Genomic DNA, 56,527 nt, shown 5'->3' on the forward strand with positions numbered 1-56,527 from the left:
GAGCACAATTAAGCTGGTCGAGCTGGGAAGAGACTTCCTCAGCAACAGGATTAGTGTTGAACAGTTTTGCGAAGATATCGTTATCGAACGACGCAAGTTATGGGGGGTTAAAGAGCCGGATAAGGCGGTAGATCGCTGCGGTGGTGAGCTTTTCATGGCCGCTGACTGCTATGACCCTGAACCGGATCGCAGCAAAGGAGAGCTGAATGAGGCCGAATTAAGGGCGGAAGTGAAAGCCCTGCTGGAGCAGTTTAACTTGCTCTGAGCCATCTTCGTTGTGACCTGCCTGGGGCCGTTAGGCCGGGCGGGGTTTATGCGGGTCTGATATAGCTAATTTCATTGACGTACCAGGTTGCCTCGCCGATCGGTGTGTGAACCAGCGCGACATCGCCCACCTCTTTTTTCAGCAGCGCGCGGGCCATTGGCGAGTCGATCGAGATGTAGTCATTACGGCCAAAAATTTCATCATAGCCGACGATGCGAAAGCGCTTAATGTCGCCGTCATCGTTTTCGATCTCTACCCAGGCACCAAAGAAGACTTTACCATCCTGCTGCGGTGAGTAATCCACAATGCGCAGTTGCTCAAGGCACTTAGTGAGGTAACGGACGCGACGGTCGATCTCGCGCAGGCGCTTTTTGTTATATTGATAGTCTGCATTTTCGCTGCGATCGCCAAGGCTGGCCGCCCAGGTGACTTTTTTGGTCACTTCAGGGCGATCTTCCCGCCAGAGAAAGTCTAGTTCCTGCTTCAGCCTGTCGTAGCCTTCGCGGGTGATCAGTTTAGTTTTCATCGTTGGCCCATTTTCTCTGCTGCAATCTCTCAGGTTATTTTGTGGTGTGCTGCGGGCAGATGCAAATTCATTACGGCGTATCGGCCGTGCGTTACTGTTTGTTTGCGTTGATTATTCGTGCCTGCGCTTCTCTGCCTGCGGCCAGCCCCGGTGCTGCTTTTTTGATTCAGGTTAAAGATAAGCTGCTGTTTAATATGCTTTGTAACAATTTCGGCTACAATATAAACCATTATTGACTGTTACATTCAGGCATCTTTTTTAAGAATAATGGCTCAGGCAATTGCGCCTTTGGGAGTAACGAAATGCAAGAAAATTACAAAATCCTGGTCGTAGATGATGATATGCGGTTACGTGCACTGCTCGAACGCTATCTGACCGAGCAGGGCTTCCAGGTACGCAGCGTGGCCAACGCCGAACAGATGGATCGCCTGCTGACCCGTGAGTCCTTTCATCTGATGGTACTGGACTTAATGCTGCCGGGAGAAGACGGCCTGTCAATTTGCCGCCGCCTGCGCAGCCAGAGCAACCCGATGCCGATTATTATGGTTACCGCCAAGGGCGAAGAGGTGGACCGCATCGTCGGGCTGGAAATCGGGGCGGATGACTATATTCCAAAACCCTTTAACCCGCGTGAACTGCTGGCTCGCATTCGCGCCGTGCTGCGCCGTCAGGCCAACGAACTGCCGGGTGCGCCTTCCCAGGAAGAAGCCGTTATCGCTTTCGGCAAGTTCAAGCTGAATCTCGGGACGCGTGAAATGTTCCGCGAAGACGAGCCTATGCCACTGACCAGCGGCGAGTTTGCTGTACTGAAAGCGCTGGTAAGCCACCCGCGTGAGCCGCTGTCGCGCGACAAGCTGATGAATCTGGCCCGCGGTCGCGAATACAGCGCCATGGAGCGATCCATTGACGTGCAGATTTCTCGCCTGCGCCGCATGGTGGAAGAAGATCCCGCTCACCCACGCTATATCCAGACCGTCTGGGGTCTGGGCTACGTATTCGTTCCGGACGGCAGTAAAGCATGAGGCGGATCCGCTTCTCACCCCGTAGTTCCTTTGCGCGCACGCTGCTGCTGATCGTTACCCTGCTGTTCGTCAGCCTGGTAACGACCTATCTGGTGGTGCTGAACTTTGCCATTCTGCCGAGCCTTCAGCAGTTTAACAAAGTGCTGGCCTATGAGGTGCGCATGCTGATGACCGACCGGTTACAGCTTGAGGACGGTACGCAGCTTGAGGTGCCGCCGGCATTTCGTCGTGAGATCTATCGCGAGCTGGGTATCTCGCTGTATACCAATGCAGCGGCGGAAGAGAGCGGATTACGCTGGGCGCAACATTACGAGTTTCTCAGTCAGCAGATGGCGCAGCAGCTGGGTGGCCCGACCGACGTCCGCGTGGAGGTTAACAAGAACTCCCCGGTCGTCTGGCTGAAAACCTGGCTGTCGCCGGATATCTGGGTAAGGGTGCCGCTGACGGAGATCCACCAGGGTGATTTTTCACCGCTGTTCCGCTACACGCTGGCGATAATGCTGCTGGCCATCGGCGGTGCCTGGCTGTTTATCCGCATTCAGAACCGCCCGCTGGTGGAGCTGGAGCACGCCGCGCTTCAGGTAGGGAAGGGGATTATTCCGCCGCCGCTGCGCGAGTACGGCGCTTCGGAGGTGCGTTCGGTCACCCGGGCCTTCAACCAGATGGCGGCTGGCGTTAAGCTGCTGGCCGATGACCGAACGCTGCTGATGGCCGGCGTCAGCCATGACCTGCGAACCCCGCTAACGCGTATCCGCCTGGCAACGGAGATGATGTCGCAGGAAGATGGCTATCTGGCAGAGTCGATCAACAAAGACATTGAAGAGTGCAATGCGATTATCGAGCAGTTTATTGATTATCTGCGCACGGGCCAGGAGATGCAGTTTGAACGGGCCGATCTTAATGGTGTACTGGGCGAAGTCGTGGCGGCAGAGAGCGGATATGAACGCGAAATTGATAATGGCGTGATGCCGGGTGAGCTGATGCTGGACATCAACCCGCTGTCGATTAAGCGCGCAGCCGCGAATATGGTGGTTAACGCCGCGCGCTACGGCAACGGCTGGATCAGAGTCAGCAGCGGCAGCGAGCTTCAGCGGGCCTGGTTCCAGGTTGAAGATGACGGCCCGGGCATCCATCCCGATCAGCTTAAGCACCTGTTCCAGCCCTTTGTGCGCGGCGACAGTGCCCGCAGCACCAGTGGCACCGGCTTAGGCCTGGCGATTGTGCAACGCATTATTGATGCCCATCAGGGGACGCTGGATATTGGGGAAAGCGAACGGGGTGGGCTGCGTATTCGCGCTTATCTGCCTCTGCCTGATAACAGCGCATTACCGCCAGCGGTCAGCAGTAGCTGAATCCTGGTCTTAACCGCAATAAGAGAGGTCGTTTATCCAAACGACCTCTCTTTTTTTACAGCTGGGGTCCGGCGGGGATCAGCGCTTCACCGGCAGGGGTATCGGTATATTTATCGAAGTTTACGATAAACCGCTGAGCCAGATCGCGGGCTTTACCCTCCCACGCCTCCGCGCTGTCGTAAGCGTTTCGGGGGTCCAGGATCTGTGCATCCACGCCCGGCAGGGAAGTCGGCATAGCCAGATTAAAAATCGGCAGGTTCTGCGTCTCTGCATCGGCTAACTGCCCGCTGAGGATAGCGTTGATTATCGCGCGCGTATCCTTGATCGAGATGCGTTTGCCGCTGCCGTTCCAGCCGGTATTGACCAGATAAGCCTCTGCGCCTGCTGCTTCCATTCGCTTCACCAGCACGTCGGCATACTGAGTAGGATGCAGCATCAGGAAAGCCGCGCCGAAGCAGGCGGAGAAGGTCGGTGTCGGTTCGGTAACGCCGCGTTCCGTACCGGCCAGCTTGGCGGTAAAGCCGGAAAGGAAGTGATACTGAGTCTGGTCCGGCGTCAGGCGTGAAACCGGCGGCAGAACGCCGAAGGCATCCGCGGTGAGAAAAATCACTTTCTTAGCGTGGCCCGCTTTTGAAACCGGTTTTGCGATGTTTTCAATATGATTGATCGGGTAGGAGACGCGGGTGTTTTCCGTCTTGCTGCCATCATCATAATCCACTGAACCATCGGCGCGAACGACCACGTTCTCCAGCAGCGCATCGCGGCGTATTGCCTGATAAATTTCCGGCTCGGCCTCGGCAGAAAGCTTAATGGTCTTGGCGTAGCAGCCGCCCTCAAAGTTAAACACGCCGTCGTCGTCCCAGCCGTGTTCATCATCCCCAATCAGCTTTCGCTGAGGATCGGTAGAGAGGGTCGTTTTACCGGTGCCTGAGAGGCCAAAAAAGACCGCCACGTCGCCTTTCTCGCCAACGTTGGCAGAACAGTGCATCGAGGCGATGCCCTTAAGCGGCAGCAGATAGTTCATGACCGCAAACAGCCCTTTCTTCATTTCGCCACCGTACCAGGTACCGCCGATCAGCTGGATACCCTCGGTGAGATTGAAAGCCACAAAGTTCTCAGAGTTAAGACCCTGCTGCTTCCAGTCGGGATTAGTGCATTTCGCCCCGTTCATTACCACAAAATCAGGGACAAAATCGCTCAGCGCTTCATCGTCCGGGCGGATAAACATATTTTTGACAAAATGCGCCTGCCAGGCCACTTCAGTAATAAAACGAACGCACAGACGGCTATCCGGGTTTGCACCGCACCAGCTGTCAACGACAAACAGACGCTTTCCGGAGAGTTGCTGGGTGACTAATGACTTCAGAGACTGCCAGGTTTCGTCGCTGAGCGGCTGATTGTCATTTTTACCCTTGCCCTGATCGTTCCACCACAGCGTATCGCGGGTGGTATCGTCGCGAACGATATACTTATCTTTCGGCGAGCGGCCGGTAAAATCACCGGTATCAACGGCAATCGCACCGGAATTCGTTTCAATACCGCGCTCGTAGCCGGTCAGACCGGGGCGAGTTTCTTCATGGTAGAGCGTTTCGTAATCCGGATTATAAATAATCTCAACCGTATCCGTTATGCCATAAGCGATGAGGTCCTGCGGGGTCAGGTCTCGCATAGTACTGCTCCTTTTCGGCTCTGTTCTGCAAAAGAGTGTAGGATAATTTTTATCCGTTGACCGTGACGGGGCGCGCGCCTGACCGGATCCCGGCCAATACGCACGCGCGCAGTTTACACTTGTCTTGTCGAAGGGAAAGTAGCAGGGTGCAGAAATGAGAGGCAGGGCGTGAATCTTACGAAAAATTAATACATTGCGCCTAAAAATATGCCACCGACTCGGGTAAATTCGATGGCATCATGCGCTTTCAGCCAGGGTGCAGCGGATGCAGAAAAGCGTTAGTGAAGACGGTCACTATCGCCCGCGCCAGCGTCATTGCGGATGGCCGCAATATCTACGGCATCGTAGAGGTAGTTTTTGCCGCAGTAGTCGCAGTGCATATCAATCTTGCCATCTTCAGCCAGCATCTGGTCAACTTCAGCGACGGGCAGGGTGCTCAGAACTTCACCACAGCGCTGATGAGAGCAGGAGCATTTGAAGCAGACATCCTGAGGATCGTACAGCGTCACCTCTTCCTGATTATACAGACGCCACAGCACTTCCTGCGCGGGAAGGTTAAGCAGCTCTTCTGTTTTAATCGTCCCGGTTAAGGTGGTCAGATGCTCAAAGTCATCGGTTTTCGTCTCCTGCGCGGGCAGAACCTGAAGCAGGATCCCTGCCGCGCCCGGCTGACCTTCTGCCTCGCCGGTGCGGATAAACAGACGCGTTGGCAGCTGCTCGGAACGCATAAAATAGTCTTCCAGGCATTCCGCCAGCGTTTCTCCCTCCAGCCCCACTACGCCCTGATAACGCTCACCCTCATCCGGGGAGAGCGTTATTACCAGGTAACCGTTACCCACCATCTCTTTCAGGCTGCTGCCGGGGGCGATATCGCCCTGCATGCGCGCCACGCCGCGCATTTCCTGCTTGTTATTGCCGTTAATCACCGCCAGGTTGAGAGGGCCATCGCCCTGAAGCTGAACGGTAATATTACCGGCAAACTTCAGCGTGGCGGTAAGCAGGCTGGTAGCAACCAGCAGCTCGCCCAGCACCTGTTGAACCGGCTGTGGGTAATCATGCCCGTCGATGATGTCGCGCCAGGTGGTGGAAACGCTGACCAGTTCACCACGCACGGCGTAGTTTTCGAACAGATAGCGGTGCAGTTGGTCTTGATGAGCCATAGTTCTCTCTCGTTAACGACGGGTTATTCGTCGCCGGTATTTTTAAATTTCATTAAGTCCCGGCGCTCTTTTTTATCAGGGCGACGGTCGGGATGAGGCATACTCAGCGCATTCATTTTTCGCGCCAGCGCTATTTTTTCCCGTTTCTCAATACTTTGTGCCGTTTCGGCGTACATCTGCTGGGCTTCTGATGCTGGACGGCGCTGGTCATTGACCAGGCGCACTACCACCGTACGTTCATCATTGCCCTGACGGAGCGTCAGTTCCGCATCGGGCTCAACAATCTTGCTGGGCTTGCTGCGCTGACCGTTATAGTGAACCTTGCCGCCTTCGATCATCTGGCGCGCAGCGGCGCGCGTCTTATAAAACCGCGCGGCCCACAGCCATTTATCGAGCCGAACCGCCTCTGCGGGTTTCTCTTTCATCGCAGCTCCTTTTCGGGAATAACCTTATGTATGGGTGGAAAGCCAGAATTCAAGGCGTGTCTTCAGCGGTTAATTGCTGACGCGGTCGGGCAGGTCAGAAGGGGATCAAGAGACGTGCCACCGTTAAAAATAGCATAAAAGTGGCAGGCTCAGAACTGCGGGCGAAAGCTCTGGGTGCTGTTCAACGTAGGATTGAAGCACTTGTCATAATAATTCTGAATGGCGTTAATCCGCAAGCGGTTGCGGTGCATACGCCGCAGCGCCAGCAGGCTATTAACAATAAAACTCAGCGCGACGACTAACAGCAGCAGGGTTGTTCCCAGATAGCGGAATAGCGTAATGGTATCGGGGGCGCTATGCAGGGCGATATGCCAGGTGCCGTTAGCATCGGTGCTGATGTTAGTCACAATCCCGCTGGCGGAGAAGGGGGTATGCAGCAACATACCCGAAAGACGCTGCAACTCCGGCCACTGATCCGGGGCGTTATAATCAAACAGTGAGATATTCGGAGCCTGCTGGCTAACCAGCTGACGACCTTCGTCGCTGAGGATCAGAAAGCCGCCCGGCGGTGGGCTGTTCAGCGATTCGGCAGCGCGGCGCGTTTCCCGGTAGAAAAACGAAGACGTGGCCGTATTCACCAGATTCTCCAGGGCTTCCGCGCTTACCGGACGCAGCAGCACATTCATGCCGTTTAGCGAACCGGAATCGGCGCGCTGAACCAGCGTTTCCCAGTCTTTGGCATTACCCAGGTTAACCAGCGCGTTCTTCAGCCTCACGCAGTCCTGATCCTGGCTACACAGCTCCTGCGTTCTCAGCACAATGTCCGAAAAGTCATCCAACAGGATCATACCGGACTTTTGAATGGCGGTGGCAAGCTGCGGATTAAGTTTAGGGTCGGGACTACCCTGTGGATGCAATTGAAGACTGGTGGTATTGAGCAGCGCGGTCGCCTTATCAATAATATCTGACTGCGGCTGTGGCAGCGGCGGTGAGTTATTCCAGTACACTGCCGAGCAGTCAAAAGGCATAAACGCATAGCTGCGGTTACCCTGGTAGGTAGTGGGGATGGAGCACATGCCTCTGCCGCTAACTTTCAGACGGTCGCCCACGCGCAGTGGGATTTTTTCCAGATCGTTAACCGAGGTAACCTGAACGCTCTCGGTTCCTTTGAGCCAGGCCATGCTCAGCTTTAACGGCATACTGAGCGGAACCCACGCGATCAGCAGGGCCAGCACCAGCAGGGAACCTGCCGCCAGCACCACGTTTTTGCGCCAGCGCTGAACCGGGAAGTGGCGGACCTCATCCTGTAGCGAAAGAAACCGACCCTGGCGCACGACATGGCGGTTCAGGTAGATATCGACTTCCGTCTCTTTCCCAAAATCGTGGGTAATGTAAGGCTGCCAGTGGGCGGGATAAATCAGGTCGATGATGCCCAGGGAGATATTGCCAATCTGACCCTGATTGGATTCGCCAAACAGACCCCAGCGCTTTGGCGCGCCGCGCAGACAGTGGATCTCACGCAGATCTTTTTCAGAGGGGCGACGATAAAGTGACCAGGCGCTGACCAAAATGATGACCACCGCGGCCAGGTTAAGCCAGGGCATCATGAGCAGCGGGCCAACGAGGCTGACAAAAAAGAGCATCAGCGCGACACCGATAGCGACGGCCTCCCGCGTACCATCAGGTCGGCTAAGCGCATACTCCTCCGGCGTCTCTTTACGTACGCTCAGGAGCTCAATATGCTCACTCTCTTCTTTGCGGATCGACGCATTTTGCGCCAGTGGCCGGGCTGCTGCTGTTGCCATTGCTGGCTGCTCGTAGATGTAGTTCACCAGCGAGTGGCCATTAAGCGAGATTACCAGAGGGATGGTCTGGGTTTTGATCAGTTCGACAAAGTTTTCTTCGGCAATGTATTGTTCCCACTGCGGCGGAAGATGAACCTCAACGGCATCAAGATAGTATCGCCAGTTGTGCGGCTCGTCCGTGGACAACCCGTAGCGGGTTATTGAGCGCGTGACGGGATAGACATTGTTGCTTTGAGAGGTCAGTACCAGCGGATCTATCGCAGGGCTGGCACCGGAAGACAGTGAGGCGTCACGATTTTTAGCCAGTGAGGCGATATAGCGCTCAATGCCTTTACGTTCGTCATCATTCAGTTTACGAAAGAGGGGACTAATGAATGGCAGTGGTTTCGCCAACGGCGGACGATGCCGCATAGCGTACCAAAAGAAACAACCCGCCCCGACTGAGCAGGCCAGCATTACAGCCAATATGATGACTATTGTGCTCATGCTTCCCTCATTCCTGCCACTCTGCTCCCGTCGCTATTCTGGTGGTTACCTGCCTGGTACATATTGCTGGTGATATTGTGGCGGGTTTAGACGGCGCTGGCAATCCGCTGAGTATATAAAAATAGCACACAAAATCATTAAATTAGAATTATATTGTATAAGTCCCGTACCAGATCCTACCAATCTACAGGCAGGGTAAGTATCGGCGTATTCCTATTTTTGACTGATATGATTGACATTTTTTAAATCTTTTCAGTGTCTCGTAAATCATATTTGTTATAACCGCGGAAAATAATCTGTGCAATGATTGGCATACTCTTTTTGCTGCCGCACAATGGGAAGCCGGTAACCTGTACCGACACTCGCGGGCTGTTAAGCCCATTTTTAGGCGTTCCGCTGGGGCCACTATGACCAGACAACTACAGAAACCCGACATCCTTAATGTTGAAGCTGTGGCACGTTCGCGCCTGTTTACCGTCGAGGCCGTAGATCTGGCGTTCAGTAATGGAGCCCGACGCGTTTACGAGCGGATGAAGCCCTCCGATCGCGAGGCCGTAATGATTGTGCCAATCATTGGCGACGATCTGATCCTGATTCAGGAATATGCGGTGGGGCTGGAGTGTTACGAGCTGGGCTTTCCGAAAGGCCTGATCGATCCGGGTGAAACCCCGTTTGAGGCGGCAAATCGCGAGCTGAAAGAAGAAGCTGGGTTTGGTGCGCACAGGCTGGAAACGCTGGCAAAGCTCACCATGGCGCCTTCCTATTTTTCCAGCAAAATGAATATCGTTGTGGCTGAGCAGCTTTACGAAGAGAAGCTGGAAGGAGATGAGCCGGAGCCGCTTCCGCAGGTTCGTTGGCCGTTAAATAACCTGCTGGGTCTGCTGCAGGAACCAGATTTCCGCGAGGCGCGCAACGTCAGTGCGCTTTTCCTGGTTCGTGAATGGCTGGTTAAGCAGGGCCGTCTGCGCTATTAAAGCAGCCCGCCTTTTTGACCTGACGCGGTTAGCGCGGTCAGGAAGGCAGAGGCAGCGTTCAATGCAGGACCATGACACTCCGTTGTCATGGTCCTGCATTAACTCAGAACAGCTCGTGGCTCTGACCGTTGTCCATAAGCGTGGTTCCCACGTCATGGACGGAGTACTCGGTTGGCTGGGTGCCGTTTATAAAGTACTCCTGACGCGTATTCCCGCCGCCGTTAGCCAGCTTGCCGGTACTGCGATCGATAGTCACCGTTACCACGCCTTCCGGCGGCGTCAGCGGCTGTAGCGGAACGCCATCAAGCGCTGCTTTCATATATTCGTCCCAGGCCGGTTGCGCACTCTTCGCCCCTCCCTCATAACCTGAAATTTGATCCTTAATTGCACCGGAAGCGGTGGTACGTCCAAGATCGCGGCGGTGATCGTCAAAGCCAATCCATACCGACGTCACCACGCCAGGTCCGTAACCGGAGAACCAGGCATCCTTGGAGCTGTTGGTGGTCCCGGTTTTACCGCCGATGTCATTACGTTTCAGATCGCGGCCCGCTCGCCAGCCCGTGCCCATCCAGCCCGGTTCACCGAAGATGTTGGAGTTCAGCGCGCTTTTAATCAGGAACGACAGCGGCGTATTGATCACGTGCGGGGCATACTGCTGCTGACCATCCTGCGCGGCCTGTTGTTGAGAAACCTGCTCAAGCTGTGGCTGCGGCACGGCGGTATTGCTACCTACCTGCGAGATAGTCGGATTTTCCACGCTGTCTTCGCTAAGGGCGACGGCCTTTTGCGTATCGCCGTAAATCACCGGCAGATTGCATTCCGGGCAGGCAATTTTAGGTTTCTCTTCGAACAGCGTATTGCCCTGTTCATCCTGAATTTTACTGATGAACCACGGGTCAACCAGGAAGCCGCCGTTAGCCATTACTGAATAGCCTCTGACCATCTGCAACGGTGTGAAAGAAGCTGAACCCAGCGCCAGAGATTCTGTGTGAACGATATTCTGCGCCGGGAAGCCAAAGCGTTGCAGATACTGTGCGGCATAATCAACGCCCATCGCGCGCATTGCGCGAACCATCACCACGTTTTTCGACTGTCCCAGCCCCTGACGTAAGCGGATTGGGCCATCGTAGGTCGCCGGTGAGTTTTTGGGACGCCAGTCGGCGCCTGCGCCAGCATCCCAGCGGGAAATCGGCACATCGTTCAGAATGGAGGCCAGCGTCAGACCGCGATCCATGGCGGCGGTATACAGGAAGGGCTTAATGTTCGACCCGACCTGGCGCAGCGACTGCGTGACGCGGTTGAATTTACTCTGGTTGAAATCGAATCCACCGACCAGCGCGCGAACTGCACCCGTTTGGGGATCCAGCGAAACCAGCGAGGAGTTTACGTCAGGCACCTGCGCAATCCACCAGTCGCTATCGACCTTACGAACCCAAACCTGCTGGCCGGGCCGAACGACATCGGTAACGGACTGAGGCGTACGGCCCTGGACCGTGTCAGATTTATACGGACGCGCCCAGCGCATGCCGGCCAGGCCAAGCGTCACGCTGCTGCCATCGCGCAGGGTGGCAGTGGCCTCCTCACGGGTAGCATCAGTGATAACGGCGGGGATCAGCGGCCCATATATTGGCAGCGCCTTGAGCGTTTTCAGGATTTCGCTATGTCCCCAGCTCTGCTCACCTACTTTCCATAACACGTTAGCCGGGCCACGGTAGCCGTGACGCATGTCATAAGCGATGACGTTGTCCTGCACCGATTTCTGCGCTGCCAGCTGTAGCCTGCGCGTAATAGTGGTAGTGACCCTGAATCCGTCGTTATAGGCGTTTTCGCCGTAGCGTTTGATCATCTCCTGGCGCACCATTTCAGTCAGATAAGGCGCGGAAAAGGCAATTTCAGGTGCATGATAGATGGCGGTAAGCGGGGTGCTGCGAGCCTCTTCATACTGTGACTGGGTAATGTAGTGCTGGTCGAGCATGCGACCCAGCACCACGTTACGGCGCTGCAGCGCTCTGTCATGTGAATAGAGCGGGTTGAACGTTGACGGCGCTTTAGGCAACCCGGCAATCATCGCCATTTCACTCAGGGAAAGCTGATCGACATTTTTGCCAAAATAGACCTGAGCGGCCGCGCCAACGCCGTAGGCACGGTAGCCGAGATAGATTTTGTTCAGATAAAGTTCAAGGATTTCATCTTTACTCATCATCTGCTCAATGCGGATGGCGAGGAAAGCCTCCTTGATTTTACGCATCAGGGTACGTTCAGGGCTGAGGAAGAAGTTTCTGGCCAGCTGCTGAGTAATGGTACTTGCACCCTGGGACGCGTGGCCAGACACCAACGCGATACTGGCTGCACGGAAAATACCAATGGGGTCAACGCCGTGATGCTCGTAAAAACGGCTGTCTTCGGTCGCGATAAAGGCTTTTACCATCACCGGCGGGATCTGCTGCAGTTTTAACGGAATGCGTCGCTTCTCACCGTACTGGGCGATCAGTTCGTTATCGGCGCTGTAGATCTGCATCGGCGTCTGAAGACGGACGTCTTTCAGCGTGGCCACGTCCGGCAGCTGGGGCTCTATATATTTGTAAAGGCCATAGATCGAGCCTGCTCCCAGCAGAATGCAAAGCACTGCAAGGATTAAAAAATACTTTACGAACTTCACCTGATATTTTCCACTTTATGTCGATCGGGCAGTTTATAAACAATCGCGCGGTAGTATAAAGGCAAGCCAGAAGCTTGGATACGTCCTTTTAATCACTGACGATATGGAGATCGCGCCTGATGGCATTTCAGACATGGCAAGTCGGCCTGGATATTCAGAACGGGCAGCTTTGCGCCCTCGGCATTCAGCGCCGTCGCAACGGCTGGCAACTTCGTCACTGGTGGCAACATGCTCTGCCGCAAGATACGTTAACCCACGGGCTGCTGCAACGTCCGCAGGCGGTTATCGATCTCCTGCAACGCTGGCGCAGACAGCTTCCTTACCGTATTTCTCTGCGTGTAGGATTCCCGCCCCAGCTGGTGCTACAGCGCCATATCGACCTGCCGCCTGTCCAGCTACGCGAACCAGAGCGTAGCAGCTATATCACCGCAGCGGCCAGGCGATTTTTCCCAATTGAGCTGGAAAAGCTGGCGTTGGATTACCGGCAGCCGACGGGCAGCGCGTCACAGTTCTGCGTCACCGCTGCCCGGCGTGAGGCGCTGCAAAACTGGCTGGACTGCCTTGAACAGGCGCGGCTTACGCCTCAGGTCATGGAGCTGACCCCGTCCGCGCTTTTTGCGCTGTCGCAAACGCTGTCACTCGATCCCGCCGTGACCCTGATTCATCGACTGGCCGATCACTGGCTATGGTTTGCGCCTCAGCGTACAGGGCAGCGCTGGGGATGGTGTTCGCGCGAAGAGGCCAATGACTTCAGTGCGCTCCGGACACGTCATTTTGCGCAGGAGGCCGCTTTTTATTACAGCACGGTGGAGCAGGATGCGCTGCCTGATGGCGCTAAGTGGCTTAATCCCCTGGATGCGATCCCTCTTAAACAGGCGCCGCTGCCCGTTTACCCGGGTGCGTTTAGCCTTGCGGCGGGGCTGGCGCTGAGGCCGGAGGATAGCTAATGAGCTGGGTCAATTTACTGCCCTGGCGTGCGCAGCGCGACAGAAAGCGGCTACGGCGCGAGTGCTGCCTACTGGCTATGCTGATGCTCATAGAGGTTTTCTTTGCTCTGACCATTGCCGGAAAACGTGCAGAGAACCTCCGGCATGAGAAAACGGTAGCTCTCTGGCACCGGGCGAATCAGCAGGCTACTGAGTTACAAACGCGCACGGCGGCTCGCGTTCAGTATAAGCAGTCGCTGGCGCTGCGCCTCGCTGCCCGGCAGCAAAAGCAGCAGCAGATATCGCGCTGGTATGATTTTCTGCGCAACCTGCCCGACGCGATGCCTGATGAACTCTGGCTGAGCGGACTGAGTAAAACGCTGGATACGCTGGTGCTGATGGGCTTCTGTCGGGAACCGCGTGAAGTAGATGCCTTTCGTCAACGGTTACAGGCTTTAGATCTCTTCCGCCGGGTTGGTACGCAGAGTCTTCGTCGGGATGACAGCGGCCGGATACAGTTCAGCCTGCTGGCCGTGCTGCCAGATAAGCCGCCTGTCGATGATTAATACGCTGCTCTTCCGCTGGATTACCCTGCCCTGGCACTATCGCCTGATGCTGTTTTTACTGCTGGCAGGGGGATTATCCATCGCGACAGACCGGGGCTATAGGGCCCCTGCCGATCGTCAGAGTGCCGCGCTGGCGGCTGAACAGCGTAAAGAGACGCGGCGTTACCCTACGATTCTGCGCAGCATTGCCAGCAGCGGGTCGCTGAACCTGCTGGAGGCGGACATTTCCCAGCTCGAGGCTGCCCTGCTGCCGGTCGAACCAGGCCGACGCTTTTCACTGGTTGCACTGTTGGAAATGGCGGGAGGTGAGCTGCGGCTATGGCAGCCCGATGCCACCGGCGCTGCGCTGGTGCTCAGCCTTAGCTGGCCGCAGGTACAAAAGGTACTGGCCTATTTAAGCGGCCTGCCCGGGGCCGCTGAGCTGCCGCATTTCACCCTGAAGCCTGAGGAAGAGCGGCTACTATTCCACCTGGGGCTGGTACTTAACGATGCAGAATAATGTGCTGCATACCACGCTACGGGCATTGTCGCTACTGATCCTGTTTCTCTCATCGGGTCATGCCGCGCGCGATCCCTTTGTTCCCGTGGGCAGCGATGCCTGCCGGTCACTGCCTGCGCCGCCTCAGCACTGGCAGCTGGCCGGTATCATTGGCCGTGAGGGGGACTACCGCGCGTGGCTGGTTTTTAACCCCGAACGATGGGTGGTGCGAACGCCGGATGAGTGGCTGGATCAGCACTGGCACCTGGACGCGGTTAGCGCGTTGAGTATTACCGTCACTCCGGTGCCTGGGTGTTTGCCGCCGAGGGAAGTCAAACTAAAAGGACGACTTTATGAAATGGCAGATGATCCTGCTACTCCTGTTATGCAGGCCGCTTTACGCTGAACCGGATACGCTCTCGCTGGCTTTTGATCGGGCACCCATCGCGCAGGTGTTGCAGGCGCTTGCCGACTGGCAAAAACTGAACCTGATGGTGGCACCTGGCGTAGAGGGGATCGTTTCGCTTCGACTAAAGGATGTGCCCTGGCAGCAGGCACTGGCGCTGGTGGTGAAAATGAATAAGCTAACCGTAGAGACAGAGGATAATGTGCTGCTGGTTTATCCGGAAAGCTGGCTGCAGGATAATTATCAGCGGCAGAAAGCGCGTCAGGCAGAGGCACAGAGTGCGCTGCCGCTGGAGACGCTGTCGCTCGCGTTGCTGCATGCCGATGCCACGGCGGTAAATAACAGTTTGCAGGCAGGTCGCGACAAACTGATGACGCCGCGCGGCAGCGTGACGGTAGATTTACGTACTAATAGCCTGCTACTGCGTGATACGCAGGCAGCGCTGGACGTGACGCGCCGCTGGGTCAGGGCGCTCGATCAGCCGCTGGAGCAGGTCGAGCTTTCAGCACATATCGTGACCATCAGCGAAGAGAGCCTGCGCGAGCTGGGAGTACGTTGGGGCATGAGCGGTGAAGAGAAGATAAATAGCGCGCTTCGCGCCAGCCAGCTGAGAGTCGATCTGGCCGTGACCAACCCGGCCATCGCGGCAGGCTTTACCGTTGCCCGTCTGAACGGCAGGCTTTTAGATCTGGAGCTCAGTGCGCTTGAGCAGGAGAATAAGGTGGAAATCATCGCCAGCCCGCGCTTGCTGACCTCTCATCAGCAGCCCGCCAGCATTAAACAGGGCACTGAAATACCCTATGAAGTCTCCAGCGGGAGCAATGGTAGTACCACCGTTGAGTTTAAAGAAGCGGTACTGGGGATGGAGGTCACGCCAGTCGTACAGCCAAACGGTCGGATTTTACTCAAGCTACACATCAGTCAGAACGTGCCGGGGAGTATGATGCGCAGTGGTGAGGGGGAGTATCTGGCGATTGATAAGCAGGAGATACAGACCCAGGTTACGCTCCGGGATGGGCAGACCCTGGCTTTAGGGGGCATTTTTCAGCAACACAGTTTGAAGGGGCAGCGGAAAGTTCCGTTAATGGGAAGCATCCCTGTGTTAGGCTCTCTGTTCCGTTACGATTCCACTGAACAAAAGCGGCGAGAATTAGTGATCTTTATCACACCGAAGTTGATTCGTGACGAGTAATGCTTTTTTTGTACCAAACTGAGGAGCCAGGTGCTTTTTTCCCTGATTGGTATCATATGCGTTTGACGCAAGAGCCGAATTAGCTTACAAGGTTTAGCGATTTTTGATTTATGGGCCTGGTTTTGGCTTGAGAGAATGCATTTAACCCGTTTTTTATCGTGCGCAACCGGCGTAGCCGATGCAGTGACATCGGGCTGATAAATGAAGCGGACTGAACGCGTAACAATGAGTACGCAATGGGCAAGGTCAATTTAATCGGTTGCCAAAACACCTTCAGTGTTGAGATAATTTTCTTCTGACTCTCGCACTATCGCTCATGAGGTTTCAGTTCATGTCCTGTCCGGTTGGACGGGGTATCATTAACGAATTGTCTTAGTAATACCGAAAAAATGGCAGAGAAACGCAATATCTTTCTGGTTGGGCCTATGGGTGCCGGCAAAAGCACTATTGGGCGTCAGTTAGCTCAGCAACTCAATATGGAATTTTTCGATTCCGATCAAGAAATTGAGCGACGTACCGGAGCGGATGTGGGCTGGGTGTTCGACGTCGAAGGCGAAGAAGGCTTCCGCGATCGCGAAGAAAAAATCATCAACGAACTGACTGAGAAGCAGGGCATTGTGCTGGCTACCGGTGGCGGTTCAGTTAAATCACGCGAAACGCGCAATCGGCTTTCTGCTCGCGGCGTAGTGGTGTATCTGGAAACAACCATCGAAAAGCAGCTTGCCCGTACGCAGCGTGATAAGAAACGGCCATTACTGCAGGTGGAGTCTCCGCCGCGTGAAGTGCTGGAAGAGCTGGCTAACGAACGCAATCCGCTTTATGACGAGATTGCTGACGTGACGATTCGTACCGATGACCAGAGCGCCAAAGTGGTCGCGAATCAGATTATCAATATGTTGGAAAAAAGCTGAAGACGGCTTAAACCCGTTCGCGGGCCAAAGTAAAAAGGTGATACCGCTTCATGGAGAAGATTACCGTCACTTTGGGGGAGCGAAGTTACCCCATTACCATTGATGCTGGATTGTTTACCAATCCGGCTTCCTTTTGGCCGCTGCAGGCGGGCGACAGGGCTATGGTCGTCACCAATCAGACGCTGGCTCCGCGCTATCTTGCCCCGCTGTGTAACCTGCTTGAAAAGGCTGGCGTAAAGGTGGATCAGGTTATTCTCCCCGATGGCGAACAGTACAAAACGCTGGCAGTGATGGATCAGGTATTCACCGCGCTGCTGGAAAAAAACCACGGGCGTGATTCCACTTTGATTGCCCTGGGCGGCGGAGTGATTGGCGATCTGACCGGTTTTGCGGCTGCCAGCTATCAGCGCGGCGTTCGCTTTATTCAGGTTCCGACCACGCTGCTCTCTCAGGTCGACTCCTCTGTTGGCGGCAAAACCGCCGTCAATCATCCGCTCGGCAAAAATATGATCGGCGCTTTTTATCAGCCGGCTTCCGTTGTTATTGATATCGACTGCCTGCGCAGCCTGCCGCCGCGTGAGCTGGCATCAGGCCTGGCCGAAGTTATCAAATACGGCATTATTCTTGACGCTGAGTTTTTCAACTGGCTTGAAGAAAACCTGGATGCGCTGCTGACGCTGGACAGCAGGGCGCTGGCTTACTGTATCCGCCGCTGCTGTGAGCTAAAAGCAGAGGTGGTGGCCGCCGACGAACATGAGCACGGACAGCGTGCCTTGCTCAACCTCGGACATACCTTTGGACATGCCATCGAAGCCCATATGGGCTACGGTAACTGGTTGCACGGTGAAGCCGTTGCCGCCGGGATGGTGATGGCCGCCCGCACCGCAGAGCGCCTGGGTCAGTTTTCCACTGCAGATACCGACCGGATCATTGCTCTGCTCAGTCGTGCCGGCCTGCCGGTAACGGGGCCGGAGAGCATGGCGACTACCGACTATATGCCACATATGCTACGTGATAAGAAAGTGCTGGCGGGTGAACTTCGTCTGGTGCTACCGCTGGCTTTAGGCCGTGCGGAAGTGCGCAGTGGAGTGAGCCACGATCGGGTTCTTGCTGCGATTAATGATTGTCAGAATTCAGCTATCTGAAGAGTTTGACTGGGTTTCGACCCGACGTGATATTTAAGTTTATCGCCGTTCATAGGGTAGTGAACCGCGTCGCCGCGCTACTGGAGGAGGTTATATGGACGATTTTAAACCGGAAGACGAACTAAAGCCTGACACCAGCGACCGCCCCACGCAGCGGTCTCGCAAACGATCTGCCGCCCCTAAGGCACCGGTTTCACGTCAGCATATGATGATGGGGATCGGTATTCTGGTTTTACTGCTGCTGGTGATTGGCATTGGATCTGCGCTGAACTCGCCTAAAGAGGGCGGCAATCAGCATGCGCAGCAGCCAGCGACATCAGGATCGCAGCCTGGCACCCCGGGCAGCGGCGGTGATAAAAACATCGACCTCTCGGGCTCTTCCTCCATGAGCGGCCAGTCTGGCACGCCTGCGCCCGATGCAGCAAACACCAGTGCGGCTAACACCAGTGCAGCGGACAGCAATGCGGCGGTAGCCCCGGGTCAGCCAGCGACAGCCAACGGACCACAGGAGATCAGCGCACCGCCGGTCTCTTCAACGCCCACTCAGGCACAACAGACGCAAACGCCACCAAACCAGCAGCGTGTAGAGCTGCCGGGCGATCTCAACAGCGCCCTGGCGAATCAGCAGGGCCAGGTGGATGCCGCGACGCAGGATTCGCAGAACAACGGTAGCTCTCTGCCAACCACAGCGGCTACGGTCGCTGGCGGCCAGGTCTCGCACCCGGCCGTGAGCCAGCCCGCTCAGCCACGTCATGTACCGACGCATGTAAACAAACCTGCGGCAGTGCATCACCGGCCAGAAAGCAAACCGGTTGCCAGAGAGAGTAAGCCGCACGAGGCGGCGCCGCGTCATAGCGTTTCGGAAACGCCTAAGGCGACCGCAGCGCATCCGGCAGCCTCAACGTCAACGCCTGGCGGCAACTATACGCTTCAGCTGAGCAGCGCATCACGCGCCGATTCGTTGAATGCCTGGGCGAAAAAGCAGAATCTCAGCGGCTACCACGTCTATAAAACGACGCGTAACGGTCAGCCGTGGTTTGTCCTGGTCAGCGGCTCATATGCCACACCAGCGGAAGCTAAACGGGCAGTAGCTTCACTGCCAGCCGAGGTGCGCGCCGGTAACCCCTGGGTCAAGCCGGTGAGTCAGGTGAAGAAAGAGTCGCAGAATTAGCCTCGGGATACCCGATTTTAAGTTGAAGTGAGTCAGCGCGCAGAGATGCGCGCTGATGAATTAAAGCGCAGATATGCTGTCGGTGTAACCGCAGCCAGAAGAGTAATTGTAATAAACGACGGCATGAAAAAAAATCGCGCTTTTTTAAAATGGGCGGGGGGAAAATTCCCGCTTCTTGATGATATACAACGTCATCTCCCCGACGGAGACTGTCTGGTTGAGCCTTTTGTCGGTGCGGGATCCGTATTCCTTAACACCCACTTTCCGCGCTATATCCTGGCCGATATCAACAGCGACCTGATTAACCTCTACGATATCGTCAAAACTCGTGCGGGTGAATTTGTCGCCGATGCCCGCCAGCTGTTTACCCCTGAATCAAACGATGCTGAATTCTACTATGCACGTCGTCTGGAGTTTAACCGCTGTCAGGATCCCTATCGCCGTGGTGTGTTGTTTTTGTATCTGAATCGACACTGCTACAACGGGCTGTGCCGCTATAATCTGAGCGGCGAGTTTAACGTGCCCTTTGGCCGCTATCGCAAACCCTATTTCCCCGAGGATGAGCTTTACTGGTTTTCAGAGCGTGCGCAAAATGCGACCTTTGTCTGTGAATCGTACGATGTTACTCTTAGTCGGGCGCCTCAGGGTTCGGTGGTGTACTGCGATCCTCCTTATGCGCCGCTGTCGGCCACGGCGAACTTTACCGCTTATCACACCAACAGCTTCAGCATGCAGCAGCAGGCGCATCTGGCGGAGCTGGCCAATAAGCTATCTTTTGAGAGCCGTATTCCAGTACTGATCTCTAATCACGATACTCCAATGACCAGACTTTGGTATCAGGCCGCCGAGCTGCATAAAATCAAGGCCCGGCGATCTATTAGCCGCAATGGCGCCGGTCGTAATCAAGTGGATGAACTGCTGGCGCTGTTTGTCAGCGGCTGACCTTAACTGCTGTACGTGCCTGCCAACGGGCGCGTGAAATGGGAGAAACGGATGAAACAGTTTTTACTCGCCCCCTCAATTCTGTCTGCCGATTTTGCCCGCCTGGGTGAAGACACGGCGAAAGTGCTGGCAGCCGGTGGAGACGTTGTGCATTTCGATGTGATGGATAACCATTACGTGCCCAACCTGACTATGGGACCAATGGTGCTGAAAGCGCTGCGCGATTACGGTATCACGGCCCCTATCGACGTGCATATGATGGTGAAGCCGGTCGATCGTCTGATCCCGGATTTTGCTAATGCCGGTGCCAGCTATATCACCTTCCATCCTGAAGCTTCCGAGCACCTCGATCGTTCTCTGCAACTGATTAAAGAGCACGGCTGTAAAGCCGGGCTGGTGTTCAATCCGGCCACGCCGCTCAGCTACCTTGATTATGTTATGGATAAAGTCGACGTCATTTTGCTGATGTCGGTCAATCCGGGTTTCGGTGGCCAGTCCTTTATCCCCGGTACGCTGAATAAGCTGCGGCAGGTACGCCGCCTGATCGATCAAAGCGGCTATGACATTCGGCTGGAAGTCGACGGTGGCGTAAAGGTTGAAAACATTGCTGAGATCGCTGCGGCGGGCGCGGATATGTTTGTTGCCGGATCGGCCATTTTTGGTCAGCCGGATTACAAAAAAGTCATTGATAACATGCGTAACGAACTGGAGAAATCACGTCATGGCTCATTTCACTAACGTTCGCGCGCTGGCCTTTGATCTGGACGGGACGCTGACGGACAGTGCTCCCGGACTTGCCTACGCGGTTGACGCTGCGCTGACTGCACTTAATTTACCCGCCGCGGGCGTGGAAAGGGTGTCCACGTGGATTGGTAACGGGGCCGATGTGCTGATTGAGCGCGCATTAACCTGGGCGCTGGGGCATCAGCCGGAAAGCGCCGTCATTGCCGACGCGCGCGTTCTGCTCGACAGGCACTATGCCACGACCATTGAGAGCGGCAGTAAGCTGTTCCCCGGCGTGAAAGAGGGCCTGGCCGCGCTGGCGGAAAAAGGCCTGCCGATGGCGATCGTGACGAATAAGCCGACGCCATTTGTTAAGCCCCTACTGACGTCGCTCGGCATTGCTGACTACTTTAGCCTGATTATTGGCGGTGACGATGTTGCGGCGAAAAAACCGCATCCGGCCCCGCTGTTTCTGGTGCTAGGCAAGTTTGGCCTGCTGCCTGCGGAACTGGTCTTTATTGGCGATTCACGCAACGATATTCACGCAGCCCAGGCCGCCGGGTGTCCCAGCGTTGGCATGACCTGGGGCTACAACTACGGCGAGCCGATAGCAACCGCGCATCCTACCGTGGTACTTGACCATTTTAACGATTTGTTGCCCACGCTAGGGCTGTAATTATCAGGACGAAAAAACATGAGCAAACCCATCGTATTTAGCGGCGCACAGCCTTCCGGCGAACTGACCATCGGTAACTATATGGGGGCGCTGCGTCAGTGGGTCAATATGCAGGACGACTACCACTGTATCTACTGTATTGTCGATTTACACGCCATCACCGTCAGGCAGGATCCGGCCGCGCTGCGTAAGGCGACTCTGGACACGCTGGCGCTTTACCTCGCCTGCGGTATCGACCCGAAAAAAAGCACTATTTTTGTGCAGTCACACGTCCCTGAACACACTCAGTTGAGCTGGATCCTGAACTGCTACACCTATTTTGGCGAGCTTAGTCGCATGACCCAGTTTAAGGATAAGTCGACGCGCTATGAAGAAAATATCAACGCCGGACTGTTTGACTATCCGGTGCTGATGGCCGCCGATATTCTGCTTTATCAGACCGCGCAGGTGCCGGTCGGGGAAGATCAGAAGCAGCATCTCGAGCTGAGCCGCGATGTTGCCTCACGTTTTAATGCGCTTTACGGCGACGTTTTCCGGGTACCTGAGCCGTTTATTCCGACTTCTGGCGCGCGCGTGATGTCGCTGCTCGAGCCGACTAAAAAGATGTCTAAATCTGACGATAATCGCAACAACGTCATCGGTCTGCTGGAAGATCCTAAGTCGGTTGTGAAGAAGATTAAACGTGCGATGACCGACGGCGATGAGCCGCCGGTGGTGCGCTATGACGTGAAAAACAAGGCGGGCGTTTCTAACCTGCTGGACATCCTGTCCGGCGTAACCGGTAAGAGCATCCCCGAGCTTGAACAGCAGTTTGCAGGCCAGATGTATGGCCACCTGAAGGGCGCCGTGGCTGATGCCGTTTCAGAGATGCTTGGCGATCTCCAGGCGCGATACCATGAGTTCCGCAATGACGAAGCCCTGCTGGAACAGATTATGCGTGACGGCGCGGCGAAAGCCCGGGCGCAGGCGCAGGAAACGCTGAAGAAGGTATATGAAGCCGTCGGCTTTGTTGCTCAGCCATAATCCTGCCCTCCGGCCAGCAGCAGAATGCACGCTGCTGGCCAGTCCTCCCCCTGCGTATCTTCTCAATCCCCCGCGTATTTTGTGCAGGCTGAACCTCTCACGCGTATGTATAAATATCTGCCGCGCAGTGTGTGCAGGCTGGTCCTCTCTCGCGTAGGTATAAATTTCTGTCGCACAGTTTGTGCAGGCTGGTCTTCTCCCGCATGCGTATAAACATTTCCCACGCGGTATAAGCAGGCGACCTGGCGGCTAAAACCAGCTGAGCCTTTCGCGCAAACTGACGACCTCACCCACGATAATCAGCGCGGGGCTGCTGACGCGGCAGGCCAGTGAGTCCAGTTCAGATAGCATACCGCTGATGACGCGCTGCTGAGGAGACGTCCCGTTTTCCACCAGCGCCACCGGCATAGCCGCCGCCATCCCGTTTTCGATCAGTCGCTGGCGGATCTCTCCTGCCTGAGACAGCCCCATGTAAAACACCAGGGTCTGCTGACCCGCGGCCAGATTATGCCAGTCCAGCGTGCCGTCAGCCTGCACGTGGCCGGTAATCAGCCGGACGCTTTGTGCAAGGTCACGGTGGGTAAGGGGAATGCCGCTATAGGCGGAACAGCCTGAGGCGGCGGTAATACCGGGCACCACGGAAAAGGGGATATTCGCCTGCCGCAGCGCCTCTAGTTCCTCGGCACCGCGGCCAAATATAAAGGGGTCGCCGCCCTTCAGGCGGACCACCCGCTTGCCCTGCTGCGCCAGTTGTACCAGTAGCAGATTAATTTCTTCCTGTGGAACGCAGTGGCTGCCCGCGCGTTTGCCCACAAACAGGCGTTCCGCATCGCGCCTGATAAGCTCAAGGACTCCCTCTGAGACCAGTCGGTCGTAGACCACGATATCCGCCTGCTGGATCTGTTGCAGGCCTTTCAGCGTCAGTAAGCCTGCGTCTCCCGGGCCTGCGCCCACCAGCACCACTTCGCCCCGGTGCTCCGGCGGCTGCTGAAAAAGCGCCTCGGTGAGCTGTTCCGTGCAGGATACGTCGCCGCTTGCCAGCGACTGCGCCAGCCTGTTATGGCTGAAAAGCTTCTCCCAGAAGCGTCTGCGCTGCCCCATCTCACTGAACTGCCGTTTAACCCGCTGGCGAAGCAAACCGGCATGATCTGCTATTTTCCCCAGATGCTGGGGCAGCAGAGATTCAATTTTTTCACGCAGCAGGCGGGCCATCACCGGTGCGCGTCCGCCGCTGGAGATCGCAATCATCAGCGGCGAACGATCGACCACGGAGGGCATAATGGCGCTGGCCTGATCGGGCGCGTCAACAACGTTGCAGAATATCCGTCTGCTTTCTGCGCTGGCGTTCACCCGTTGATTAACGCCGGCGCTGTCGGTTGCAGCAATGGCCAGCCAGCAGTCATCCAGCATGGCAGGCGTGAAGGCGCCTTCTATAAGCCTCAGTTTGCCCGCCTGCTGCCAGTGGTGAAATTGTGGGGAGAAGGCGGGGGCGCAGACCCGCAGGTCGGCACCGGCCTTCAACAGGAGTCGGGCTTTCCGTTCGGCGACCTCACCGCCGCCCACCAGCAGGCAGCCCCTGCCGCGAAGCTGGCAAAAAAGGGGAAAATAATCCATTCAGACGACGACCTCGACGAAGCCATCACGCACGCGGGCGGGCCATGATGCAATTGAGCGGCTTTCATCTTCCATACAGAGGCCATCACTCAGCCGGAACCGCTGCTTCTTAAGCGGGCTGGCTACCCACAGCGCCTGCTGGTGTTCAGCGATAATGCCGCGTGACAGTACGCTGGCGTTGGCAAAGGGATCAATGTTGCTGAGGGCGAAAACCTCATCGTCCGGGCGGGGACGAAAGAGGGCGATCTGTTGCTCGCCGACCCGCGCGCAGACGCCAGTTGCGGGGAGAATTTGTTCCAGTTCACAAATGCGGTGCCACTGACTCATAGCTTTTCCTCCAGAACCCTGACCGGCAAGCGCTCTTCCGCCCGCGCCGGCCGGTGCTGGTCACGTTCGGCGATGACCTGAACCAGCGGGTCACGGCTGCCATCATTGATAAAGTGTGCGAAGCGGCTATGCTGGCTGACATCGTCGACCGTTTCTTTCCATTCACAGCGGAAACCGGCACGTAGCTGGCTCATTTCGGCTTCCAGCTGGGCATTAAGCCCCAGGCTGTCGTGGATAATCACCTGTTTCAGGTAGTCGATCCCACCCTCCAGGCTCTCCAGCCACAGGGAGGTACGCTGTAATTTATCGGCGGTGCGGATATAGAACAGCATAAAACGGTCGAGATAGCGGATGAGCGTGGCGCTATCCAGATCGGCTGCCAGCAAATCAGCATGGCGTGGCTTCATACCGCCGTTCCCGCAGAGATAGAGGTTCCAGCCCTTCTCGGTGGCAATGATCCCCACGTCTTTGGCCTGCGCCTCGGCGCACTCGCGGGTGCAGCCCGAGACGCCAAACTTCATTTTATGCGGCGTACGAATGCCCTTATAGCGGTTTTCCAGTTCTACGCCGAGGCTGAGGCTGTCGCCAACGCCAAAGCGGCACCAGCTGTTGCCAACGCAGGTTTTCGCCATGCGCAGGGCCTTGGCGTAGGCGTGGCCGGTTTCAAACCCGGCGGCAATCAGTTCAGACCAGATGGCGGGCAGATCGTCCTTTTGTGCGCCGAACAGACCGATACGCTGCGAGCCGGTAATTTTGCTGTAGAGGCGGTAGCGTCGGCCAATTTCGCCGATGGCGATCAGCCCCTCAGGCGTGATTTCGCCCCCCGGGGAGCGCGGGATCACCGAATAGGTCCCATCCTTCTGGATGTTGCCGAGGAAGATATCGTTACTGTCCTGGAGCGGCGTGTGCTGCGGAGTGAGCACGTATTCATTCCAGCATGACGCCAGCAGTGATGCGACCGTCGGTTTACATATCTCGCAGCCGTAACCGCTGCCGTGGCTGGCCAGCAGCTGCCCGAAGGTCCTGATCTCCTCCAGGCGGATCAGGTGGTAGAGTTCCTGCCGGGAGTAGGGGAAATGCTCGCAAAGGTGATGACTGACCGCGATCCCCTGCTGGCTCAGTTCGGCATTTAGCACCTGAGTAATTAGCGGCACACAGCCACCGCAGCCGCTCCCCGCTTTGGTTTCCGCCTTGAGCGCGGCAAGGGTATGACAGCCCCGCTTAATGGCCTGTACCAGCGCGCCTTTAGTCACGTCGAAGCAGGAGCAAATTTGTGCCGTGTCCGGCAGTGATTCCACCCCGGTAGCCGGTTTATCGCCCGCCCCGGCTGGCAGGATCAGCGCCGCAGGATTTTCCGGTAGGGGAATGCCATTAAGCATTAGCTGAAGCAGATTACCATAGTCGGCGGTATCCCCCACCAACACCGCCCCGAGCAGCGTTTTGTTATCCGCGCTGACCACCAGTCGCTTATAGATTTGCTGATGTTCATCAAGCCAGATATAGCTTCTTGCGCCTGCCGTCCGTCCGCGCGTATCGCCAATCCCCCCCACTTCAACGCCCAGGAGCTTCAGCTTCGCGCTCATGTCCGCGCCGGTAAAAGCGCTGCTGTTGCCCAGCAAGCCTTCACAAACCACCTGCGCCATTTTATAGCCGGGCGCAACAAGGCCAAAGGCACGACCCTGCCAGGCGGCACATTCGCCAATGGCATAAATATCGCCATCGGAGGTGACGCACTGGTCGTCAATCATAAAGCCGCCGCGCGGTGCCAGCGCCAAATCACAGCTTTTGGCCAGCGCGTCCTGCGGGCGAATACCGGTAGAGAAGACGATAAAATCCACCTCCAGCGCGCTGTCGTCACCGAATAGCAGCCTTTTGCCGCCTGCTGGCGTATCAAGGATTTCGCGGGTACTTTTGCCGGTATGAACGTGAACGCCCATCGCCTCAATTTTTTCGCGCAGCAGTGCGCCCCCGAGGGGATCGAGCTGCTCGGCCATTAGCACCGGCGCATACTCAATCACATGGGTTTCAATCCCGAGATCACGCAGAGCACCCGCCGCTTCCAGCCCCAGCAGGCCACCGCCCACGACGGCACCGCGCTGACTTTGGCGGGCGCGCGCCTCAATGGCATTCAGATCGTCGATAGTACGGTAGACGTAACAGTCTTTGCCGCTGGCTCCCTGTATTGGCGGAACCCAGGGGCGGGATCCGGTCGCCAGCACCAGCTTATCGTAGTGCACTTCGCGGCCTGCGCTGGAACGGACGATTTTCCTTTCACGGTCAATCTGGATGACGCACTCCTCCAGCAGCAGGTCAATATCGTGCTGCTGGTAAAACCCTTCGCGAACCAGCGACAGCGCGTCAACGGTATGATGGGTGAAATAGGCTGAGAGATGGACCCGATCGTAAGCGACCCAGGGTTCTTCACAAAAAACGGTAATAGCAAACTGGCCTGGTGCGGCTTTCTCTGCCAGCGCTTCAATCAGGCGGTGGCCAACCATGCCGTTGCCAATGATGACGAGTCGGGTGCGCATTTTTGCCTCACATTGCAAACGAATGCCGCTACCTTAGCGTGCTAAAAAGCGCGCTTATTGATGCATATCAATCCGTTTTCCAAATACCTCTTAATAGGTATGCCAATGATTTGATGGGTTTTTTTATAAGTTAGCGGAATCCTTCGGGTTTATGTGACTTCCCTGCGAGGGTGGGGCGAACGCTGGCTGTGCATAGTGTGGAATCAGTGATAGGGTTAAAACTGTGATTGCTGACCCCGGGAGTACATCAATGCAGGCTGTTAATTTGAAAAGAATAAACCATGTCCGACTGCCCTGGCGCGATGGACTCTGGCAAATCGAAATTCAGGACGGCAACATTGCACGTATTGCGCCGCAGGCCCGATGTGCCCCGCATCCGGAAGCGCTGGATGCCGAAGGCGGGCTGGCTTTCCCCCCCTTTATCGAACCCCACATTCATCTTGATACCACGCAAACGGCGGGAGAACCTGCCTGGAATCAGTCAGGTACGCTGTTTGAGGGGATTGAACGCTGGGCGGAGCGAAAGGCGCTGCTGAGCCATGAGGATGTCAAACAGCGCGCGCTTCAGACGCTAAAGTGGCAGATCGCCAACGGTATCCAGCATGTCCGCACCCACGTCGATGTCTCGGATCCCAGCCTCACCGCACTGAAGGCGATGCTTGAGGTCAGGCAGGAGATGGCCCCCTGGGTGGATATTCAGATTGTGGCTTTCCCTCAGGAAGGCATTCTCTCCTATCCCAACGGCGAGGCGCTGCTTGAGGAGGCCCTGCGACTGGGGGCAGATGTGGTGGGTGCCATTCCTCACTTCGAGTTCACCCGTGAATATGGCGTGGAGTCACTGCATAAAACCTTCGCGCTGGCACAAAAGTATCAGCGCATGGTGGATGTTCACTGCGATGAAATCGACGATGAGCAGTCCCGCTTCGTCGAAACCGTTGCGGCACTGGCGCTTAAGGAGAAGATGGGGGAGAGGGTGACGGCCAGTCATACCACCGCGATGCACTCCTACAATGGTGCCTATACTTCGCGTCTGTTCCGCCTGCTGAAGCTGTCAGGCATCAATTTCGTCGCCAATCCGCTGGTGAATATCCATTTGCAGGGCCGCTTTGATAGCTATCCGAAGCGCCGCGGCATTACGCGGGTGAAGGAGATGCTGGAGGCCGATATTAACGTCTGCTTCGGGCACGATGATGTGTTTGACCCCTGGTATCCGCTGGGAACCGCCAACATGCTCCAGGTGCTGCATATGGGACTGCACGTCTGTCAGCTTATGGGCTACGCGCAAATTGATGCCGGTATCAATCTCATTACCCATAACAGCGCCAGAACGCTACAGCTGAAGGATTATGGTATTCAAAGCGGTAACAGTGCCAATATGGTGATCCTCCCGGCAGAGAGTGGCTTTGACGCACTGCGTCGTCAGGTTGCGGTACGCTATTCCATTCGACAGGGAAAAGTCATTGCTGAAACGAAGCCGGCACAGACCACGATTCACCTCGGGGAGAGTGAGCAGGTGGATTTCCGTCGCTGAGCATCGACGATAGTCGCTGAGCATCGTCGGTAATCGTGTGGATTTCCGTCGCTGAGCATCGACGATCGCGCTAACGGTGTGGGTGACTGAACTGGCAAGCCTTGCGGCCTGCCAGGGGTTTATTATCAGTGGGAACCGGTGTGCGGGTGCTGCTTATGCTTGCTAACAAAGCCCAGCAGCAGGCACATCACAAATACCACCGCATAGAGACCGTTAGCGGTTAGCAGCGCCGCATGCGCGCCGCCTTTCTCAACAATTGGGCCGGTCACGACGAAGGTCAGCATGGTTCCGACGGTGCCGCAGGTCAGGATGAAGTTGACCAGCTTAGGTGAGGAGACCCGGGTTTGCAGAGAGCCGAGGGTAATGATGGTGGTATAGATTGCGCTGGAGAAGAAGCCCAGGCTGATCATTATCCACTTCAGCATTGCGGCATTCTCGCTGCTGACAAACCAGTACATCAGCAGCGTAGCCGCCAGCGCCAGCACGGTCAGAATACGCTGCGGGTCAAAGAAGCGCAGTATGGCGCTGAAAATCCACATGCCTATCATGTATGACGTCCAGAAGTTACCGACCAGACCACCCGCCTGTGTAATGTCCATCCCCATGCTTTTGGTGGCATACTGCGGCACCCAGCCGATAAAGCCCAGCTGGCCCAGGATATAGCAGAGGGCGGCAATCGACAGGAACAGCACGCCGATACCCCATTTCTCTTTTTCAACCGTCTGGTGATTCGCGGATTTTTTGCCCAGCACCGGAAACTCGAAGCAGAGCGCCAGAATAAAGATCGCGACGTAAATGACGCCGATACAGGCATAAACCCAGTACCAGGGAAGCGACCGCGCCAGAATAGCGGCAGCAATAATCGGGAAGATGGTTCCGGCCATGCTGAAGAAGGAGTCGGTAAACAGCAGGCGCGATCCGCGCTGACGCCCTTCATACAGATGGGTGATGAGGAATGTCCCGATGGACATCGTAATCCCGCTCACCACGCCCAGCACAAACATACAGAGCGAGAATATGCCCAGGCTGTGACTGTTCATCAGCCCCAGCACCGCCAGCACCATCAGCACGAAGCCGAACATCAGCTGACGCTTCAGCGGGATAATCTCCATCAGCCAGGCGTTGAGAAACACCGCCGCGAGAATGCCCGCATTAAGGAAGGTAAAGGTGTTGCTCATCTGCGCAACGGGGAGATGAAAGTAATCAGCAATATTTTCCAGTACCATACCGGTGACAATTACTACCGCGCCGGTAAGCGCATAGGAAAAAAAGCTGATCCAGGTGAGACCGATTCGATCGCGATTAGTCATAGTGGGAGCCTGCAAGTTAAAAAGATCCTGGTACGCAAAAACGACGTAATTTTCGGAAGTGTAGCGATATTCGTGATCGGCTTAAATCAATAATGAAACATTTATTTTCATATTCATTGGATCCGTGATGAATATCACTCCACGCCTCAGAGGAAAACGGTTGCGCAGTGACATTTCGCACGTAAATAAAAGTAAAACGCTGGCGCGTAACTAACCGCCTCTTTACAATCAATTTTGTTTTTCTGACCACCGCCCTCAGAAAGGAATTTTCCATGTTAAAACGCACTTTGGCAGCCGTCGCTACCGTACTGGCACTCTCCTCACTTTCCGTATCTGCACTGGCTGCGAAAGGGGATACCCATGTTCTGCTGACGACCTCAGCGGGAAATATTGAACTTGAACTGAATAATCAGAAGGCACCCGTCTCGACGAAGAACTTTGTCGACTACGTTAACAGCGGCTTCTATAACAACACGCTTTTTCATCGCGTGATCCCTGGCTTTATGGTGCAGGGCGGCGGCTTTACCACCGATATGCAGCAAAAGCCCACCAGAGCACCGATTAAAAACGAAGCGGATAATGGCCTGCTGAACAAACGCGGTACCGTCTCCATGGCCCGCACCGCTGACAAAGACAGCGCCACCAGCCAGTTCTTTATCAACGTTGCCGATAACGCTTTTCTCGATCATGGTCAGCGTGACTTTGGCTACGCGGTATTTGGTAAAGTCGTTAAAGGTCAGGATGTGGCAGACAAAATTTCCCAGGTTCAGTCACAGAACGTCGGCCCTTATCAGAATGTCCCGGTTAAGCCTGTCGTTATCCTTTCAGCTAAAGTGCTGCCTTAACGGTTTCGACCTGCGTTCTGCGTTCCCTCCGCCCGCGCTCTCAGGGCGGTAAGCGCGGCCTTCAGGCCGCGTTTTGCTATCCAGAGCAAAGTGATAAACGGACAGGGGGAAAATGCGTAGAATAGCGGCGTCTTCATCCGGCCCGGAGCCTCCATGCTGCTGCTTATTGATAATTACGACTCTTTCACCTGGAATCTCTACCAGTATTTCTGCGAGCTGGGGGTGGACGTGTGTGTCCAGCGCAATGATGCGATGACGTTAGCGCAAATTGACGCGCTGCGTCCGCAGCATCTGGTTATCTCTCCCGGGCCCTGTACGCCCAACGAAGCGGGTATTTCCCTGGCGGCTATTCGTCATTTTGCCGGCAGGATACCGATCTTAGGCGTCTGCCTGGGGCATCAGGCCATTGCCCAGGCGTTTGGTGGCCGGGTTGTTCGCGCCCGCCAGGTGATGCACGGCAAAACGTCACCGGTTGAACACCGTGACGGCGGCGTGTTTGCCGGACTGAATCATCCCCTGACCGTCACGCGCTACCATTCACTGATTGTTGAGCAGGCATCGCTACCCACAGAGTTTGAAGTCACGGCCTGGACGCTGCGCAACGGCCAGCCCGATGAGATTATGGGGCTTCGCCATCGTGAGCTGCGGCTGGAAGGGGTGCAATTCCATCCGGAAAGCATTCTTAGCGAGCAGGGGCATCAGCTGCTGGAGAATTTCCTTAAGCCGTAAATTAAGTTGCCTTTAATTGGTTTTTTATGCATATTTTGTGACTAATATTTCACTTTCATGCAACGAAAAAAATGGGGTCACCGATGGCAGCGGACAAATCAGCGGTAACGCGCGCGACGTTTGATGAGGTTATTTTGCCTGTTTATGCACCCGCGCAGTTTGTGCCGGTCAGGGGCAAAGGCAGCCGCGTCTGGGATCAACAGGGCAAAGAGTATATCGATTTTTCCGGTGGTATCGCGGTGACCGCGCTGGGCCACTGCCACCCTGCGCTGGTTGAGGCGTTAAAAACCCAGGGCGAGACCCTGTGGCACACCAGCAATGTCTACACCAATGAGCCTGCGCTGCGTCTGGCCAGCAAGCTGATTGCCGCCACCTTTGCCGACCGCGTCTTTTTTGCTAACTCCGGTGCGGAAGCCAATGAAGCCGCCTTTAAGCTGGCGCGCTACTATGCTGCCAAACGCCATTCGCCCTATAAAAGTAAAATTATCGCCTTTCACAACGCCTTTCATGGTCGCACGCTGTTCACCGTGTCCGTCGGCGGGCAGCCGAAATATTCCGATGGCTTCGGGCCTAAACCTGCCGATATCGTCCATGTTCCCTTTAACGATCTCGCTGCCGTGAAAGCGGTCATTGACGACCATACCTGCGCTATCGTAGTGGAACCGATCCAGGGCGAGGGCGGAGTGATGCCCGCTACCCAGGCATTTATGCAGGGGTTGCGCGAACTGTGCGATAAACATCAGGCGCTGCTGGTGCTGGATGAAGTGCAGAGCGGCATGGGCCGCAGCGGCAAGCTGTTTGCCTGTGAGCACTATGGCGTGGTGCCTGATATCCTCACCACTGCCAAAGCCCTGGGCGGCGGCTTCCCGGTCAGCGCGATGCTCACCACCGATGAGATAGCGTCAACCATGTCGCCGGGCGTCCATGGCACCACCTATGGCGGTAATCCGCTGGCCTGCGCCGTGGCAGAGGCCGCGCTGGATATCATCAACACCCAATCGGTGCTGAGCGGTGTGGAAGCGCGTCGCGAGCAGTTTGTTGCGGCGCTAACCGCGCTGGACGCCAGGCGGCCGGTCTTCAGTGATATCCGGGGCAAGGGGCTGCTGATCGGGGCCGCACTCAGGCCGGAGCATGCCGGTAAGGCGCGGGATATTCTTCATGCCGCAGCGGCTGAAGGGGTGATGGTCCTTAACGCGGGAACGGACGTGCTGCGCTTTGCGCCTTCGCTGGTGATTGAGCCTGCCGATATTGAAGAGGGCATGGCCCGCTTTGCCAGGGCGGTAGAAACAGCGCTATTCTGACGGCATGAAGCATGAAGCATGAAGCATGAAGCATGAAGCATGAAGCATGAAGGGAGATTATTGGATGGCTGAAAACCCCGCGTTATGCTTGCCTGCTCTCCTCCCGCTTCTCTCTGTGCTTGCTGCCTTTCGTTTCAGGCGCTTTTTTTAAGCGGCGTGACAGCCAGCGTCCATGATGGGGTCTGTCGCGCCAGGCCAGCGAAGAGATGGTATGCATAATCCTGAGGTGATCGAGTATCTGCCTCAGGTGTCGCTCCAGAATCGTTATCGGTCCCTGTTCAAACTCTCCCTGTACATCCTCCAGCACGTTAGTATCCGAGCCGGGACCATCATACTCCAGCCGCTGCTGGCAGCGCTGAAGGGCGATTTCACAGCTTTGCAGGTAGCGCTCGGCCAGCGCCGGTGTGAGCATCGTATGTTCACGGGCGAGGATGGTCATCGCGTTGATATGCTCGACAATAAACTGACTGTGCGTCACCCACAGCTTCATGTCTGCCAGATAGTTTGAATCAAACCCCGGTTCCTGCATGGCCTGATTAAGCGAGTTGAACACCGCATTATGCGCCTGGTTGGCGCGCATACGCTGGTAAGCCAGCCTGACCGGATCCTGCTCGCTGCCAAGCAGCATTTGCAGCGCATCCTGGTAGGTGCCCAGCGCGTCGTGGGCATTTTGCCGCAGCAGCCCGCTTTGCCACTGGGGCCACAGCCAAATCATGCCGCCAAAGGCAATCATGCATCCCATCAGCGTATCCATCAGCCGCGGCAGGAGGAAGTCAGCGCCGTTCAGCGAGAGCAGCTGTAGCGAGTACACGGCGGTGACGGTAAAACCAATCATCGCCCAGCCATAGAACTTGCGGATAACCAGGTAGCTGACCAGCGTGATAACCAGCATTATCGACAGCACCATCGCCTCAGGCGCGTGGAGGCGCAGGGCGACGGCGGCGATAATCAACCCGGCCAGCGTACCGAGTGCACGGTGCTGGATGCGTACGCGGGTGGCGCTGTAGCCATTCTGGCTGACAAACATCACCGTCATCAGGATCCAGTAGGGCTTGGGCAGGTCGAAGAACATCGCCAGGGTACTGGCGAAGGTGAGCATCACGGCAAAGCGGGCGGCGGTGCGCAGGGCGGCAGACTTCAGCGACAGATAGCTTTTGCAGGCGGCCAGCAGCGGCAGGCGGCGCTGGCGATCGGCCATCAGGTCGCGCTGATATAAAGGGCGCTGCGTGCGCAGGACGCGCGCAATGCGGCTGAAGTGGTAGTAGCAGAACTGTCCCACCGGATTATCCCGGCTTCGACGGGCGATTTTTTCAAGTGCGCCGAGCGGCTTGTCCATCACAAAGCGCTCCGGCAGCCGGTGGTAGAGAATATCATCGGCCAGCTCCCGCAGTCGTGCGGCGATGGTTTGCGCGTTCCAGCGAATGACCGCTTCAGCATGGCTTTTTTCGACCAGCTTCTGCACCTCTTCAGGCTGATGCAGGCTGACGGAGATATGCTCCTGCAAATCCAGTGCGACCTGAAACGCGCGGATGAGACGTTTATGATGGCTGTCGCGGTTGGCGGCCAGCATATGCATCTGCTGATAGCAGATGCCGATCAGATCGACGGCTTTTTGCTGGCGGGCCAGCAGCGGCGGCAGGGCTTTTTCAGGATCGGTCAGACGGGTGAGCAGGGTATATTTGGCTTCACAATAGTCGGCCAGCTCGCGGTACAGCAGGCTGAGGGTTTCGCGCATCGGCTGCTCTTTCCACAGCCAGAACCAGAACCAGTTGAACACCCCGTACCAGATCGTCCCCAGCACGTAGAGCAGGGGCGGTTCCCATATCGGCATGCGACCGGCCAGACTCAGGGTGAAGATGGCGGCGATAAGCGATCCGGGCAGCAGCCTGGCATGCAGTGGGCTGATTTCACCCGTGACGCCCAGCAGCATTGCCATAGCAAACAGAATCGCAGGCAGGGGAACGCTGTGCTCACCCAGGTACTGGATCAGAAAGCTACTAAAGGCAAACAGGCTTCCGCCCACGATAAGGCGTTTGAAAAAGCGCTTATGCGGCGTATCCAGACCGGCGTTATTGCAGCACGCGGGCACCAGGGAGAACAGCAGTCCCTTTTGCAGATCGCCCAACAGCCATCCAATCGCTACCGGTAAACAGAGCACCAGCGTCTGACGCAGGGCATAGTTAACCTCAGGATGATAAATCAGTCTGCGCCACATCGCTCCACACCAATAAAAAAGGCGCAACGGGAGGTTGCGCCGGGGGGATCAGAGCCGGTTAGCGCGTGCCATAAACTACGATAGTTTTACCGTGTGCGGAGATCAGATTCTGATCTTCCAGCATTTTGAGTATGCGGCCCACGGTTTCGCGCGAGCAGCCCACAATCTGACCAATTTCCTGGCGGGTGATTTTGATCTGCATCCCATCCGGGTGAGTCATTGCATCCGGCTGCTTAGCCAGATTCAGTAGCGTCTGCGCGATGCGACCCGTCACATCGAGGAAAGCTAAATTCCCCACTTTCTCAGACGTCACCTGCAGGCGACGAGCCATCTGCGAAGAGAGTCGCATCAGAATATCAGGGTTAACCTGAATAAGCTGACGGAATTTCTTATAGGATATTTCAGCCACTTCACAGGCGGTTTTCGCCCTGACCCATGCGCTACGCTCCTGACCCTCTTCAAACAGGCCAAGTTCACCGATAAAGTCGCCCTGGTTGAGGTAAGAGAGGATCATCTCTTTGCCTTCCTCATCCTTAATGAGCACCGCTACTGAACCTTTCACGATGTAGTAGAGCGTTTCCGCTTTCTCACCCTGGTGAATTAGCGTGCTTTTGGATGGATACTTATGAATATGGCAATGTGACAGGAACCATTCAAGAGTCGGGTCTGTTTGCGGTTTGCCGAGAACCATTCGCGATTATCCTCTGTTGTCATCATGCCTAAACACAGGGGCAGAGTTCCCTGTCAGGCGTTGAAATAGTGACGCGTTTCCCCTCAGGGAAATTATCCCGAACCCTGTCGCAGGCCTGGGTCGTTATGTTGTGCCGTTTCGTCATGCTTGTAGAGTACGAACGAAATTATTACAGCTTTGTTTGTAGCACAGCTTGGAACGAGTGTCTTGTGTTGTCTCGCTTCAGCATAGTGTGAAAATTGTCGCATTGCCGTTTTTGTTGCCGAAGCGTAATCTGGCGTTAACTGAATGACTTAGAGGGATTTGTTATGCAAGCACGTGTTAAATGGGTAGAAGGGCTCACCTTTTTGGGAGAATCCTCATCCGGACACCAGATTTTAATGGACGGCAATGCGGGCGATAAGGCACCCAGCCCAATGGAAATGGTACTGATGGCGGCCGGCGGGTGTAGCGCCATCGACGTGGTGTCAATCCTGCAAAAGGGACGCCATGACGTGGCTGACTGCGAGGTCAAACTGACTTCCGAACGCCGGGAAGAAGCACCCCGTCTGTTCACCCATATCAACCTGCACTTTATTGTCAGCGGTAAGGGCCTGGAGGAGAAAGCCGTTTCCCGCGCCGTCGACCTGTCGGCAGAAAAGTATTGCTCCGTTGCCCTGATGCTGGGCAAAGGCGTTGAAATCACCCACAGCTTTGAAGCGATCGAAATTTAACAATCCATTAGCCCCAGCCTGTGGGGCTAATGCGCAGTGGCCCAGACTGTTTTTTTCTCTGTGCTTAACGCACGGTGTCTCAGACTATCTTTTTCCCCTCAATCAGACGCCTGACCAGCGGCCCCATTATCAGCTCCATCGCCAGCCCCATTTTGCCGCCCGGCACCACCAGCGTATTGATCTGAGAGATAAACGCGCCCTGCAGCATCGACAGGAGATAGGGGAAATCAATATCCTCCAGCGCCTGAAAGTGGATAACCACAAAGCTTTCATCAAGCGATGGGATACCGCGTGCCGCAAACGGATTGGAGGTATCCACCGTAGGTACGCGCTGAAAGTTGATGTGGGTGCGCGAAAACTGCGGGGTAATATAGTTGATGTAGTCCTCCATCGAGCGTACCACGGAGTCCATCACCGCCTCGCGGGAGTGCCCCCGCTCGCTGGTGTCGCGGACCAGCTTTTGGATCCACTCAAGGTTGACGATCGGTACCACGCCGACCAGCAGATCGACATTCTCCGCAACGTTATGCTGCGGCGTCATTACGCCACCGTGTAAACCTTCATAGAACAGCACGTCAGTCGGCTCGGGCAGCGGCTGCCAGGGCGTAAAGGTGCCCGGCACCTGGTTCCAGGGTACCGCTTCATCGTAGGTGTGCAGGTATTTACGCGACTGGCCGCTGCCGCTGCGGCCATATTCGGCAAACGTATGCTCCAGCAGGGCAAAATCGTTAGCCTCGGGGCCGAAATAGCTGATATGGCGGCCCATATCACGCGCTTTACGAATAGCCATATCCATTTCAGGACGCGTAAAGCGGTGGAAGCTGTCACCTTCAACTTCAGCGGCATGGAGGTTTAGCTGCTGAAAAATTTTGCGGAAGGCCAGGCTGGTAGTCGTGGTTCCCGCACCGCTGGAACCCGTTACGGCAATCACAGGATGTTTGGCTGACATGGCTAACGACTCTCTGAGAAAAACGCATCAAGGCGGCATTGGTAACACGATTTGCGTCCGGGTGTCACGCCCGGTCACGATCGCTAACCGGTAATCCTGCCGCGCGGCATAATATTCACCGTCTCGTGGAGTTCGGACCAGACCAGTACGGCTTCACCACTGATAAGCTGACGGCGTACGTCCTCCACTTTCTGCGTCAGCGAGCGCTCCTGCTCGCCGTAGTCGGTGCCTTCTCTCAGCACGAAAGATTCAATCAGGTTATCCAGCGTCTCTGCGTCCAGCTCTTTCCAGGGAATAATCACGTTAGTTGTCCAGCCAGGTTGAAAGCCATTCGGGGATACGCTGCTCCAGCCACATTTCGGGGCTGCGCAGGGTCCCCCCAACAAATCCTACATGCCCGCCGTGCCGGGTGAGTTGATACTCCACCGACGGGGGTAGCAGGTCAGGCGCGGGGATAACCTCATCAGTCATAAAAGGGTCGTCCCTGGCATGAATAATCAGTAGCGGCTTGCGTACGCCGGGCAGCAGCGGCATGGCGCTACAGCGTTGATAATAGTCCGTCGCGTCAAGAAAGCCATGGGCAGGCGCGGTGATGGCGTTATCGAAGTCACGCAGCGTTTTTAATGCTTCCAGCCCGGGCAGGTCAACCGGCAGCGTACCCGGCCATGCACGTAGCTTTCGCCCGGCATTTTGCTTTAGCAGGTTTAGCAGGTAGCGCTGGTAAACGCGCGACAGCCCCTGCTCCAGCTTCCTGCTGCACGGCTCAAGCATCAGCGGCGCGGAGACCACCACTGCGGCATCGATCAGGCAATCTTCTCCCTGCTCTCCCAGCAGGCAGGCGAGCATATTTCCCCCCAGCGAAACGCCAACGGCCGCAGTTGGGACGCGACCCCATTCGTCGCGCAGCCACTGCATAAAATAGCGCGCATCGCCGGTTTCGCCCGAGTGGTAAATCCTCGCCAGGCGATTTGGTTCGCCGCTACAGCCGCGAAAATGCATAACGACGCCCAGCCATCCGCGATCGCGGAATACCTGAAGCAGCCCGTGCGCATAGGGACTGGTAAAGCTGCCCTCCAGCCCGTGAAACAGGACCACCCTGGGCTTATGCCGCGCCAGCGCCGGATTTTCACTCCAGGCCAGATCGACGAAATCGCTGTCAGGCAGAGTCAGCCGCTGCCAGTGGGGCTGTAGCGTGATACGTCGGCGAATCAGCCGGGGCAGAAGCGTTTGCAAATGCGCATTACTCATGCCCGGCAGGGCATTAAATGGGCTCGCCGGGGGGCGATTAAAATTCATATTCAAAATGCTTGTAGGATCTCTGTCACATTGTTAGCTTCAAAGCGTCTGCTTTTTTCAGGGGGTGAGGAGCACCCATATCATATGGAACTGAATTTATTTTTATCCATGCTCGGCTTTCTGTGGGTTGCTGCGATCACGCCAGGCCCTAATAATATGTTACTCACCGCCTCCGGCGCCAATTTTGGTTTTTTGCGCTCGCTGTGGCTGATAATCGGCATCATGATCGGTATGCAGGTCATGTTGCTTCTGGTGGCCTTCGGCGTCGGCGGATTGATTCTGCTTTATCCCTCCCTTCACCTTATCCTGAAAATTGCCGGTAGCGCTTATCTTCTCTGGCTGGCATGGAAAATAGCGACCGCGAAGTATGAAAAACTGGACCCCGGCGACGGCCCGGCTTCACCGATGCCATTCTGGCAGGGTGGGCTGTTGCAGCTGGTTAATCCAAAAGCCTGGCTGATGGCGCTGGGTGCGGTGGCAAGCTTCAGCCTGGCCGGTGAGGCCTATCGCGGTTCAGTCATCGCCATCAGCGCGGCGATGGCACTGGTGAATGCGGTTTCCGGCGTTATCTGGCTGGGTTTCGGGACGCTGATTGGGCGTATCCTGCGCAGCCGCCGGGCCTGGACGATTTTCAACGTCTTTATGGGCTTACTGACCGCCGCCTGCGTGCTGCTGATTTGGCACTAAATCACTGCGCGGAATAGCGCTGCACCTTGTTGCCGCTATTGAGTTTAACGATCAGAGGGAAGATGAGCAGGGGGGGCAGGCGGGGGAGCGACGTAAACCCGCCGCTACCCTGAATAATGCGCTTAAGGTCCGGGTAAAATGTGATCCAGACGATACTAATGGATATTAGCCAGAGTCTGATTGAGGCCTGTAATCATTGAGGGGGCCACAAGCTCCGTTAATAAAAACGCATTATAAATTCATTGAAAGTTCATCGGAAATTCATTGAAAGTTCATTGAAGATATTACTAAAAAAGTTTTTAATCTCAGTTCAGGTCTGGCTCACCCAAAGCGACGCCATTGGTGCGTATACCCGGTCGATAATCAGAATAAGGCCAGTTGAATTAAAAATAACGCAGTGCTAGCTTCACTTAACTTTTCCGCTATCCCCCTGGGGGTATTATGCACTCGCGTATTAAGCATCTCGATGGGATGCGTGGTTTAGCTATTCTTCTGGTCATCGGTTACCATGCCTATGTGCGATGGGAGGCGTTATTACCCTATTCCCATATTACAAAGCATATTCCTGTTTTCTCTTTCGGCTGGCTTGGCGTTGAACTGTTTTTTATGATTTCGGGATTTGTCATATTTATGACACTGGACAAATCCGACAGTTACCTCAGCTTTCTTAGAAAACGCTGGCTGCGTTTATTTCCGGCGATGCTCATTGCCAGCCTGCTGCTTTACCTGGCGGGGGGCCTGTTCCCGGAATGGACAGACATCGCGCCCCATGCAAAAAATCTGCTGCCCGGGCTAATTTTCATCAATCCTGAAACGCTTTCACAAATTACCGGAATAGAATTTAAGTCGTTAGCAGGTTCTTTCTGGTCGCTGTACGTTGAAGCGCTGTTCTATGTGATTATCGGTGCCGTCTATTTTACCCTGGGAAGACGATATTGCTTACCCGCGCTGCTGGTACCAATGCTGCTGTTATCGGCCTCTTCGGTTCTGAAGTCTTTAGGACATCCCGGATTGATCGATGTTATTTCAAAGTTTGGCTTCATTCATTATTCATGGTTTATGGTGGGTTGTCTGGTTTATGAAAGGATGCACAATCGCGATAAATTGTTTCACTACGCGTTAGTCATATTCGGGATGCTAATCAACTTCAGCTATTACGTGAAAAATGCGGGAGCGATAACTCTGCTTCCACTGCTATTAGTTATGGTGTTTTTCATTGCCAGTTTTTATTCAAAATGGCTGGAGAGAATACTGTCCGTGCGATTCCTGACGGCGATGGGCTTTGCCAGCTATGCCTTCTATTTACTTCATGAAAACCTGATGATCGGTTCGCTGATTAAAATTAATCGCTACATTACCAACGAGTGGGTGATGCTGCTGATGCCCATTGTGGTGGCGACCGTACTTTATTACATTGCGTATCTGATCAGTCAATATGCCGAACCAGCGCTAAGAAACAGGTTGAGAAGCCGGAGAGTGCCCGCAGCAAAAGCAGGTACAGGAGCGTAAATTACCGTTTCTGCAAAGCTATCCCGCTTTTCTTCTAAGCAAAAATAATTATAAGCGATACTTTTTAATTACTTTATTGCCATTGTCGCTGTCGGTTACAAAGAGGTTATTCAACGAATAACAATGACAACCGGAGCAGGGCAATGGCGCATAAATTCTCATTATCACTGATTGCAGCGGCACTTTCACTTTCGGCATTCACAGCGCAGGCCGTCGACGTCACCGTGGCGTATCAGACCTCGGCAGAGCCCGCTAAGGTGGCGCAGGCCGATGGCACCTTCGCCAAAGAAAGCGGGGCGCAGGTGGACTGGCGTAAGTTTGACAGTGGTTCAAGCGTCGTGCGTGCGTTAGCCTCCGGTGACGTACAGATTGGTAATATCGGCTCCAGCCCCCTGGCAGTAGCCGCCAGCCAGCAGGTGCCGATTGAGGTTTTCCTGCTGGCGTCGCAGTTAGGGAATTCCGAGGCGCTGGTGGTGAAAAAGTCCATCAACAGCCCGAAGGATCTGATTGGTAAGCGTATCGCCATTCCCTTTATCTCCACCACCCACTACAGCCTGCTGTCAGCGCTGAAGCACTGGGGCATTAAACCCGACCAGCTACAGATTGTTAACCTGCAGCCACCGGCTATCGCAGCCGCCTGGCAGCGCGGCGATATCGACGGCGCTTACGTCTGGGCGCCTGCCGTAAACGAACTGGAGAAAGATGGCCGGGTCCTGACGGATTCCGCGCAGGTCGGCAAATGGGGATCGCCAACGCTCGATGTCTGGGTGGTGCGCAAAGATTTTGCGGAAAAACATCCTGACGTGGTCACCGCATTTGCCCGCAGCGCACTCGCCGCACAGAAAGGCTACCTTGATAATCCGGATCGATGGCTGAAAGAGGGCGATAACCTCAGCAAGCTCTCCCGCCTGAGCGGCGTACCGGAGCAGCAGGTGCCGGACCTCGTGAAGGGCAATACCTATCTCACCGCACAGCAGCAGGTGCAGGAGCTGGCTCAGCCGGTAAATAAGGCCATTGTCGATACGGCGAAATTTCTGAAGGATCAGGGCAAGGTTCCGCAGGCGTCCAGCGATTACAGCAGCTATGTCACCGACCGGTTTGTTAAGAAAATTGCTGAGTGATTAAGGGGTTCCCATGCTTGCAGTCTCACATCTGACCGCCCGTTATGACGGTCATCCTGCGCTGGAAGATATCAATCTCTCCATCGCCTCCGGGGAGCTGGTGGTGGTGCTTGGGCCTTCAGGCTGTGGCAAAACCACGCTGCTCAACCTGGTCGCTGGTTTTCTTCCGGCGGAGTCCGGCAGCATCACGCTGGACGGTAAAGCCGTTACCGGTCCGGGGGCGGAACGCGGCGTAGTGTTCCAGCACGAAGGGCTGCTGCCGTGGCGGAACGTGCTGGATAACGTTGGTTTTGGCCTCCAGCTGGCGGGCGTGGCGAAAAATGTGCGACGCGATCGGGCCAGGGCAATGCTCAGAAAGGTGGGGCTGGAGGGCGCGGAAAAGAAATTTATCTGGCAGCTCTCCGGCGGAATGCGTCAGCGGGTGGGCATCGCCAGAGCGCTGGCGGCCGACCCGCAGCTGCTCCTGCTGGATGAACCTTTCGGTGCGCTGGATGCGTTTACCCGCGAACAGATGCAGGAGCTGCTGCTGAATCTCTGGCGCGACAGCGGCAAGCAGGTATTGCTGATTACTCATGATATTGAAGAGGCAGTGTTTCTTGCCAGCGAGCTGATCCTGTTATCGCCGGGGCCGGGAAGAATTATCGAGCGGCTCTCTCTGGACTTTGGCCGCCGTTATGCACGCGGTGAGGCCTGCCGGGCGATTAAGTCCGATCCGGCGTTTATCGAGCGCCGGGAGTATGTTTTAAGTCGTGTATTTCAACAGCGTGAGGTCTTTTCATGAGTATTGTCACCAGTGAAAACACCCGCGCCGACCGCACCCGGCTGCGCTGGCCTTTCAGTCGGCAACTGACCCTTAGCGTCGTGACGCTGCTGGTACTGCTATTCCTGTGGTGGGGCGTCACCTCACTGAAGCTGATTGCGCCGCTGTTTCTCCCTGCACCGCAGCAGGTCTTTCATCAGCTGCTGACCATTGCCAGTTCAAAGGGTTTTATGGATGCCACTCTGTGGCAGCACCTTGCGGCCAGCCTGACGAGGATTGTTATCGCGTTGCTGGCAGCGGTACTGATTGGCGTACCGGTAGGGATAGCGATGGGGCTGAGTGAAACCGTGCGCGGCATCCTCGATCCGCTGATTGAGCTTTACCGCCCGGTGCCGCCGCTGGCCTATTTGCCGCTGATGGTAATCTGGTTTGGCATTGGCGAAACGTCGAAAATTTTGCTGATTTACCTGGCCATTTTCGCCCCCGTGGCGATGTCGACGCTGGCCGGGGTGAAAAGCGCTCAGCAGGTTCGCCTGCGTGCCGCCCAGTCACTGGGTGCCAGCCGCTGGCAGGTTTTATGGTACGTCGTACTGCCGGGCGCGCTGCCGGAGATTTTAACCGGCCTGCGTATCGGGCTGGGCGTGGGCTGGTCAACGCTGGTCGCGGCAGAGCTTATCGCCGCCACGCGCGGGCTGGGATTTATGGTGCAGTCAGCGGGTGAATTCTTAGCGACGGATGTGGTCCTCGCGGGTATCGCCGTTATCGCCCTGATTGCCTTCACACTTGAGCTGGGCCTGCGCAGCGTGCAGCGCCGTTTAACCCCCTGGCATGGAGAAAATTTATGAACGAACGTCTGACGATTACCGCGCTGGGCCCGTATATCGGCGCACGGGTTTCAGATATTAATCTGGCTCTGCCGCTAAGCGATGCGCAGTTTGAGCAGCTGTATCACGGACTCATCCGCCACCAGGTGCTGTTTTTCCGCGATCAGCCCGTGACGCCGCAACAGCAGCGCGCCCTGGCGGCCCGCTTTGGCGATCTGCATATCCATCCTGTTTACCCTCATGCGCCGGACGTAGAGGAAATTATCGTGCTGGATACTCACGATAATAATCCACCGGATAATGACAACTGGCATACCGACGTCACCTTTATCGAGACGCCGCCAGCCGGGGCGATTCTGGCCGCGAAACGGCTGCCGGAAAGCGGAGGGGATACGCTGTGGGCCAGTGGGATTGCCGCTTACAATGCGCTTTCTGAACCCTTCAAACAGTTACTGAGTGGTTTGCATGCCGAGCATGATTTTAAGAAGTCGTTTCAGGAGTACAAATACCGTAGCAGCGAGGAAGAACATGTGCGCTGGAAGCAGGCAGTGGAGAAAAATCCGCCCTTACTGCACCCGGTGATCCGCACCCATCCGGTCAGTGGGAAAAAGGCGCTGTTCGTCAATGAAGGCTTTACCACCCGCATTGTCGATCTCAGTCAGAAGGAGAGCGACGCCCTGCTTAACTTCCTGTTTGCCCATATCACTAAGCCGGAGTTTCAGGTGCGCTGGCGCTGGCAGGAGAATGATATCGCCATCTGGGATAATCGCGTGACGCAGCATTACGCCAACGCCGATTATATGCCCGCCCGGCGTATCATGCATCGCGCGACGATCCTGGGCGATAAGCCGTTTTAATGAACGGCTAAAAGTGGCTAACGCCGTGATGCGGGCGATTAGCCATTTTACCCGAGCATCCCTTCCAGACGCTCCTGCGCATCCAGCCATGTCATTTCGCACGCTTCCAGCGAGGATTTCGCTTCCGCCTGCTGTTTTAATACCGCGGTCAGATCTGCTTTGCGCGCCTGTTCGTAAAGGGTCGGGTCGGCGAGTTTCTCTTCGGCATCCGCCAGCTGCGCGTTCAGCTTTTCCATCTGCTTTTCCAGCTTTTCAATCTCTTTGCGCAGCGGCTGCGTCTGGGTACGGAGCTCCGCTTCGCGGCGTTTCTGATCTTTCCTGGCCTGCGCGCTGTTACCGCTCTCCTGTTTAGGCTCAGCGGTCGCCGATTGCCTTTGCAGATCGCTCAACCACTGCTGGTAATCTTCCAGATCGCCATCAAAAGCCTCGACGTTGCCGTCGTGCACCAGATAGAGGTCATCCGTGGTCGATCGCAGGAGGTGACGGTCGTGCGACACCACCACCAGCGCCCCTTCAAAATCAATCAGGGCTTCGGTCAGCGCCTGGCGCATATCGAGATCGAGGTGGTTGGTAGGCTCATCCAGCAGCAGCAGGTTCGGGCGCTGCCAGACAATCAGCGCCAGCACCAGACGGGCTTTCTCTCCGCCGGAAAACCGCTCGGTTTTTTCCGTCACCTTGTCGCCCTGGAAACCAAAGCCGCCCAGGTAATCACGCAGCTGCTGTTCAAGGACCTTTGGCGCCAGGCGTACCAGATGCTGGAGGGGGGATTCATCTGCGCGTAAGAATTCGAGCTGATGCTGGGCGAAGTAACCCAGCTTAATGCCTTTCGCCAGGCCGATATTGCCCTTAAGCGGTGCCAGCTCGCCCGCCAGCATTTTAATCAGCGTCGATTTGCCCGCGCCGTTGCGACCCAGCAGGCCAATGCGCGAGCCGGGCACCAGGTTGAGCTTGATCGAATTCAGGATGATGCGGTCGCCATAGCCCGCCGTGACTTTTTCCATATCCAGCAGCGGGTTCGGAAGGCTTTCCGGTACGCGAAAGCTGAAGGTAAAAGGGTTGTCGACGTGGGCGGGGGCGATCATCTCCATGCGCTCCAGCATTTTGATGCGGCTTTGCGCCTGCTTAGCTTTACTGGCCTTCGCTTTAAAACGGTCAATAAAGCTTTGCAGATGGGCAACCTTCGTCTGCTGGTTCTCGAAAAGCGACTGCTGCTGCGCCAGGCGGGTCGCCCGCTGGATCTCGAAGGCGCTGTAGTTGCCGGTATATTCGTAAATGGACTCTTGTTCAATATGCAGAATTTTGTCGACAACCGGATCGAGGAAGTCGCGGTCGTGCGAAATCAGAATCAGCGTGCCCTGATAGCTTTTCAGCCAGCGCTCAAGCCAGATGACCGCGTCGAGATCGAGGTGGTTAGTCGGCTCATCAAGCAGCAGCAGGTCGGAACGGCAGATCAGCGCCTGGGCCAGGTTGAGGCGCATCCGCCATCCGCCGGAGAAATCACTCACCGGGCGCTGTAGCTGTTCCTGAGAGAAGCCCAGCCCGTTAAGCAGGCTGGCGGCGCGGGACTGAATGGTCCAGGCCTGGAGCGCATCAAGCTTGCCGTGCAGTACGGCAATGGCGTGGCCGTCGTTGATCTCGTTGGCGTGAGCCAGCTCGGCTTCAAGCTGACGGTATTCGCGGTCGCCGTCGATAACATACTCAATGGCGGGCACCGACAGTGCCGGTGTCTCCTGGTTTACCCAGGCGAGCGACCAGTTGCCTGGGTAGCTGAAGCTCCCCGCGTCGGCGCTTATCTCGTTCTTAAGCAGCGACAGCAGCGTGGATTTACCGCAGCCATTTTTACCGACCAGACCCACCTTCTGACCGGGGTTAATGGTGGCAGTGGCGTTATCCAGCAGTACGCGGACACCGCGTCGAATTTGTAACGAGGAGAAGACAATCATAAGCGCCGTAATATGTAGAATATGTTAAATTGAGCCATCAATTGGATTTCGGAATCCTGGATTCCGTTGCGTTGAGCATGGTAGCGGAATTTGCCCGCCGTGACGACGATTTGGAGGGGAATGATGTTGCAGCCGCCTAAAGTTTTGCTGCTTTATGCCCACCCGGAATCACAAGACTCGGTTGCTAATCGCGTTTTGCTGGAGCCGGCCCGGCTTTTGCCACAGGTCACGGTGCATGACCTTTATGCGCACTACCCCGATTTTTTTATTGATATTCATCGCGAGCAGCAGCTATTGCGCGAACACGACATCATCGTCTTCCAGCACCCCCTGTACACCTACAGCTGTCCTGCGCTGCTGAAGGAGTGGCTGGATCGCGTGCTCTCTCGCGGCTTTGCCAGCGGCCCAGGCGGCAACGTGCTGGAAGGAAAGTACTGGCGCAGCGTGATCACCACCGGCGAGCCCGAGGCGGCCTATCATCAGGAAGGGCTGAACCGCTATCCTATGTCGGACATTATGCGCCCGTTCGAGCTGACCGCCCAGATGTGCCGGATGCACTGGCTGACGCCGATGATTATCTACTGGGCGCGGCACCAGACACCTGAAGTCATGAAAAACTATGCGCGAGCGTATGCACACTGGCTCGCATCCCCTTTACCCTATGGAGGTATCTGAATGGAAGGACAAACCCTCCTGACGGCCGGCGTGGTCTATCTGTTTGCCGCTGTTGTTGCGGTACCTCTGGCCGCGCGGCTGGGTATTGGGGCGGTGCTGGGCTACCTGCTGGCGGGTATTGCGATTGGTCCCTGGGGGCTGGGCTTTATCAGCGACGTGGAAGAGATCCTGCACTTCTCCGAGCTGGGCGTGGTTTTTCTGATGTTTATTATCGGGCTGGAGCTGAAACCCTCCAAGCTTTGGGAACTGCGCCGCTCCATCTTTGGCGTGGGCGCCGCTCAGGTCATTTTCAGCGCGGCTATCCTTGGCGGGCTGCTATGGCTGACGGACTTTTCGTGGCAGGCGGCAACCGTCGGTGGTATCGGGCTGGCCATGTCCTCGACGGCGATGGCGCTCCAGCTGATGCGGGATAAAGGCATGAACCGCAATGAGTCGGGCCAGCTCGGCTTTTCGGTCCTGCTGTTTCAGGATCTGGCCGTTATCCCGGCGCTGGCGCTGGTCCCGCTGCTGGCAGGAAGTGACAGCGGGCATACCGACTGGATAAAGATAGGCATGAAGGTGCTGGCCTTTGCCGGCATGCTGGTCGGGGGGCGCTATCTGCTGCGGCCAATATTTCGCTATATCGCGGCATCCGGCGTTCGTGAAGTTTTCACCGCCGCCGCCCTGCTGCTGGTGCTGGGTTCGGCGCTGTTTATGGACGCGCTCGGCCTTTCCATGGCGCTGGGTACGTTTATCGCGGGTATCCTACTGGCCGAAAGTGAGTATCGTCACGAGCTAGAAATTGCCATCGATCCCTTCAAGGGCCTGCTGCTGGGGCTGTTTTTTATCTCGGTGGGCATGGCGCTCAATCTGGGCGTGCTTTATACCCATATCATCGAAATTCTGATTGGCGTGGTGTCGCTGGTGGCGGTGAAAGCGGGGGTGCTCTATCTGCTGTCGCGGATTTACGGCCTGCGCAGCTCCGAGCGCCTGCAATTCTCCGGCGTACTCAGCCAGGGCGGCGAGTTTGCCTTTGTGCTGTTTTCAGCGGCCGCAACGGCCCACCTGTTTAGCGGAGACCAGATGCCTCTGCTGCTGGTTACGGTAACGCTCTCAATGATGACCACGCCGCTGTTGCTGCAGGGCGTGGATAAAATCCTTGAGAAACGCTTCAACGAGCCGGATGATAACGAAGAGAAACATTTTGTCGAGGATGATAAGCCCCAGGTGATTGTGGTGGGGTTTGGTCGTTTTGGGCAGGTGGTTGCGCGATTGCTGATGGCCAATGAAAAACGGATCACGGTACTTGAGCGCGATATCAGCGCGGTCAGCCTGATGCGCAGGTACGGTTATAAAGTATACTACGGTGATGCTAAGGAGTTAGAGCTGCTGCGCGCCGCCGGGGCTGAAACGGCGCAGTCAATAGTGATAACCTGTAACGGGCCGGAAGATGCCATGGAGATAGTCCATCTCTGCCAGCATCATTTTCCGCATCTGCAAATTCTGGCCCGGGCAAGAGGGCGCGTGGAGGCCCATGAACTTCTTCAGGCTGGCGTCACGCAGTTTTCCCGTGAAACCTTTTCCAGTGCGCTTGAGCTGGGGCGTAAGACCTTAATGACGCTGGGCATGCATCCCCATCAGGCTTTTCGTGCTCAGCAGCATTTTCGCCGACTGGATATGCGTATGCTGCGTGAGCTGATGCCGAATCATGCGGACAGCCAGCAAATTTCGCGCGTGAAGGAGGCCCGTCGCGAACTGGAAGATATTTTTCAGGCAGAAATGCGGCATGAGAAACGCCAGTTTCACGGCTGGGACGAATATGAATAGGACATGTTATGCGTAAACGATTTATTGCCGGAGCAACCTGTCCAAAGTGTCAGGCCAAAGATACGCTGGCGCTGTGGAAAGAGAATAATGTTGATGTCGTAGAATGTGTTAAGTGCGGGCATCAGATGCGAGAAGCGGATAAACAGGCCCGGGGCCAGGTTCGCGAAAATGAACAAGTGATAGGAATTTTTCATCCTGAGTAGCGTTATGGCTCAGCTTTTTTTAAGCTGTATCCTACAGCGGCGTTGAAATTCGTTACTATCGACGCAATTTAAAGCCTTACAGGTTGGCAAAAGGCCAACATTAAAAGGGCTCAAAGCTCTCAACGGTTAGGAGTAATCATGAAAGTAGCAAAAGACCTGGTGGTCAGCCTGGCATACCAGGTACGTACAGAAGACGGTGTGTTGGTTGATGAGTCTCCGGTGAGCGCACCGCTGGACTACCTGCACGGTCATGGTTCCCTGATCGCCGGCCTGGAAAAAGCGCTGGAAAACCACGAAGCGGGTGACAAGTTTGAGGTGAACATCACTGCAGACGAAGCCTATGGTCATTACGACGACAACCTGGTTCAGCGCGTACCGAAAGATGTTTTTATGGGCGTTGACGAGCTGCAGGTTGGCATGCGCTTCCTGGCGGAAACCGATCAGGGCCCGGTGCCGGTGGAAATCACCGAAGTTGAAGACGAGCACGTAGTGGTTGACGGTAACCATATGCTGGCGGGTCAGAATCTGAACTTTAACGTTGAAGTGGTCGCCATTCGTGAAGCCACGGCTGAAGAACTGGCCCATGGTCACGTTCACGGTGAAGACGATCATCATCACGATCACGATCACGACCATGAACACGGTAAAGGTGGTTGCGGGACTGGCGGCTGCGGCTGCCACTGATCGTCTTATGACAATCATTAAAAAGGGGCTTCGGCCCCTTTTTTGTGTCTGTCACAGCGGTTGGGCGTGCGCTTAGTAGTGCGGAGGTGGAGTCTCTTCCGACTGTGAGGCGATCATTGAGGGTGCCGCTGATTTCAGCTTATCGGTCAGCAGACGCATCTGTTCGCGCAGTCGGGCCATCTCCAGCTCATGTTGAATCACCGTTTGATTCAGCTCTTCAATGGTATGCTCCTGAAAGGCCAGCCGACTTTCCAGCATCTCCATTCGCTCTTCAAACAACGCCTGTTGCATACTTTTTCCTCTCATGACGGCTTTGCGGCCTGGATTGCCCGAATCGTCTGATTCTAACGGTAAAGATGAGCCCGAAGTAGGGATAATCGCCTTAATTTCTGCCGGATGGTTGAAAACGGCTCTGTCAGACTGCATCTCAGTGGTGAAACTTTCGCTCAGGGTAGCGGTCGGAAGTTAACTTAGTTCTCATTGCGAGATTGTGTAATTTTCTCGCGCACAGTTATAGTACGGGCTCAGTTCTGTACACGATTTCCGGGGCGAGAGGCTTCGGTTTTGGAGAAATGGATGAAATCACTGTTTAAAGTCACACTGTTAGCCACCACAATGGCCGTTGCGCTGCATGCACCGCTGACAATGGCCGCTGAGGCCACCCCGGCTCAACAGGCACCACAACAGGCACCGCAGCCGGCACCGAAGAATGACGCCTTTAAAAATGACGACCAGCAGTCAGCCTATGCGCTGGGCGCATCGCTTGGCCGTTACATGGAAAACTCCCTCAAGGAGCAGGAAAAACTGGGCATCACGCTGGATAAACAGCAGCTGATCTCCGGCGTTCAGGATGCTTTTGCTGGCAAGAGCAAGCTCTCCGATCAGGAAATCGAACAGACTCTGCAGGCGTTTGAGACGCGCGTGAAGGGTGCCGCTCAGGCGAAGATGGAAAAAGATGCAAAAGAGAATACCCAGAAGGGTGATGCTTTTGCCACCAAATTTGCTAAAGAAAAAGGCGTGAAGAAGACCGAGTCCGGCCTGCTGTATCACGTTGAGAAAGAAGGTACCGGTGATATTCCTAAAGACAGCGATACCGTGGTGGTGAACTACAAAGGTACGCTGATCGACGGCACCGAGTTTGATAACTCTTACACCCGTGGTGAGCCTCTCTCCTTCCGTCTTGATGGCGTAATCCCTGGCTGGACAGAAGGTCTTAAGCACGTCAAGAAAGGCGGCAAGATCAAGCTGGTCATCCCACCGCAGCTGGCTTACGGTAAAAACGGCGTGCCGGGTATTCCTGCGAACTCCACGCTGGTGTTTGACGTTGAGCTTCTCGACATCAAACCTGCTGCTAAAGCAGACGCTAACGCTGAAAAACCAGCAGAATCACCTGCTGCTACCCAGTCTAAGTAATCCTCCGACCGCCACACCTTGTGTGGCGGTTGTTTCCCTTTCGTTACCCCTGCTTTCATCCCATTCTTTGCGTTCCCCTGCATTTCATGACAAAGGTCAGGACAGATGTTTCTGATATTTGGTAGACTGCCAACCGTTTAACTTCTTCAGAATGAGTCTGCCCTGGCGCTGTGCGACAGGTTCTTGCAACGGGTGGTGTCTTAATGTCTGGTACAACATTTACCGGTGATGTGACAGAGCTGGAGCTGCTGGAGCATCGTCCATTTGAACAGTCCGACTTTGATATTCTGAAATCCTATGAAGCCGTGGTAGACGGGCTGGCGATGCTTATTGGCTCTCACTGTGAGATCGTGCTGCATTCGCTGGCGGACCTGAACTGTTCAGCAGTCAGGATTGCCAACGGTGAACATACCGGGCGCAAGGTGGGTTCACCGATTACCGATCTGGCGCTGCGTATGCTTCATGATATGAGCGATGCGGAAAGCAACGTTTCAAGAGCCTATTTCACCCGCGCGAAAAGCGGCGTACTGATGAAATCCGTGACTATCGCCATCCGCAATGGTCAGCATCGCGCTATTGGCCTGCTGTGTATCAATATGAACCTGGACGTTCCCTTCTCACAGATTATGGCCACCTTCATGCCTCCTGAAACGCAGGACGTGGCATCATCGGTCAATTTTGCCTCTTCGGTTGAAGATCTGGTCATGCAAACGCTGGAGTTCACCATTGAAGAAGTCAGCGCCGATCGTAATATTTCGAACAACACCAAGAATCGTCAGATTGTCCTGAATCTCTATGAGAAGGGCATCTTCGACATTAAAGATGCGATCAATCAGGTTGCTGAGCGTTTGAATATCTCCAGACATACCGTTTATCTCTATATCCGCCAGTTTAAAAGCGGCGATATCCAGAGTCAGGATCGCTAATGCGCTTTACGCTTCTGGTCACCGGGCCGGCTTATGGCACACAGCAGGCTTCCAGCGCTTATCTGTTTGCTCAGGCGCTGCTACGCAGTGGCCATAGCCTTGAGAGCGTCTTCTTTTATCGTGAAGGTGTACTGAATGCCAGTCAGCTGACGTCGCCCGCCAGTGATGAATTTGACCTCACCCAGGCCTGGCAGGCGCTGCATCAGCAGCACGGTGTGGCATTGCATATCTGTGTCGCGGCCGCGCTGCGACGCGGCATCGCCGATGTGCAGGAAGCCAAAAGTCAGGGGCTGCCCGCCGCAAATCTGGCTGAGGGCTTTGAGCTGACGGGACTGGGCGCGCTGGCTGAAGCGGCGCTGGTTGCCGAGAGGATGGTACAGTTCTGATGAAGCGCATTGCTTTTGTTTTCACCCAGGCGCCACACGGCAGCAGCGCAGGACGTGAAGGGCTCGATGCCGTACTGGCTACCTCCGCGTTAACGGACGAGATCGCGCTCTTTTTTATCAGCGATGGCGTTTTACAGCTTATGCAGCAGCAGCAACCCGAAAAAATTCTTTCGCGCAATTATATCGCGACCTTTGGCGTGTTGCCTCTGTACGATATTGAGCGCTGCTATGTCTGTTCTGCCTCGCTGGCCGAGCGTGGCATCCCGGCTGATTTCACGGCAATCCTGCCGACCGACGTGCTCAAACCCGAGCGATTGCGAGCCGAGCTGGCAAAATACGATCGCGTGATATCGTTCTGAGGACGCTATGCTACATATCCTGACTCACTCCCCTTTTCAGAGCGATTTCAGCGCGCTACTCCGGTTGCTGGCTGAAGGAGACGACCTTCTGCTACTTCAGGATGGGGTTCTTGCCGCGCTGGAGGGGAGCCAGGCGCTTGAATTAATGCTGCGTGCCCCCATATCCGTTTACGTGCTCGAAGACGACGTCAGTGCGCGCGGGCTTTCTGGTCAAATTTCGCCCAGAGTAACCGCGGTGAGCTATACTGATTTCGTCGCGCTGACGGTAAAAAACTCATCACAAATGACCTGGTAATGAATGATATCCTGGTTATTTCTTGACACCTTTTCTGCTCAGCCCTAAAATTCCGCGTCCTCGTTATACCACGAGGCGATTTATCACGTGTTTACGAAGCAAAAGCAAATCCCAGGAGCTATTTGATGGCAACAGTTAACCAGCTGGTTCGCAAACCACGCGCACGCAAAGTTGCAAAGAGCAACGTGCCTGCGCTGGAAGCCTGCCCGCAGAAACGTGGTGTATGTACTCGCGTATATACTACTACTCCTAAAAAACCGAACTCCGCACTGCGTAAAGTATGTCGTGTTCGCTTAACCAACGGTTTTGAAGTTACCTCCTATATTGGTGGTGAAGGTCATAACCTGCAGGAACACTCCGTGATCCTGATCCGTGGCGGTCGTGTAAAAGACCTGCCAGGTGTGCGTTACCACACCGTTCGTGGCGCGCTGGACTGCTCAGGTGTTAAAGACCGTAAGCAGTCACGCTCCAAGTACGGCGTGAAGAAGCCAAAGGCTTAATGGTTCTCCGTTAAGTAAGGCCAAACGTTTTATCTTAAATGTCATAATAAACTCGTAGAGTTTTGGACAATCCTGAATTAACAACGGAGTATTTCCATGCCACGTCGTCGCGTTATTGGCCAGCGTAAAATCCTGCCAGATCCTAAGTTCGGATCAGAGCTGCTGGCTAAATTTGTAAATATCCTGATGGTAGACGGTAAAAAATCTACTGCTGAATCAATCGTCTATACCGCGCTTGAGACCCTGGCTCAGCGTTCAGGTAAAAACGAGCTGGAAGCCTTTGAAGTAGCCCTGGACAACGTCCGCCCAACCGTGGAAGTTAAATCCCGTCGCGTTGGTGGTTCTACTTATCAGGTTCCAGTTGAAGTCCGTCCGGTTCGTCGTAATGCTCTGGCAATGCGTTGGATCGTTGAAGCTGCTCGTAAACGCGGTGATAAATCAATGGCTCTGCGCCTGGCGAACGAACTTTCTGATGCTGCAGAGAACAAAGGTACTGCAGTTAAGAAACGTGAAGACGTTCACCGTATGGCCGAAGCCAACAAGGCGTTCGCTCACTACCGCTGGTAACAGCTTCGTAGTTGTTATTAACCCAGCGGACGTCCCAGTGACTGAACCGCTGGGTTTTACTAACTTAGAACGTCCGAGAATCAGAGGAATCAAATGGCTCGTACAACACCCATTACACGCTACCGTAACATTGGTATCAGTGCACACATCGACGCCGGTAAGACGACCACCACCGAACGTATTCTGTTCTACACCGGTGTAAACCACAAAATCGGTGAAGTTCATGATGGCGCAGCCACCATGGACTGGATGGCGCAGGAGCAGGAGCGTGGTATTACCATTACCTCCGCTGCGACTACCGCTTTCTGGTCTGGTATGGCTAAGCAGTTCGAGCCGCACCGCGTTAACATCATTGACACCCCCGGACACGTTGACTTCACCATTGAAGTAGAACGTTCTATGCGTGTTCTCGACGGCGCAGTAATGGTTTACTGTGCGGTTGGTGGTGTGCAGCCTCAGTCTGAAACCGTATGGCGCCAGGCAAACAAATATAAAGTTCCACGCATCGCGTTCGTTAACAAAATGGACCGCATGGGTGCTAACTTCCTGAAAGTTGTTGGCCAGATTGAATCACGTCTGGGCGCAACGCCGGTCCCTCTGCAGCTGGCTATTGGCGCAGAAGAGAAATTTACCGGTGTTGTTGACCTGGTCAAGATGAAAGCCATCAACTGGAATGACGCTGACGCAGGCGTGACCTTCAACTACGAAGAGATCCCAGCTGATATGCAGGAACTGGCAGAAGAATGGCGCCAGAAAATGATCGAAGCCGCAGCTGAAGGTTCTGATGAGCTGATGGAGAAATTCTTTGGTGGCGAAGAGCTGACTGAAGAAGAGATCAAAGCTTCCCTGCGTAAGCGCGTACTGAACAACGAAATCATCCTGGTTACCTGTGGTTCTGCATTTAAGAACAAAGGTGTTCAGGCGATGCTGGATGCAGTAATCGAATATCTGCCGTCACCAACTGACGTGACTGCGATCAACGGTTTGCTGGATGATGGCAAAGATACTCCAGCCGTTCGTCACTCCGATGACGACGAGCCGTTTGCTGCGCTGGCGTTTAAAATTGCTACCGACCCGTTTGTAGGTAACCTGACGTTCTTCCGCGTGTACTCCGGTATCGTTAACTCCGGTGACACCGTGTATAACCCGGTTAAATCTGCTCGTGAGCGTCTGGGCCGTATCGTACAGATGCACGCTAACAAACGTGAAGAGATCAAAGAAGTTCGCGCAGGCGACATCGCTGCGGCGATCGGTCTGAAAGACGTGACTACCGGTGATACTCTGTGTGATCCAGACAATGTGATCATTCTGGAGCGTATGGAATTCCCTGAGCCGGTAATCTCCATCGCGGTAGAACCAAAAACCAAAGCTGACCAGGAAAAAATGGGTCTGGCTCTGGGCCGTCTGGCTAAAGAAGACCCGTCATTCCGCGTATGGACTGACGAAGAAACTAACCAGACCATTATCGCCGGTATGGGTGAGCTGCACCTCGACATCATCGTTGACCGCATGAAGCGTGAATTCAACGTTGAAGCGAACGTCGGTAAACCTCAGGTTGCTTATCGTGAAGCGATTCGCGCGAAAGTTACCGATATCGAAGGTAAACACGCCAAGCAGTCTGGTGGTCGTGGGCAGTACGGTCATGTTGTTATCGACATGTACCCACTGGAGCCGGGCGTTAACCCTAAAGGTTACGAATTTGTCAACGATATCAAGGGTGGTGTGATTCCTACTGAATACATCCCTGCGGTTGACAAAGGTATCCAGGAGCAGCTGAAATCAGGTCCTCTGGCTGGTTATCCGGTAGTTGATCTGGGCGTTCGTCTGCACTTTGGTTCTTACCATGACGTTGACTCCTCAGAGCTGGCGTTCAAACTGGCAGCTTCTATTGCGTTCAAAGACGGCTTTAAGAAAGCAACTCCAGTACTGCTTGAGCCGATCATGAAGGTTGAAGTAGAGACGCCGGAAGAGAACACCGGTGACGTTATCGGTGACCTTAGCCGTCGTCGTGGTATGCTTAAGGGACAGGAATCAAACGCTACTGGCGTTCAGATTCACGCTGAAGTTCCATTATCTGAAATGTTCGGATATGCAACTCAGCTGCGTTCTCTGACTAAAGGCCGTGCTTCATACTCGATGGAGTTCCTGAAGTATGATGATGCGCCGAACAACGTCGCTCAGGCCGTTATCGAAGCTCGTAGCAAATAAGCTACAGTTTTAAAATATTGATCCTATGCTCTCACCGCAGCGTGAGAGCATTAAAGTAAGGAATATCGTCGTGGCTAAAGAGAAATTTGAACGTAACAAACCGCACGTCAACGTTGGTACTATCGGACACGTTGACCACGGTAAAACTACCCTGACTGCAGCAATCACCACCGTTCTGGCTAAAACCTACGGCGGTTCTGCACGCGCATTCGATCAGATCGATAACGCGCCAGAAGAAAAAGCACGTGGT

The 56,527-nt window shown here is 55.4% G+C and carries 56 protein-coding genes and 1 pseudogene (1 of these 57 cut by a window edge); 40 read left to right on the forward strand and 17 right to left on the reverse strand.

Annotation, left to right across the window (positions count from 1 at the left end; all coding sequences use genetic code 11):
- Positions 1-265 (forward strand): colicin immunity domain-containing protein (locus A1830_RS18915; protein ID WP_231877669.1); only part of this gene is annotated, 265 nt, incomplete at its 5' end.
- A 46-nt stretch (positions 266-311) separates the two neighbouring features.
- On the opposite strand, the gene greB is transcribed toward A1830_RS18915, so the two are convergent.
- Positions 312-791 (reverse strand): transcription elongation factor GreB, encoded by a 480-nt coding sequence (gene greB, locus A1830_RS18920; protein WP_067709834.1) that lies wholly within the window; start codon positions 789-791, stop codon positions 312-314.
- Between the two features lie 302 nt (positions 792-1,093).
- Here greB and ompR point away from each other — a divergent pair, with 302 nt between their 5' ends.
- Entirely contained in the window at positions 1,094-1,813 is a 720-nt protein-coding gene (gene ompR / locus A1830_RS18925; protein WP_001157751.1) for an osmolarity response regulator transcription factor OmpR, read from the forward strand.
- Positions 1,810-3,165: a two-component system sensor histidine kinase EnvZ gene (gene envZ / locus A1830_RS18930; RefSeq protein ID WP_067709837.1), complete on the forward strand. Its 1,356-nt coding sequence runs from the start codon at positions 1,810-1,812 to the stop codon at positions 3,163-3,165. Before ompR ends, envZ begins: the two co-directional genes overlap by 4 nt.
- A 55-nt stretch (positions 3,166-3,220) precedes the next feature.
- On the opposite strand, the gene pckA is transcribed toward envZ, so the two are convergent.
- The 4 genes from pckA to A1830_RS18950 form a co-directional block, all read right to left on the reverse strand.
- Positions 3,221-4,834, reverse strand: a complete 1,614-nt coding sequence (pckA, locus tag A1830_RS18935) for a phosphoenolpyruvate carboxykinase (ATP) (RefSeq protein ID WP_067709840.1) — start codon at positions 4,832-4,834, stop codon at positions 3,221-3,223.
- A 278-nt stretch (positions 4,835-5,112) separates the two neighbouring features.
- The gene (gene hslO, locus A1830_RS18940; RefSeq protein WP_067709842.1) at positions 5,113-5,994 is read right to left on the reverse strand and encodes an Hsp33 family molecular chaperone HslO; all 882 of its coding nucleotides are present in this window, start codon (positions 5,992-5,994) and stop codon (positions 5,113-5,115) included.
- Positions 5,995-6,017: 23 nt separating this feature from the next.
- Positions 6,018-6,419 carry a ribosome-associated heat shock protein Hsp15 gene (gene hslR, locus A1830_RS18945; RefSeq protein ID WP_067709845.1) on the reverse strand — a complete coding sequence of 134 codons (402 nt, stop codon included), beginning with the start codon at positions 6,417-6,419 and terminating at the stop codon, positions 6,018-6,020.
- A gap of 149 nt (positions 6,420-6,568) precedes the next feature.
- A complete protein-coding gene (locus tag A1830_RS18950; protein ID WP_067709847.1) occupies positions 6,569-8,710 on the reverse strand; it encodes an intracellular growth attenuator family protein in 2,142 nt (713 codons plus the stop codon).
- A gap of 407 nt (positions 8,711-9,117) precedes the next feature.
- Between A1830_RS18950 and nudE the strand changes: the two genes are divergently transcribed.
- A complete protein-coding gene (gene nudE / locus A1830_RS18955) occupies positions 9,118-9,684 on the forward strand; it encodes an ADP compounds hydrolase NudE (protein ID WP_067709849.1) in 567 nt (188 codons plus the stop codon).
- 103 nt (positions 9,685-9,787) lie between these two features.
- Here the strand turns inward: nudE and mrcA are convergent, their stop codons facing one another.
- Positions 9,788-12,343, reverse strand: a complete 2,556-nt coding sequence (gene mrcA, locus A1830_RS18960; protein ID WP_067709852.1) for a peptidoglycan glycosyltransferase/peptidoglycan DD-transpeptidase MrcA — start codon at positions 12,341-12,343, stop codon at positions 9,788-9,790.
- 119 nt (positions 12,344-12,462) lie between these two features.
- Here mrcA and pilM point away from each other — a divergent pair, with 119 nt between their 5' ends.
- The 12 genes from pilM to trpS all read left to right on the forward strand — a co-directional run bounded on the left by pilM (position 12,463) and on the right by trpS (position 22,502).
- On the forward strand, positions 12,463-13,290 hold the full coding sequence (gene pilM, locus A1830_RS18965; RefSeq protein ID WP_067709854.1) for a type IV pilus biogenesis protein PilM: 828 nt from the start codon (positions 12,463-12,465) through the stop codon (positions 13,288-13,290).
- Positions 13,290-13,835, forward strand: a complete 546-nt coding sequence (locus A1830_RS18970; RefSeq protein ID WP_067709857.1) for a PilN domain-containing protein — start codon at positions 13,290-13,292, stop codon at positions 13,833-13,835. The genes pilM and A1830_RS18970 overlap by 1 nt, the downstream gene beginning before the upstream one ends.
- A complete protein-coding gene (locus tag A1830_RS18975) occupies positions 13,828-14,334 on the forward strand; it encodes a HofO family protein (RefSeq protein WP_067709859.1) in 507 nt (168 codons plus the stop codon). Before A1830_RS18970 ends, A1830_RS18975 begins: the two co-directional genes overlap by 8 nt.
- Positions 14,324-14,719 (forward strand): DNA utilization family protein, encoded by a 396-nt coding sequence (locus A1830_RS18980; protein WP_067709861.1) that lies wholly within the window; start codon positions 14,324-14,326, stop codon positions 14,717-14,719. The genes A1830_RS18975 and A1830_RS18980 overlap by 11 nt, the downstream gene beginning before the upstream one ends.
- Positions 14,667-15,911 carry a DNA uptake porin HofQ gene (hofQ, locus tag A1830_RS18985; protein WP_073981058.1) on the forward strand — a complete coding sequence of 415 codons (1,245 nt, stop codon included), beginning with the start codon at positions 14,667-14,669 and terminating at the stop codon, positions 15,909-15,911. Before A1830_RS18980 ends, hofQ begins: the two co-directional genes overlap by 53 nt.
- 389 nt (positions 15,912-16,300) lie before the next feature.
- Positions 16,301-16,822 carry a shikimate kinase AroK gene (gene aroK / locus A1830_RS18990; RefSeq protein ID WP_067709862.1) on the forward strand — a complete coding sequence of 174 codons (522 nt, stop codon included), beginning with the start codon at positions 16,301-16,303 and terminating at the stop codon, positions 16,820-16,822.
- Between the two features lie 50 nt (positions 16,823-16,872).
- Positions 16,873-17,967 (forward strand): 3-dehydroquinate synthase, encoded by a 1,095-nt coding sequence (aroB, locus tag A1830_RS18995; protein WP_067709863.1) that lies wholly within the window; start codon positions 16,873-16,875, stop codon positions 17,965-17,967.
- A gap of 94 nt (positions 17,968-18,061) precedes the next feature.
- The gene (locus A1830_RS19000; protein WP_067709864.1) at positions 18,062-19,138 is read left to right on the forward strand and encodes an SPOR domain-containing protein; all 1,077 of its coding nucleotides are present in this window, start codon (positions 18,062-18,064) and stop codon (positions 19,136-19,138) included.
- A gap of 123 nt (positions 19,139-19,261) precedes the next feature.
- The gene (gene dam / locus A1830_RS19005; protein WP_067709865.1) at positions 19,262-20,080 is read left to right on the forward strand and encodes an adenine-specific DNA-methyltransferase; all 819 of its coding nucleotides are present in this window, start codon (positions 19,262-19,264) and stop codon (positions 20,078-20,080) included.
- A 51-nt stretch (positions 20,081-20,131) separates the two neighbouring features.
- Positions 20,132-20,818, forward strand: coding sequence for a ribulose-phosphate 3-epimerase (rpe, locus tag A1830_RS19010; RefSeq protein WP_067709866.1), 687 nt, complete (start codon positions 20,132-20,134; stop codon positions 20,816-20,818).
- Positions 20,802-21,479, forward strand: coding sequence for a phosphoglycolate phosphatase (locus A1830_RS19015; RefSeq protein ID WP_067709867.1), 678 nt, complete (start codon positions 20,802-20,804; stop codon positions 21,477-21,479). Before rpe ends, A1830_RS19015 begins: the two co-directional genes overlap by 17 nt.
- Positions 21,480-21,497: 18 nt before the next feature.
- Positions 21,498-22,502, forward strand: coding sequence for a tryptophan--tRNA ligase (gene trpS, locus A1830_RS19020; RefSeq protein WP_067709869.1), 1,005 nt, complete (start codon positions 21,498-21,500; stop codon positions 22,500-22,502).
- Positions 22,503-22,751: 249 nt separating this feature from the next.
- Here trpS and cysG read toward each other — a convergent pair whose 3' ends face one another.
- Genes cysG through nirB form a run of 3 tightly spaced genes read right to left on the reverse strand, consistent with a single transcriptional unit; the run spans position 22,752 to position 26,974 of the window.
- The gene (gene cysG / locus A1830_RS19025; RefSeq protein WP_067709871.1) at positions 22,752-24,116 is read right to left on the reverse strand and encodes a siroheme synthase CysG; all 1,365 of its coding nucleotides are present in this window, start codon (positions 24,114-24,116) and stop codon (positions 22,752-22,754) included.
- The gene (gene nirD / locus A1830_RS19030; protein WP_067709873.1) at positions 24,117-24,443 is read right to left on the reverse strand and encodes a nitrite reductase small subunit NirD; all 327 of its coding nucleotides are present in this window, start codon (positions 24,441-24,443) and stop codon (positions 24,117-24,119) included. It abuts the gene before it with no gap.
- Positions 24,440-26,974, reverse strand: coding sequence for a nitrite reductase large subunit NirB (nirB, locus tag A1830_RS19035; protein WP_067709881.1), 2,535 nt, complete (start codon positions 26,972-26,974; stop codon positions 24,440-24,442). The genes nirD and nirB overlap by 4 nt, the downstream gene beginning before the upstream one ends.
- A gap of 250 nt (positions 26,975-27,224) precedes the next feature.
- On the opposite strand from nirB, the gene A1830_RS19040 reads away from it, so the two are divergent.
- Positions 27,225-28,505 (forward strand): cytosine deaminase, encoded by a 1,281-nt coding sequence (locus tag A1830_RS19040; RefSeq protein ID WP_067709882.1) that lies wholly within the window; start codon positions 27,225-27,227, stop codon positions 28,503-28,505.
- 125 nt (positions 28,506-28,630) lie between these two features.
- On the opposite strand, the gene tsgA is transcribed toward A1830_RS19040, so the two are convergent.
- On the reverse strand, positions 28,631-29,815 hold the full coding sequence (gene tsgA / locus A1830_RS19045; RefSeq protein WP_067709883.1) for an MFS transporter TsgA: 1,185 nt from the start codon (positions 29,813-29,815) through the stop codon (positions 28,631-28,633).
- A 272-nt stretch (positions 29,816-30,087) separates the two neighbouring features.
- On the opposite strand from tsgA, the gene ppiA reads away from it, so the two are divergent.
- The 3 genes from ppiA to A1830_RS19060 all read left to right on the forward strand — a co-directional run bounded on the left by ppiA (position 30,088) and on the right by A1830_RS19060 (position 32,690).
- Positions 30,088-30,660: a peptidylprolyl isomerase A gene (gene ppiA / locus A1830_RS19050; RefSeq protein WP_067709884.1), complete on the forward strand. Its 573-nt coding sequence runs from the start codon at positions 30,088-30,090 to the stop codon at positions 30,658-30,660.
- 153 nt (positions 30,661-30,813) lie between these two features.
- The gene (locus tag A1830_RS19055; protein WP_067709885.1) at positions 30,814-31,389 is read left to right on the forward strand and encodes an aminodeoxychorismate synthase component II; all 576 of its coding nucleotides are present in this window, start codon (positions 30,814-30,816) and stop codon (positions 31,387-31,389) included.
- Between the two features lie 83 nt (positions 31,390-31,472).
- Complete coding sequence (locus A1830_RS19060) at positions 31,473-32,690, forward strand: bifunctional acetylornithine/succinyldiaminopimelate transaminase (protein WP_067709886.1); 1,218 nt, start codon at positions 31,473-31,475, stop codon at positions 32,688-32,690.
- Positions 32,691-32,772: 82 nt separating this feature from the next.
- Here A1830_RS19060 and A1830_RS19065 read toward each other — a convergent pair whose 3' ends face one another.
- The gene (locus A1830_RS19065) at positions 32,773-34,905 is read right to left on the reverse strand and encodes a YccS/YhfK family putative transporter (RefSeq protein ID WP_067709887.1); all 2,133 of its coding nucleotides are present in this window, start codon (positions 34,903-34,905) and stop codon (positions 32,773-32,775) included.
- Between the two features lie 58 nt (positions 34,906-34,963).
- Complete coding sequence (gene crp / locus A1830_RS19070) at positions 34,964-35,596, reverse strand: cAMP-activated global transcriptional regulator CRP (protein ID WP_000242758.1); 633 nt, start codon at positions 35,594-35,596, stop codon at positions 34,964-34,966.
- Between the two features lie 308 nt (positions 35,597-35,904).
- Between crp and A1830_RS19075 the strand changes: the two genes are divergently transcribed.
- Positions 35,905-36,309, forward strand: a complete 405-nt coding sequence (locus tag A1830_RS19075; protein WP_067709888.1) for an OsmC family protein — start codon at positions 35,905-35,907, stop codon at positions 36,307-36,309.
- A 79-nt stretch (positions 36,310-36,388) separates the two neighbouring features.
- Here A1830_RS19075 and A1830_RS19080 read toward each other — a convergent pair whose 3' ends face one another.
- The 3 genes from A1830_RS19080 to A1830_RS19090 form a co-directional block, all read right to left on the reverse strand.
- Positions 36,389-37,258 (reverse strand): phosphoribulokinase, encoded by an 870-nt coding sequence (locus A1830_RS19080; protein WP_067709890.1) that lies wholly within the window; start codon positions 37,256-37,258, stop codon positions 36,389-36,391.
- A gap of 83 nt (positions 37,259-37,341) precedes the next feature.
- Positions 37,342-37,560 (reverse strand): YheU family protein, encoded by a 219-nt coding sequence (locus A1830_RS19085; RefSeq protein ID WP_067709891.1) that lies wholly within the window; start codon positions 37,558-37,560, stop codon positions 37,342-37,344.
- Position 37,561: 1 nt separating this feature from the next.
- Entirely contained in the window at positions 37,562-38,554 is a 993-nt protein-coding gene (locus tag A1830_RS19090) for a hydrolase (RefSeq protein WP_067709892.1), read from the reverse strand.
- A gap of 84 nt (positions 38,555-38,638) precedes the next feature.
- Here A1830_RS19090 and A1830_RS19095 point away from each other — a divergent pair, with 84 nt between their 5' ends.
- The 6 genes from A1830_RS19095 (at position 38,639) to tauD (ending at position 44,312) form a co-directional block, all read left to right on the forward strand.
- Positions 38,639-39,241, forward strand: coding sequence for a LysE family translocator (locus A1830_RS19095; protein ID WP_067709895.1), 603 nt, complete (start codon positions 38,639-38,641; stop codon positions 39,239-39,241).
- A 441-nt stretch (positions 39,242-39,682) separates the two neighbouring features.
- Positions 39,683-40,750, forward strand: a complete 1,068-nt coding sequence (locus A1830_RS19100) for an acyltransferase family protein (RefSeq protein ID WP_067709897.1) — start codon at positions 39,683-39,685, stop codon at positions 40,748-40,750.
- Between the two features lie 143 nt (positions 40,751-40,893).
- Positions 40,894-41,871: a taurine ABC transporter substrate-binding protein gene (tauA, locus tag A1830_RS19105; RefSeq protein WP_067709898.1), complete on the forward strand. Its 978-nt coding sequence runs from the start codon at positions 40,894-40,896 to the stop codon at positions 41,869-41,871.
- 13 nt (positions 41,872-41,884) lie between these two features.
- Entirely contained in the window at positions 41,885-42,652 is a 768-nt protein-coding gene (tauB, locus tag A1830_RS19110; RefSeq protein WP_067709899.1) for a taurine ABC transporter ATP-binding subunit, read from the forward strand.
- Positions 42,649-43,476, forward strand: a complete 828-nt coding sequence (tauC, locus tag A1830_RS19115; RefSeq protein WP_067709900.1) for a taurine ABC transporter permease TauC — start codon at positions 42,649-42,651, stop codon at positions 43,474-43,476. Before tauB ends, tauC begins: the two co-directional genes overlap by 4 nt.
- A complete protein-coding gene (tauD, locus tag A1830_RS19120) occupies positions 43,473-44,312 on the forward strand; it encodes a taurine dioxygenase (RefSeq protein ID WP_067709901.1) in 840 nt (279 codons plus the stop codon). Before tauC ends, tauD begins: the two co-directional genes overlap by 4 nt.
- A gap of 47 nt (positions 44,313-44,359) precedes the next feature.
- Here the strand turns inward: tauD and A1830_RS19125 are convergent, their stop codons facing one another.
- Complete coding sequence (locus A1830_RS19125) at positions 44,360-46,255, reverse strand: ABC transporter ATP-binding protein (RefSeq protein ID WP_067709902.1); 1,896 nt, start codon at positions 46,253-46,255, stop codon at positions 44,360-44,362.
- Positions 46,256-46,378: 123 nt separating this feature from the next.
- Here A1830_RS19125 and kefG point away from each other — a divergent pair, with 123 nt between their 5' ends.
- The 4 genes from kefG to slyD all read left to right on the forward strand — a co-directional run bounded on the left by kefG (position 46,379) and on the right by slyD (position 49,623).
- On the forward strand, positions 46,379-46,930 hold the full coding sequence (gene kefG / locus A1830_RS19130; RefSeq protein ID WP_067709905.1) for a glutathione-regulated potassium-efflux system ancillary protein KefG: 552 nt from the start codon (positions 46,379-46,381) through the stop codon (positions 46,928-46,930).
- Positions 46,931-48,736, forward strand: coding sequence for a glutathione-regulated potassium-efflux system protein KefB (gene kefB, locus A1830_RS19135; protein ID WP_067709909.1), 1,806 nt, complete (start codon positions 46,931-46,933; stop codon positions 48,734-48,736).
- Positions 48,737-48,744: 8 nt separating this feature from the next.
- Positions 48,745-48,939 (forward strand): YheV family putative zinc ribbon protein, encoded by a 195-nt coding sequence (locus A1830_RS19140; protein WP_067709912.1) that lies wholly within the window; start codon positions 48,745-48,747, stop codon positions 48,937-48,939.
- Positions 48,940-49,077: 138 nt separating this feature from the next.
- Positions 49,078-49,623 carry a peptidylprolyl isomerase gene (slyD, locus tag A1830_RS19145; protein ID WP_067709913.1) on the forward strand — a complete coding sequence of 182 codons (546 nt, stop codon included), beginning with the start codon at positions 49,078-49,080 and terminating at the stop codon, positions 49,621-49,623.
- A 72-nt stretch (positions 49,624-49,695) separates the two neighbouring features.
- On the opposite strand, the gene A1830_RS19150 is transcribed toward slyD, so the two are convergent.
- Positions 49,696-49,914 (reverse strand): SlyX family protein, encoded by a 219-nt coding sequence (locus A1830_RS19150; protein WP_067709914.1) that lies wholly within the window; start codon positions 49,912-49,914, stop codon positions 49,696-49,698.
- Between the two features lie 285 nt (positions 49,915-50,199).
- On the opposite strand from A1830_RS19150, the gene fkpA reads away from it, so the two are divergent.
- From fkpA to A1830_RS23040, 9 genes and pseudogenes are all read left to right on the forward strand, one after another.
- Positions 50,200-51,036, forward strand: a complete 837-nt coding sequence (fkpA, locus tag A1830_RS19155) for an FKBP-type peptidyl-prolyl cis-trans isomerase (RefSeq protein WP_067709916.1) — start codon at positions 50,200-50,202, stop codon at positions 51,034-51,036.
- A gap of 203 nt (positions 51,037-51,239) precedes the next feature.
- Entirely contained in the window at positions 51,240-51,962 is a 723-nt protein-coding gene (locus tag A1830_RS19160; protein ID WP_067709917.1) for a helix-turn-helix transcriptional regulator, read from the forward strand.
- A complete protein-coding gene (gene tusD, locus A1830_RS19165) occupies positions 51,962-52,348 on the forward strand; it encodes a sulfurtransferase complex subunit TusD (protein ID WP_067709921.1) in 387 nt (128 codons plus the stop codon). Before A1830_RS19160 ends, tusD begins: the two co-directional genes overlap by 1 nt.
- Complete coding sequence (gene tusC / locus A1830_RS19170; RefSeq protein ID WP_067709923.1) at positions 52,348-52,707, forward strand: sulfurtransferase complex subunit TusC; 360 nt, start codon at positions 52,348-52,350, stop codon at positions 52,705-52,707. The genes tusD and tusC overlap by 1 nt, the downstream gene beginning before the upstream one ends.
- 7 nt (positions 52,708-52,714) lie before the next feature.
- A complete protein-coding gene (gene tusB / locus A1830_RS19175; protein ID WP_067709924.1) occupies positions 52,715-53,002 on the forward strand; it encodes a sulfurtransferase complex subunit TusB in 288 nt (95 codons plus the stop codon).
- A 125-nt stretch (positions 53,003-53,127) separates the two neighbouring features.
- Positions 53,128-53,502 carry a 30S ribosomal protein S12 gene (gene rpsL, locus A1830_RS19180; protein WP_013204141.1) on the forward strand — a complete coding sequence of 125 codons (375 nt, stop codon included), beginning with the start codon at positions 53,128-53,130 and terminating at the stop codon, positions 53,500-53,502.
- Positions 53,503-53,598: 96 nt separating this feature from the next.
- Entirely contained in the window at positions 53,599-54,069 is a 471-nt protein-coding gene (rpsG, locus tag A1830_RS19185) for a 30S ribosomal protein S7 (protein ID WP_008457106.1), read from the forward strand.
- 93 nt (positions 54,070-54,162) lie between these two features.
- Positions 54,163-56,277 carry an elongation factor G gene (gene fusA / locus A1830_RS19190; RefSeq protein WP_067709926.1) on the forward strand — a complete coding sequence of 705 codons (2,115 nt, stop codon included), beginning with the start codon at positions 54,163-54,165 and terminating at the stop codon, positions 56,275-56,277.
- 70 nt (positions 56,278-56,347) lie between these two features.
- Positions 56,348-56,527, forward strand: a pseudogene (locus A1830_RS23040) (elongation factor Tu); it runs 1,169 nt beyond the window's last position.

It is taken from the genome of Erwinia sp. ErVv1 (assembly GCF_900068895.1).
Classification (GTDB): Bacteria; Pseudomonadota; Gammaproteobacteria; order Enterobacterales; family Enterobacteriaceae; genus Erwinia.

Coding starts and splice junctions, on each gene's coding strand:
- greB (WP_067709834.1), bottom strand. CDS start 791: ATGAAAACTAAACTGATCACCCGCGAAGGCTACGACAGGCTGAAGCAG.
- ompR (WP_001157751.1), top strand. CDS start 1,094: ATGCAAGAAAATTACAAAATCCTGGTCGTAGATGATGATATGCGGTTA.
- envZ (WP_067709837.1), top strand. CDS start 1,810: ATGAGGCGGATCCGCTTCTCACCCCGTAGTTCCTTTGCGCGCACGCTG.
- pckA (WP_067709840.1), bottom strand. CDS start 4,834: ATGCGAGACCTGACCCCGCAGGACCTCATCGCTTATGGCATAACGGAT.
- hslO (WP_067709842.1), bottom strand. CDS start 5,994: ATGGCTCATCAAGACCAACTGCACCGCTATCTGTTCGAAAACTACGCC.
- hslR (WP_067709845.1), bottom strand. CDS start 6,419: ATGAAAGAGAAACCCGCAGAGGCGGTTCGGCTCGATAAATGGCTGTGG.
- A1830_RS18950 (WP_067709847.1), bottom strand. CDS start 8,710: ATGAGCACAATAGTCATCATATTGGCTGTAATGCTGGCCTGCTCAGTC.
- nudE (WP_067709849.1), top strand. CDS start 9,118: ATGACCAGACAACTACAGAAACCCGACATCCTTAATGTTGAAGCTGTG.
- pilM (WP_067709854.1), top strand. CDS start 12,463: ATGGCATTTCAGACATGGCAAGTCGGCCTGGATATTCAGAACGGGCAG.
- A1830_RS18970 (WP_067709857.1), top strand. CDS start 13,290: ATGAGCTGGGTCAATTTACTGCCCTGGCGTGCGCAGCGCGACAGAAAG.
- A1830_RS18975 (WP_067709859.1), top strand. CDS start 13,828: ATGATTAATACGCTGCTCTTCCGCTGGATTACCCTGCCCTGGCACTAT.
- A1830_RS18980 (WP_067709861.1), top strand. CDS start 14,324: ATGCAGAATAATGTGCTGCATACCACGCTACGGGCATTGTCGCTACTG.
- hofQ (WP_073981058.1), top strand. CDS start 14,667: ATGAAATGGCAGATGATCCTGCTACTCCTGTTATGCAGGCCGCTTTAC.
- aroK (WP_067709862.1), top strand. CDS start 16,301: ATGGCAGAGAAACGCAATATCTTTCTGGTTGGGCCTATGGGTGCCGGC.
- aroB (WP_067709863.1), top strand. CDS start 16,873: ATGGAGAAGATTACCGTCACTTTGGGGGAGCGAAGTTACCCCATTACC.
- A1830_RS19000 (WP_067709864.1), top strand. CDS start 18,062: ATGGACGATTTTAAACCGGAAGACGAACTAAAGCCTGACACCAGCGAC.
- dam (WP_067709865.1), top strand. CDS start 19,262: ATGAAAAAAAATCGCGCTTTTTTAAAATGGGCGGGGGGAAAATTCCCG.
- rpe (WP_067709866.1), top strand. CDS start 20,132: ATGAAACAGTTTTTACTCGCCCCCTCAATTCTGTCTGCCGATTTTGCC.
- A1830_RS19015 (WP_067709867.1), top strand. CDS start 20,802: ATGGCTCATTTCACTAACGTTCGCGCGCTGGCCTTTGATCTGGACGGG.
- trpS (WP_067709869.1), top strand. CDS start 21,498: ATGAGCAAACCCATCGTATTTAGCGGCGCACAGCCTTCCGGCGAACTG.
- cysG (WP_067709871.1), bottom strand. CDS start 24,116: ATGGATTATTTTCCCCTTTTTTGCCAGCTTCGCGGCAGGGGCTGCCTG.
- nirD (WP_067709873.1), bottom strand. CDS start 24,443: ATGAGTCAGTGGCACCGCATTTGTGAACTGGAACAAATTCTCCCCGCA.
- nirB (WP_067709881.1), bottom strand. CDS start 26,974: ATGCGCACCCGACTCGTCATCATTGGCAACGGCATGGTTGGCCACCGC.
- A1830_RS19040 (WP_067709882.1), top strand. CDS start 27,225: ATGCAGGCTGTTAATTTGAAAAGAATAAACCATGTCCGACTGCCCTGG.
- tsgA (WP_067709883.1), bottom strand. CDS start 29,815: ATGACTAATCGCGATCGAATCGGTCTCACCTGGATCAGCTTTTTTTCC.
- ppiA (WP_067709884.1), top strand. CDS start 30,088: ATGTTAAAACGCACTTTGGCAGCCGTCGCTACCGTACTGGCACTCTCC.
- A1830_RS19055 (WP_067709885.1), top strand. CDS start 30,814: ATGCTGCTGCTTATTGATAATTACGACTCTTTCACCTGGAATCTCTAC.
- A1830_RS19060 (WP_067709886.1), top strand. CDS start 31,473: ATGGCAGCGGACAAATCAGCGGTAACGCGCGCGACGTTTGATGAGGTT.
- A1830_RS19065 (WP_067709887.1), bottom strand. CDS start 34,905: ATGTGGCGCAGACTGATTTATCATCCTGAGGTTAACTATGCCCTGCGT.
- crp (WP_000242758.1), bottom strand. CDS start 35,596: ATGGTTCTCGGCAAACCGCAAACAGACCCGACTCTTGAATGGTTCCTG.
- A1830_RS19075 (WP_067709888.1), top strand. CDS start 35,905: ATGCAAGCACGTGTTAAATGGGTAGAAGGGCTCACCTTTTTGGGAGAA.
- A1830_RS19080 (WP_067709890.1), bottom strand. CDS start 37,258: ATGTCAGCCAAACATCCTGTGATTGCCGTAACGGGTTCCAGCGGTGCG.
- A1830_RS19090 (WP_067709892.1), bottom strand. CDS start 38,554: ATGAATTTTAATCGCCCCCCGGCGAGCCCATTTAATGCCCTGCCGGGC.
- A1830_RS19095 (WP_067709895.1), top strand. CDS start 38,639: ATGGAACTGAATTTATTTTTATCCATGCTCGGCTTTCTGTGGGTTGCT.
- A1830_RS19100 (WP_067709897.1), top strand. CDS start 39,683: ATGCACTCGCGTATTAAGCATCTCGATGGGATGCGTGGTTTAGCTATT.
- tauA (WP_067709898.1), top strand. CDS start 40,894: ATGGCGCATAAATTCTCATTATCACTGATTGCAGCGGCACTTTCACTT.
- tauB (WP_067709899.1), top strand. CDS start 41,885: ATGCTTGCAGTCTCACATCTGACCGCCCGTTATGACGGTCATCCTGCG.
- tauC (WP_067709900.1), top strand. CDS start 42,649: ATGAGTATTGTCACCAGTGAAAACACCCGCGCCGACCGCACCCGGCTG.
- tauD (WP_067709901.1), top strand. CDS start 43,473: ATGAACGAACGTCTGACGATTACCGCGCTGGGCCCGTATATCGGCGCA.
- A1830_RS19125 (WP_067709902.1), bottom strand. CDS start 46,255: ATGATTGTCTTCTCCTCGTTACAAATTCGACGCGGTGTCCGCGTACTG.
- kefG (WP_067709905.1), top strand. CDS start 46,379: ATGTTGCAGCCGCCTAAAGTTTTGCTGCTTTATGCCCACCCGGAATCA.
- kefB (WP_067709909.1), top strand. CDS start 46,931: ATGGAAGGACAAACCCTCCTGACGGCCGGCGTGGTCTATCTGTTTGCC.
- A1830_RS19140 (WP_067709912.1), top strand. CDS start 48,745: ATGCGTAAACGATTTATTGCCGGAGCAACCTGTCCAAAGTGTCAGGCC.
- slyD (WP_067709913.1), top strand. CDS start 49,078: ATGAAAGTAGCAAAAGACCTGGTGGTCAGCCTGGCATACCAGGTACGT.
- A1830_RS19150 (WP_067709914.1), bottom strand. CDS start 49,914: ATGCAACAGGCGTTGTTTGAAGAGCGAATGGAGATGCTGGAAAGTCGG.
- fkpA (WP_067709916.1), top strand. CDS start 50,200: ATGAAATCACTGTTTAAAGTCACACTGTTAGCCACCACAATGGCCGTT.
- A1830_RS19160 (WP_067709917.1), top strand. CDS start 51,240: ATGTCTGGTACAACATTTACCGGTGATGTGACAGAGCTGGAGCTGCTG.
- tusD (WP_067709921.1), top strand. CDS start 51,962: ATGCGCTTTACGCTTCTGGTCACCGGGCCGGCTTATGGCACACAGCAG.
- tusC (WP_067709923.1), top strand. CDS start 52,348: ATGAAGCGCATTGCTTTTGTTTTCACCCAGGCGCCACACGGCAGCAGC.
- tusB (WP_067709924.1), top strand. CDS start 52,715: ATGCTACATATCCTGACTCACTCCCCTTTTCAGAGCGATTTCAGCGCG.
- rpsL (WP_013204141.1), top strand. CDS start 53,128: ATGGCAACAGTTAACCAGCTGGTTCGCAAACCACGCGCACGCAAAGTT.
- rpsG (WP_008457106.1), top strand. CDS start 53,599: ATGCCACGTCGTCGCGTTATTGGCCAGCGTAAAATCCTGCCAGATCCT.
- fusA (WP_067709926.1), top strand. CDS start 54,163: ATGGCTCGTACAACACCCATTACACGCTACCGTAACATTGGTATCAGT.